The organism is Campylobacter sp. BCW_6467, assembly GCF_001762855.1.
GTDB lineage: Bacteria > Campylobacterota > Campylobacteria > Campylobacterales > Campylobacteraceae > Campylobacter_D > Campylobacter_D jejuni.
This window is the reverse complement of record NZ_MJXP01000052.1, coordinates 114,738-172,408: the sequence shown is the minus strand read 5'-3', so window position 1 is coordinate 172,408 and position 57,671 is coordinate 114,738. Positions and strand designations below refer to the sequence as shown.

Genomic DNA, 57,671 nt, shown 5'->3' with positions numbered 1-57,671 from the left:
ACATGGTAGAGGTTTTGCTGTTGTTGCTGATGAAGTAAGAAATTTAGCCGAAAGAACAGGGCATTCAGTTAATGAAATTACCACTACGATTAATTCTATTCGTAATGTTACATCACAAGTGGTTGAGAGTATTAAAAGCGGTTTAGAGGATGTTAATCAGAGTGTTGAACTTGCAAAAGAAGCAAGAGAATGTATGGAGAAAATTCGTGAAAGCTCTGCTGAAGTTGCTAAAGCAATGTCATAAGCGTGATTTTCACGCTTATTTTTTAAGTAATTAAATCTTTAAAATTTTTAAAACCACTTTCTTGATTGCATTTTTCTTTTAAAATATTTAAAAATTCTTTCCTAGAAATATTATGAGCACCCATAAATTCTAAATGTTGGTTATAAACTTGACAATCTATGATAAAATCATAAGGTTTTAATAAATCACAAAGTTTAATCATGGCAACTTTAGATGCATTTTTTTTAATGCTTACCATGCTTTCACCAAAGAAAACCTTGCCTAAAATTAAACCATAAATTCCACCTATAAGTTCATTATTTTCATAAAGTTCAAGGCTATGCGCATAGCCTTGGGTAAATAACTTATAATAAGTGGTAATAAATTCATCATCTATCCAGCTTTGAGAGCGTGTATCGCGACATAATGTAATTAATTTTAAAAAATCATAATCAAGTTTAATTTGATAGAGATTAATAAATTTTTTCATATTTTTTTGGATGTGAATTTGATTTGGAATTAAAATGCATCTAGGATCTGGACACCACCAAGTTACAGGTTTACTTGTCCATGGGAATAGACCAAAAGTATAAGCTTTTACAATAAAATCAGCTTCTAAATTTTGACTTAAAAATACAGGGGCATTTTTAGGTGCATTGAGTAATTTAGAATATAAATTCGAGCTTTCCATTTTTACCAAGTTTGATTTTAGCTATACCGCCTTTTTTAAGCTTTCCGAATAAAATTTCATCACTGATTTTTTCTCCTATCTCCTCAGAAATTATGCGTTTTAAAAGCCTTACTCCAAATTCTTTATTATAGGCTTTTTTAGCTAAATAAATTTTAGCTTTATCATCCACTGATAATTTTATATTATTTAAATTTTTAGAAATTTCATCAAGTTCTTTTTCGATAATTTTAACAAGTATAGCATCGTTTAAATCATTAAAATGTAAAATTTTATCAATGCGATTAATAAATTCTGGAGCAAAAAAATCTTTGATAGCACGATTACTTTTTTCTTCATTTTTACTTAAAAAACCAAGCTCATTGCTTTCTTTAAGTCCTAGATTGGATGTCATAATAATGATTGTATTTTTAAAATCTACTTTAAGACCGCTATTGTCGGTGAGTTCAGCATTGTCAAAAATCTGTAAAAAGGTATTACTTAAATCAGGATGAGCCTTTTCTATTTCGTCAAAAAGAACAAGACTGAAAGGATTTTTGCGGATAGCATTGCTTAAAAGTCCACCCTCTTCAAAACCTATATATCCAGCTGGAGATCCTATTAGTTTACTTATAGCATGTTTTTCTGCATATTCACTCATATCAAAGCGTTCTAAATTTAAACCTAAAAATTCAGCTAAAGCTTTGCAAAGTTCTGTTTTTCCAACTCCACTTGATCCAGTAAACAAAAACACTCCGCGTGGTGTATTGGAATTTTTAAATCCTGCGAAACTTTGCTTAAGTGATGAAACAAGGCTATCTATAACTTCATCTTGGCCAAAAATTTTTGCTTTTAAATTTGCTTTTAAATTCATTAAAGCTTTATTTTGATCGAATTCAAACATTTTGTGATGGTGGGTCATTTTTGCTAAAACATTTTCTAAATCTTTTAAATTGGCATTTTTTTTAGCTTTTGGATTTAAAGCAAAAGAAGCACCAAGTTCATCGACCAGATCTATAGCACAATCAGGTAAAAATTTATCATTAAAAAATTTTTTACCCCAAATTACAGCATATTGAAGAATTTCATCGTTTAATTTTATATGATGAAATTCTTCATATTTGTTTTTTAATCCTTTCAGAATTTGCAAGCTTTCTTCTTGGCTTGGTTCATCTACATTTATTTTAGCAAAACGGCGACTTAGGGGTTTATTTTTATCAAAAGTATTTTTATATTCCATAAAAGTTGTTGCACCTATGCATTTTAAAGTTCCATTGCTTAGAGCTGGTTTTAAAAGATTGGAAAAATCAGTATGAGATTCTCCTGTACTTCCAGCTCCTACTATAGTGTGAATTTCATCAATAAATAAAATAGCATTAGGTATTTTCTCAAGTTCATTTAAAATTTCTTTAATTCTTTTCTCAAAATCTCCACGGTATTTTGTTCCCGCAAGTATACTAGCCATATCAAGACTAAAAATTTTTGCATTTTGTAAGTTTTTAGGCACCTTTTTTTCCGCAATAGCCAATGCTAATCCTTCTACAATGGCCGTTTTGCCAACTCCTGCTTCTCCTACTAAAATAGGATTATTTTTCTTGCGACGTGAAAGAATTTGCATCATTCTTTCAAGTTCAAATTTTCTTCCTATTAAAGGATCAATCTTGCCATTTTGAGCTAAAAGTGTTAAATCACTTGTGTGGTTGCTTAAATTTTGTATATTTTCATGATTTTGAAGTTCTTGAATTTTGTTAAGATTTATGTTGTGTTTTTTTAAGAGATAGCTAGAATAACTTCTTGAATCGTGTATGAGCTTTTCTAAAAAATCTATAATTTTAATTTCATTATTTTTATTTTTAAGTGAAAGTAAGATTTCATCTAAAACAACAGATATTGTAGGTTCTATTTCTTGTTTAATAATTTGATTGTTTTGAGAAATGTAATTTTTTAATTCAGTTTCTAGAAGTTCAAGATCTCCATCTGAAAATTCTTCAAATATATCCTTAAAATCAGTGCTTAGTTTTAGTAATGCAAACAGTACATGCTCACAGGTAACAAATTCATGGTGGTTTATTAAGCTTAGATTTTTGGCATTATCAAGATATTTTTGTAAATTTTCTTGGTATTTCATTCTTCTTCTACCTTTGCTTGTAGTGGAAAATTAGCAAGTTTAGCCGCATCTATAACTTTTTTTTGTTTTGAAAGAGCTATTTCTTGAGTGTAAATGCCACAAATTCCAGAACCATTGTGATGAATTTCTAACATTGTTTGACTTGCTTTTTCAAGGTTTTGATGAAAAATATTCATCAAAATTTCTATGACAAAATCCATGGTTGTTACATCATCATTTAACAGTATAACTTTATACATTTTTGGTTCACTAAGTTTTGTCTGCTCTAGAGTTTGGGTTTTTGGCATTATTTTCCTTTGTAGATTTTATTTAAATCTTCTTGCATGAGTTCTGTTGGAATTTTGCCAAGATAAAAATTTGTTGGAGCATTATTATTCCAGTAATCGCTTATTTTTTGATAAATTCCATTTTTTAAAACAACTTTAAAAGGAAGTTGCTCCATATTTTGATAGTCTATATCTTTTAAAATTTGAGCAATAATACGATCATTAGAACTGCCATTGCTTAGAAAATAGTAAGCACCATAATCATCCGCGAATTTTTTAACTGTTTCATCGCTAACATCTTCAAAATGTGTAAGTCCTATAATGATAAATTTGCTAGAATTATTTTTCCAAAGTTTGCTAAGATCTAAAGCTTCTTCTTTGCATGGGGTGCAAAAAGTGCCAAAAAAATCAAACATTAGAACTTTTCCTTCCTCTCCTTCTACCACAAAACCTTTATCTGTTCTTATTAAAGTTTTGCTTCCACCATTTACACTATTTAATACTATTTTATCTCCTTTGTGATACTCTTCAAACATAAAATCATTTTGAATTTCTTCTTCTTTGGAGCAAGCATTAAGAAAAAATGCTAAACTTATTAAAAATAGGGTTAAAATTTTTTTCATTTAATTTCCTTTATTTATAATTTTTCATAGCAGCTCTAGCTTCTAAATCGGCTTGCTTTTTCTTTAAAGTTTCACGCTTGTCGTGCAAATTTTTCCCTTTAGCTAAAGCAAGAGTGGCTTTTACTTTATTTTTTGTGTTAAAATAAAGATCTAATGCAACGATAGTATATCCTTCTATACTTACTTTACCTAATAATTTATCAATTTGCTTTCTATGCATTAAAAGCTTTCTAGCACCTCTTTCTTCGTGTTTATAGAAAGAATGTGTAGTATGAAGCAATGAAATATGAGAATTAAGTAAAAAAATCTCATTTTTTATAATGCGAACAAAAGAGTCTTTAAGATTTGCTCTTCCTGCTCTTAAGGCTACAACTTCACTTCCCTTAAGGACAATTCCGGCTTCAAAGCGTTCTATGATGCTATAATCAAATAAAGCTTTTTTATTTCTCGCAATAATTTTCATCGATCAACCTTAAAAACACTACTACCGCTACCGCTTAGAAAAAAATCTTCTTGTAAGTAAGACTTCATTTTAGGATATAAAGTTGCACAAGGAGTAAATAAATCATTTAATTCTTTGTTTTTAAAGTTTTGTAACAACTCTTTTGTGCTGAGTTTTTTGTAGATTTGCGCTTGATTATTGTTTTTTTGAAAGTCAAATATTCCTCTATCAAATTCATCATAAACAGCTTTAGTTTGGCAAGATATTTGTGGAAAAGTCCATTTTAAATTAGGTATGTCATCTTCAAATTCTTTTATAATTTCACCACAGCCACTTACATCAGCAGAGTGAAAGCCACTTAAAAAAAAGGCAATATCACTTCCTAGTTGCATGCTTAAATTTATAAGTTCTTGTAGGTTTAATTTTAAATTTAGGGTTTCATTCATTAGCAGTAAAAAACTCGCACAATCGCTACTTCCACCGCCAAGTCCAGCACATACTGGGATATTTTTTGTGAGTTTTAGGCTTTTTTTGCTAAATAATTCTTTTAATTCATTATTATATCTTTTAGAAAGTAGTAAATAAGCCTTTTGAATAATATTATTTTCGCATTTAAAATTACTAATGATTTCAAATTCTTTTTTAGAATCTGATTCTTTATCAACAAGCTCAAGCTCATCAAAAAGATCTTTTAAAAGTATAAATCGTGATTCTAAAAGATGATATTTTCTTGAGTCAAAACCGGTAAGTTTTAAAAAAATATTTGCTTTAGCGTAAGCTTTCATTTGATTAGTTTTTTGCTTAAGTCATCAAGTTTAATATCATTCTGAACAACAGAATGCAAATTTTCATCCTTTACTTGTTGAACAAGTTCTTTTCTAAGTATCATAAGGGATTTTGGAGCTTCTATGCCTATTTTGGCATATCCTTTCCCTGTTTGAACGACTTTGATTTCTATACCTTCTCCGATAATTATACTTTCATTTTCTTTTCTTGATAATATTAACATTTTTCAACCTTATTCAGAAGATATTTTACTGTATTTTCTTTAATATTAATTATGCTAAAATATTTTTCTGTTTCAATATAATAATCTCCTTCATCATGAAATTCTAATTCTTCGACAAAAATTTTAGCACCATTTTCGAGTTTATTTAAATCCTTGATAAAATTTGGCTTTAGGTTAATGTATTTTAACACATTTAAGCTTTTCTCATTATTATAAACAAATTTACCTTCTTTAATGCGCTCTAAAGAGCTTAAAGTTGCATTAATACCTAGTTTTCTAGCAAAAAGTTCACAATAAGATCTTATATAAGCACCTTCACTGACTGTGATTTCAATATTTAAAAAAGGATGATTATAGCTTAAGATCTTACAATCAAATACTTCCATTTGACAAGGTTTTAAAATTGCTTCTATACCTTTTTTTGCAAGTTCATAGGCACGAGTTCCATTGATTCTTTTGGCGCTAAATTGAGGTGGTGTATAGGAGATAATTCCTTGCATTTGATCAATGATTTGTTTTAAATTTGCAAGATCAAATTCTTTTATATTTTGAATTTCTTTTATATTTTGATCATCAAGACTTAAGGAGTAAACTCCAAGCCATAAAGTAGCTTTATAGGTTTTTGGAGTTTTTTTTAAAAAACGGAAAAGTTTTGTGTATTGTCCAAATGCAACGATTAAAACCCCTTTGGCGAAAGGATCAAGAGTGCCAGAATATCCTGCTTTTTTATTTTTATATTTTTTCTTTAAAGTGCTTAAAAAGGCATTAGAGCTCAAACCCCTTGGTTTAAAGGCTGCAAAGATCTTGTTCATACTGCTTTTTCCACAAAGCTTGCCATGATTACACGCATTATGCCACCAAAATTAATATTAAGCTTTTCCTCTTTTCCGCTTTTATTAACTTCAACAACCCTGCCAATGCCAAAAATTTTATGTTTAACTAGATTTCCTTTGCAAAAACTAGTTTTTTGTATATTTTGATTTTTTGATTTTTCATTGATTAATTTACTTTCTTCTAAGAAGCGACTAGGATTGATATTTGCTCTTGAACCATGATAAAAACGAGAATTTGCAACACTTATTGTGAGAAATTTCTTGGCGCGAGTGATGGCAACATAAGCAAGACGGCGTTCTTCTTCGAGATTTTCTTCGCTATTTAAAGGAAAAAATCCTTCATCAAAGCCTATTATAAAAACATAATCAAATTCCAAACCTTTGCTAGCATGAATACTCATCAAGCAAACACATTCTTCATCTAAATTATCTTGATCACTTAATAAAGAAATTTCACTAAGTAGATCTTCTAAAGAAGCTTCGGGATCTTCTTTGAGTTTTTCTCTTAGATTAGCATAAAACTCATCAAGATTTCTGATTCTTTCATCTCCATCATCTTGCTCTGAAAAATAATCTTTGATTTTAAATAATTCTTCTATATTGTCAAAAACCTTTTTTGCATTATCGTAGCTTTTTAGAGTGTGAATATTTTGTATAAAAATATTTGCTTCATTTTGTGCTTTTTTTGTTGTTAAAATTCCTACACCACCATCGCTTTCACATAAGGCATCAAAAAGTGAAATTTGACGTTTTTTTGCATATTCTTCTAAATTTTTTAGAGCTTTTTCCCCTATGGATCTTTTGGGGCGATTAATAATGCGCCTAAACGACAAATCATCATTTGGATTTAAGATAAGTCTAAGATACGAGATTAAATCTTTTATTTCTAATCTCTCATAAAAACGCATACCACTAAGTAGTTTATAAGAAATTTGTTTCTTCATAAATGCTTCTTCTATTGCTCTTGATAGTGCATTAACTCGAAATAAAATGGCGATCTCTTTAGCTTCTACTCCAGAATTTAGCAATTTTTTCACTTCTTGAGCGATATATAAACCTTCATCTTTTTCGTTTTCGTTTTTTAATATTTTAATATTTTCCCCAGTATCTTTAGTGCAGATTAAAGTTTTTCCAAGTCGTTGCTCATTGTGAGATATGAGATTATTTGCTGCTTGTAAAATAGTCCCTACTGAACGATAGTTTTGTTCAAGTTTTACAAGTTTAACATTTTTAAAATCATTTTGAAAATTTAAAATATTTTCAATTTTTGCTCCACGCCAACTATAAATACTTTGATCATCATCACCAACAACTGTGATATTTTCATGCATACAACATAGATTTTTTAGAATTTTATATTGCAAGGTATTAGTATCTTGATACTCATCAACTGTAATGTAATTATAAAGTAAGCTTTGTTCTTTGGCAAAATTTATATCATTTTCTAAAATGAGATTGCTTAGCAATAAAAGATCATCAAAATCTACAAAATTTTGTTTTAATAAGTATTCTTCATAAGCACGGTAATAGTTGGCAAATTTGTATTCATTTTGATATTTTTCAAAATTATGTTCTTTTAGTAAATTTAAATCTTCAAAGACATTGCTTACTCTTTTGCCTTCATTTTTGCAATAAGATATGTATTTGATAATATCATAGACATTATCTTTGTTTTTATCATGGATTAAGTCTTTAATTATTTTTTTTGTATCATCTGTATCGATAACAATAAAACTATTTTTACGCTCCAATCTTTCAAAATGGAGTTTTAAAAATAAAAGTCCAAATTTATGAAAGGTGCAAAGCAAAGGATTGTGATTGCCTTGTAGAAAATTTAATGCTCTATGACGCATAACACTAGCTGCTTTATTTGTAAAAGTAAGAGTAAGAGTGTTATGCGAGGGGATGCCTACTTCACCGATAAGATAAGCAAGACGAGTGGTGATAGTTTTGGTTTTTCCACTACCTGCACCCGCTAGGATAAGCATAGCTCCATCAATGTGGCTTACTGCCTGTTTTTGACTATAATTTAAATCTTCAAATAGATTCATTTTTTGAAAATATCTTTATTTTTTGGATTATTTAAAAATATATTTTTAGATTTTTGTAAATTTTTACTATCTTCGCGTTTATAAAGGCTAAAATTAACAAATAAAATGCTATTTTCTATTTGAATTTGCGTGATAGCTCCTAAATCAACCTTTACAAAACTATCAAAATCATCATTTCCAAAACCTGCGTGAAATTGAATGAAATCTTTATTTAGTTGTATGGATTCAAAGGTGTATCCTCCAAGAGCAAAAAGAGCATAAGGATTTTGTTTAACATCAAGCTCTTTGGGAAGTTCAGGGTTAAAATCTATGAAATTTGTATTTGCAACTATGGAAAATTCTATATTTTCTTCTATAAGGTGTGAAATAACTTCATAACAATGCTTTTGCATGGTATGGATAAAATTTTCATTTTTTAAGATTGTTTCTAGCATGATTGTAACTCCATAAATTCATTGATGAGTTTTTGAATTTCTTTTATGCCTATTTCCCAAAAATTTTCATCTTCTATATCAAAGCCAAACATTCCTACTAGTTCTTTTGGACTCACGCTTCCACCTAAAGAAAGCATTTTGATATAAAGTTCTTTAAAATTTTCACATTTTTTACTTTTGTAAAGTCCATAAAGAGCTAAAACTAAAAGTTGTGCATAAGCATAAGCATAGCAGTAAAAAGGAGAATGGATAAAATGAGGAATATAACTCCACCAAGAAGCATAATTTTTTGTAAGTTTTACGCTGTCTTGAAACATCTTTTGAGATTCTTCCATCCAAATTTTATTGATTTCTTCGGTGCTAAGTTCATTTTCTTGAGCATGTAAGCGTCTTTCAAAACAAGTAAAATTAATTTGTCTATAAAAAGTTGCAAAAATATCTTCGATTTTATTTGCATATAAAGATAGGAGTTCTTCTTTTTTTAACTTATCTTTAATAAAATCAAATACGAGCATTTCAGCAAAAACTGAAGCTGTTTCTGCGGTGGTTAAAGGTGTGTTTTGATTTAAGTAGCTTACATTGTAAGAAAGTTTTTGATGGATAGTATGTCCTAATTCATGTGCAAGTGTAAAAAGATCACGCCTTTTATCGGTGTAGTTTAATAAAACAAAAGGATGTGCATCAGAAGTTGCAGAATGTGAAAAAGCACCCCCTTGTTTATTTTCTTGCGGATAAACATCAATCCAACCTTGATCAAAAGCATTTTTTGCTATATCATAAAATTGAGGAGAAAAAGCTTGAAATGCCTCTAAAACAATATTTTTACTTGTTTTAAAATCAAAACTTGCTTCTTTTCCTATGGGTGCATATCTGTCATAGTCTTTAAGCTCATCATAGCCTAAAATTTGTTTTTTTCTTTTGTAAAATTGCGATACTAAGTTAAAATGTTTTTGTGCACTTGCTATCAAAGAATCAACGCTTTTTTGTGAAATTTGATTGCTGATATGTCTTGAAATTTCAGCATTTTCATAACCTCTTAATAAGCTTATGTTTTTTCTTTCTGTTTTTATCATATTGATAATAAAACTTAAAAGTCTGCTATTTTTTTGCAAAACTTTACTGAATTTTTTAGCAGCTTTTTTGCGTATTTTTCTATCTTCATCATACATTTTGCTTAGAACTTCTTCTTCGCTAAGTTTTTTACCTTCAAAAGGGATTTTTAAAGCGCTCATACTTTCATCAAAAAGTCTACTAAAAGCATTTGCACCTGTATTGGAAAGATAGAGCATAATGCGTTCTTCGTTTTTGCTAAGATTATAGCGTTTGTTTTGCAATAAATTAGAAAGATAAAAATCATAATCTTTGCAAAAAGTTGTAAATTTTTGACTTTTCTCAGGAGCTAACTCGCAAAATTCAAGCTCGAAAAAGAGTAAATTTTCTTCTATTTTTTTGCATTCTTCTTCGTATTGTGCGTAAAAAGAACCATTTTGAGTGTTTTTAGCAAAAAGCAAATAAGTATAAGTCATGATTTTGCCAAGAGCTTGATTTAAAATTTCATAATCTTTTAAAGCTTGTAAAAACTCATTAGCATTTAATGTATAAAGTTTATTTTCATAGTTTTTTTTGAAATTTAAACTTTGTTGGATTTGATCTTGTGTAAAATTTTGCAACGCTTCTTTATCGTGAAATAAAGCACTTAAATCCCATTCTAACATTTTTTATCCTTCATTTTCTAATATGAGTTTTTTAAGAACAGCCATTCTAATGGCCACTCCATTTTTAACTTGTTTTAAAACTAAAGTCCTTTCATCGCTCATCATTTCATCGCTTATGTCAATATTGCGATTTACAGGGCCTGGATGTAGTAAAATAAGCTTTTTATCTTTTACTAAGCTTTTTTGAATGCAAAAATCATTTGCATAGTCTTTAAGTGAAGCATAAACGGTTTTATTATGTCTTTCTGTTTGTGTTCTAAGACTCATGATAATATCTGAATTTGCTATGATATTCTCATCAAGCTTATAATGTTTTTTAAGATGGGTATTAGGCATAAAATGTGGTGGAGCTACTAGGGTAATATCAAGATTAAATCTGCTTAAAAGTTCTATATTGGACGCTGCAACGCGGGAATTTTTAATATCACCTACGATGCAAATTTTCTTACCTTCGACATCGCCTTGAAAATGATTATAAATAGTGAATAAATCTAGCAAAGCTTGGGTAGGATGGGCGTGTTTTCCATCTCCTCCATTAACAACTGGACAATGCATATGCTTTGCTAATATCAAAGGAACTCCTGAGTTTGCGTGTCTTATAACAATAGCATTAGGACTCATCGCATCTAAATTAGCAGCAGTATCATAAAGAGTTTCTCCTTTGCTAGAGCTTGATCTTGAAACATCAAGGCGTAAAACCCTAGCACCTAATCTTCTTGCAGCGCTTTCAAAAGATGAAAGGGTGCGTGTAGAGTTTTCAAAAAAAATTGTCGTGATACTTTTTCCTTCAAGAAAAGTTCTAGGTTTTTCATCTAAGAAATCACTTGCTTCTTTAAAAAGCTCCATAATTTCGACTTTATTAAAATCCTTTGTAGTGATGAGATGACGCATGTTTTTACCTTATTTGATATTATAATTTAATTCATTTTTAGAACAAATTGCTGTAAAAAGAACATCTGTAGAACTATTTAAAGCAGTTTCAACACTATCTTGAATAACCCCTATAATAAAACCTATGGCAACTACCTTCATAGCAATATCATAGTCTATATTAAATAAAGAACAAGCCAAAGGTATAAGCAGTAAGGATCCACCCGCAACTCCGCTAGCCCCGCAAGCTGCAAAGGTAGCAATAATGCTTAATAAAAAGGCTTGCAAAAGACTGATTTCTATACCAACAGTATTAGCTGCAGTAAGACTTAAAATAGCTATAGTAACTGCTGCTCCTGCCATGTTGATAGTAGCTCCTAAAGGTATAGAAATGCCATAAAATTCTTTATCTATGCCAAGTTTGGCACAAAGTGCCATATTTACAGGAATATTTGCTGCTGAACTTCTTGTAAAAAAAGCAAAAAATGCACTGTGCCTTAAGCAGATAAAAATCAAAGGAAAAGGATTTTTTCTTGTATAAAAAAAGACTATTAAAGCATTGATAACAAAAGTAACAAAAAGCATAGTAGCTACAAGTAAAATTAAGAGTTTTACATAGCTTAGTAAACCTTGTGCTCCTGTTTGTGCTACAGAATTAGCCACAAGTCCAAAAATTCCAAAAGGAGCAAGTTTTACTATAAATTTAACAATTTTCAAAACCCCTTCATTGATATCTATAAAAACTTGTTTTGCTTCGTTAGAACAGTGTTTTAATGCTATACCTCCAGCTATTGCCCAAGTTAAAATTCCTAAATAATTCCCACTTGAAAGAGCATTTATGGGATTATCGACAATTTTAAATAAAAGATCTTTAAAAATCTCACTCATGTGGGTTGGAGATGAGTTTGTAGCAGTTTGAACTCCATCTAAAACAAGCTTTATAGGGAAGAAAAAATTAGCAAGAACCGCACAAGCTGAAGCAAGAAAGGTACCTACTATATACAAAATAATAATATTTTTGATCTTAGCACCACTTTGAGAAAAATCTTTAGTGCAAATTGAGGTTAAAATTAAAATAAAAACAAGCATAGGAGCGATAGCTTTTAAGGCGCTTGTAAAAAGTATTCCGAGTAAATTTGCAATTTCAGATATTTCTTTAGAACTAATGCCTATAAGTATTCCTAGTACTATACCTATGCAAATTTGAACTATGAGGTTGCCTTTAGCGTAGCTTTGAATGATTTTAGAAAACATAAAAACCTTTTAAATATTTTTTATATCAGAAGTTGATTTTAGCTAATTTTTGCTTAATTTTAGAGAATTTTTAATTTATCAAGCTTTGATAAGTTTATTTGGATACAATTGTGGTTCATTTTAAATGAAAGGACTTTTTATGTATCTATTCACTTCAGAAGTCGTAAGTGCAGGTCATCCAGACAAGTGCGCTGATATAATCGCTGATACGATAGTGGATATACTCTTGAAAAATGACAAAAATTCAAGGGTGGCGAGTGAGGTTTTTGTCGCAGGAAATAAGGTTGTGATAGGAGGCGAAGTTAAGTCAAATCACAAACTTAGTAAAGCTGATTACGATAATTTAGTTAAAGATGTTTTAAAAAACATTGGTTATGATGGGGCAGGGCATTTTAACAAAGAGCAGTGTTTGCATCCTGATGAAGTTGATGTTATGGTGTTTTTAAATGAACAAAGCCCTGATATCAATCAAGGTGTTGATCAAGAAGATGGCGAAACAGGGGCAGGTGATCAAGGCATTATGTTTGGTTTTGCAAGTTGTGAGGCTGAAGAATACATGCCAGCAGCCATTAGCTATGCAAGAATGCTATGTGATAAAGTCTACGCTTATGCAAAAGCAAATCCACACGAACTTGGCGTGGATATTAAAACTCAAGTAACTATTGATTATGGCACTAAGGCGAATTTTGAAAATTGCAAACCGCAAAGTATTCATACTATAGTAGTTTCTGCGCCTTGTGTTGAAAGTATGAAAATAGAAGATTTAAGATCTTTGGTGATGAAACTTATCTTAGATAGTAATTTACCAAAAGAACTTTTTGACCCTAATAAGACTAGAATTTTAATCAATCCAACTGGTAAATATATTAATCATTCTTCTTTACATGATAGTGGTTTAACAGGAAGAAAACTTATAGTAGATAGTTTTGGAGGTTATTCTCCAATAGGTGGTGGCGCACAATCGAGCAAAGATTATACTAAAGTTGATAGAAGTGGACTTTATGCAGGTAGATGGCTAGCTAAAAATATAGTTGCAGCAGGGCTTGCTAAAAAATGTATTGTTCAACTTAGTTATGCTATAGGTGTTGCAAAACCTACTTCGGTAAGTGTGGATTGTATGGGCACAAATACCAGTGTAAATGATGATGTTTTAAGTGATTTTGTTATGCAAAACTTCTCTTTAACGCCAAATTGGATCCGTGATAAATTTCATCTGGATAAACCAAGTAAAGAAACTTTTCTTTATGCGGATGTAGCGGCTCGTGGGCAAGTAGGACAAAAGGACTATCCTTGGGAACAACTTGATGCTCTAGAACAGTTTAAAAAGCTGCTTTAAAAAATTAACAATATTATACAAGCTTAAATAAGGCTTGTATAATTATAAAGAATTAATGAAGTTGTATTAATTTTTGACTTAGAGGGATATTTTTCAATATCCCCCATAAATATAAAAGTTAGGAAGGAAGCTAAATTAATTTAGCTTTGGGGTAAAAACCCCTCTAAGTCAAAATATTATTTGACAGAATTATAATATAAAATAACTTAAATTACTTTAAAATTAAAATTTTAATATTATTTTTTATCATTAAATATTTCTTTGGATAAATTTTTTCCAATCTTTACTTAAAAGCTTTTTAGGGAGTATAACTATATTCTCTTTACCATTTGTAGCATGATAAACACTAACCCCATATTTACTTGCATAAAATTTCATTAAGAGTTGTTGGAGTTTGTATTCGCTGCTATTATTAAACCAAGCATTGTTGCTTAGAGCTATAATAATTTGTGAATTTTGATAGTTTTGTTCTTTGGTAGCTTCATAACAAATTGCATTTGTAATAATTTGATTGTCTAATTTATATTTGCTTTGTATAGGACCTTGGGAAAATTCTTCAATATTTTTAAGAAAATATTTTTTTATTAAGTCTTTAAAAAATGGAATTTCTTCACCAAAGGGAACTAAAAAATGCTTATTTAAAATATAGACATTGCCTTTTTTAAAGATATACGTGCTATTGTAAGTATGCTCTTTTTCAGTATAAAATGCTCCCGTAATAATGGTAATTTTATAAGATAATTCTTTAAGCATAAGTTCATATTTGGTATTTTTTAAATCAAAAGCAAAAGCGGTTTCAGGCAAGATTACAAGTTCTTTTTTTTCATTTATAGCTTGAAATATATCTTGAATTAGGATATCAGAATTTGATTTTAAATTTTCTTGTAAAAATTTTTGATCTTGAGAGATATTAGTATTGATGAGTTTGTAGTTTAAATTAAGAGTTTGAGCTTGTTTTTCATTATATTGAAATCCACTAAAGAATAAAATAAGAACAATTGCTATTTTATAATATCTTGATATATAACCCTCATAGATGAAATATGCTATTAAAAATATGCAAATAATGCCACGATAACTTGGGTCAAAAAAACCATAAACTGTAAAAATTCCCCAATTAAGCCAATCAAATCCTAAAGGATGGATAAAACTTATGCAAAAAATTCCACAAAGTCTTAAAAAATCAAATTTTAATAAATAACATAATCTAAAAAGCAGCCCATAAATAAAACCAATGATAATTGGTATAATTGGTACTAAATAGTTTAGATTAAAATAAATTGAAGATAAACCAATCCACCAAAACCAAAGAATCCCTACAAAAAAACCTATCCAAAAATATTGTTTAGAATTTTTACTTTTTAGGAGTAAAACTAACCCGTAAATAGCTAAAAACGGGCTAATGGTTTGTGTAAAAATATTTTCAAAAAATGATAGATAAATAGAATTTGAAAGTAAAATTGCAATAAAAAAGACTTTTATTATTTTAAAAATGATAGAATTAGTGTTTAATTTTTTTGGAATAAAGGAAAAATATGGCAGAAAATTCAATTTTAACTTCATTATTACCTCTTGTAGTGTTATTTGCAATTTTTTATTTCTTGGTGATCAGACCGCAACAAAAACAAGCAAAAGCACATAAACAAATGCTTGAGTCTTTGCAAAAAGGAGATAAAATCATCACTAATGGCGGACTTATTTGTGAAGTCGTAAAACCAGAGGAGGATTTTATCAAAGTTAAGCTTAATGAAGACAATGTTACTGCAAAAATTTCAAGAGAATTTATAGCAAAGAAAATTGATGCGTAATTCTAAAATCAATTATCGCTTGATTATTTTTATAGCGGTATTTATTTTTGGAGTGACTTTTTCACTCCCTTCTTTTTTGCAGTCAGAACGTGGTGCGAAGATTAATTTAGGGCTTGATTTGCAAGGTGGGCTTTATATGCTCTTAGGTGTAGATAATGAAGAAGCTGTAAAATCTAAAATAAAATCAATTGCATCTTCATTGAGTTATTCTTTTAATAAAGAAAATATTTTAAATGATGGCTTAAATACCCATGATGATATTTTAGAATTTACTTTGCTTGATAATGCGGATATTGCAAAAGTTGAAAATTTACTTAAAGAAATAAAAGGAATTAATATACAAAGTGAAAATATGCACTATAAAATTTCTTTTACCTCAGAAGAAGTAAAAAATATAGAAAATTTTGCACTTTTGCAAGCAGTTGAAACCATAAGAAATAGGCTTGATCAATTTGGTTTAGCAGAGCCAACAGTTGCTAAACAAGGTGATGATAAGATTTTGGTTGAACTTGCAGGGATTAAAACCAAAGAAGATGAACTAAGAGCAAAAGAACGCATCACAAAAGCAGCACATTTACAACTTATGGAAGTTGATGATTCTAAAATGGGTCAAGCTTCCACAATGAGCGACGCTGAGGCTGCGAGTTATGGACTGATTTTAGTGCCTGATTCTAGAAATCCAAATTTAAAATATACCTTAAAAAGCATACCTATTTTAGATGGATCTATGCTTACTGATGCTAGAGTAGGGATTAGTGATAAGAGTAATTATCCTGTGATTAATTTTACTTTAAATGCCGAGGGTTCTAAAAAATTTGCTGATTATACAGGAGCAAATGTTGGAAAGCGTCTTGCTATTGTACTTGATAATAAAGTGTATTCTGCCCCATCTATCAATGAACGCATAGGTGGAGGTAGTGGGCAAATCAGTGGAGCTTTTACCCAAGAAGAAGCGCGTGATGTGGCGGTAGCTTTAAGAAGTGGAGCTTTGCTTGCGCCTGTAAAATTACTTGAACAAAGAAGTATAGGACCATCTTTAGGTGCTGATAGTATTAAAATGAGTATGATAGCCTTAATTGGTGCATCGGTTTTTATTGTAATATTTATGATGATGTATTACGGTGTGGCAGGAATTTTTGCAAATATTGCAATGTTAGTTAATGTTTTGGTAGTAGTGGCCGTTATGGCTATGTTTGGAGCAACTTTAACTTTACCAGGGATGGCAGGACTTGTTTTAACTGTGGGTATGGCAGTAGATGCAAATGTGATTATCAATGAGCGCATACGAGAACTCTTGCGAGATGGAGTAAATATAAGAGCTAGTATAGAGCAAGGTTATAAAAATGCTATGAGTGCGATTATAGATTCAAATATCACTTCTTTAGTTACTTCGGTAGCACTTTATGCCTATGGAACAGGGGCAGTTAAAGGTTTTGCTGTGACTTTGGGAATTGGTATCGTTGTTTCTATGATTACAGCTATTTTAGGAACTCACGGAATGTTTGATTATTTTATGCAACGCATAGAAAAAAGTAATAATACAAGATTTTGGTTTGGTTATAGGAGAAGATAATGCAGTTTTTTAGCGAAAAGAAAATTTATGATTTTATGAGAATGCGTTTTACTGCTATTTCTCTTTCTTTTATTTTGTTTTTTGGTTCTATTTATTTGCTTTGGGATAGGGGTTTGCAATATGGCATTGATTTTAGCGGAGGAACTTTAGTTCAGCTTAAATATGAAAATGCGGCTCCTATAACACAAATCCGAGAAATTTTAGAAAAACAAGGAACTTTTCAAAATTTATCTGTAACTGAATTTGGAAGCAATGAGGAAGTAACCATACGCTTTTTAGGAAGTAATGATAATGTAAGCAATGATATAGGTGAGCATATAAGCACTCTTTTAAAGGATACGGGAAAATTTGAAGTGCGTCGTGCTGATGTGGTAGGTCCAAAAGTAGGTGATGAACTTAGAAATAAAGGACTTATGGCTATAGCTGTATCTTTGATAGCAATTTTAATTTATATAGCGTTGCGTTTTGAGTGGCGTTTTGCTCTTGCGGCTATAATCAGTGAAATTCATGATGTTGTGATTACTTTAGGGGCAATTTCTTTATTTAAAATTGATGTCAATCTAGATACTTTGGCTGCTGTTTTAACTGTGCTTGGGTACTCTTTGAATGATACAATTATTATTTTTGATAGAATCAGAGAAGGTATTAAAACAAGTAAAAAAACTGAACTTGCACCTATTATCAATGAAAGTGTTTCAGCAACTTTATCAAGAACGGTTTTAACTTCAGGGTTAACTTTAGCAACCGTTGTGATACTTTATTTCTTTGGTGGGGAGATGATACAAGGATTTTCTTTGGCTTTAATTGTAGGTATTATAGCGGGAACTTTAAGCTCTATTTTTGTTGCAAGTCCGACATTATTATGGTTTAAATTTAGTGTGCTTGAGTTTAGAAATAAAGAAATTGAAAAAGCAAAAAGAAAACAAGATAAAGAACGCAATCGTGCAATGTATGAAAAAGGAACAGTGTAAGGAGAATTTATGGCTTATGAAGCAAGTTTAATAGAAAAAAAATGGCAAAAAATTTGGGATGAAAATGAATATTTTGAGCCAAAAGATGATTTAAATTTGCCTAAAAAATATATTTTATCGATGTTTCCTTATCCTAGCGGACGCATTCACATGGGGCATGTAAGAAATTATACTATAGGTGATGCTTTAGCAAGATATTATCGCAAGATAGGTTTTAATGTTTTACATCCTATAGGTTTTGATAGTTTTGGTATGCCTGCTGAAAATGCAGCTATTAAACATAAAATTCATCCTAAGTCATGGACTTATGAAAATATAGCTTATATGAAAAAAGAACTTTTTTCTTTAGGTTTTTCTTTTTCTAAAAAAAGAATGCTTGCTACTTCAGATCCACTTTATACAAAATTTGAGCAAGAATTTTTTATTAAGATGTTTGAAAAAGGTTTGATTTACACTAAAGAAGCAAACGTAAATTGGTGTGAGCAAGATCAAACGGTTTTGGCTAATGAGCAAGTTGAAGACGGAAAATGTTGGCGTTGTGGTCATGAAGTGGTGCAGAAAAAAATGCCAGGTTATTATGTAAAAATCACTGCTTATGCTGAGGAACTTTTAAAAGATTTAGAAGAATTAAAAGATAAATGGCCTAATCAAGTTTTAACTATGCAAGAAAATTGGATTGGTAAAAGCGAAGGTTTGGAATTTTCTTTAAATTTAGACGAAGAAAGCAAGCAAAAAACCAAAGAAAGTTCTTTAGAAGTTTTTACTACAAGAGCAGATACAATTTATGGAGTTTCGTATATCGCTTTAGCTCCAGAACATAAAATTGTTCAAAATTTGCTTTCACAAAATTTATTAAATCAAGATGTATTAAATAAAATCAAAGCTATTCAAAATCAAAGCCCAAGAGAAAGACAAAGTTCTGAAAAAGAAGGTTATTTTCTAGGAATTTATGCCATTCATCCTTTAAGCGGAGAAAAAATTCCTTTGTGGGTGGCTAATTTTGTCTTGGCTGATTATGGTAGTGGAGCGGTTATGGCTGTTCCAGCTCATGATGAAAGAGATTTTGAATTTGCAACAAAATATAATCTTGCCATCAAACAAGTTATTCAAACTCAAGAAAATTTACCTTATACGCAAAAATCAGGAAAATTAATCCATAGCCAAGAGTTTGATAATCTTGATTGTAATGAGGCAAGATTAAAAATCATTTCTCAGTTTGAAGCTAAAAATATAGGAAAAAGGGTTGTAAATTTTAAAATTCGTGATTGGGGTGTTTCACGCCAAAGATATTGGGGTGCGCCTATTCCTATGATTAAATGTCAAATTTGTGGTATAGTGCCTCAAAAACTAGAAAATTTACCTATTACCCTACCTGAAGATGTGCAAATTACAGGTGAGGGTAATCCACTTGATAAACATCCAACTTGGAAAAATTGTATTTGTCCCAAATGTGGCAAAGAGGCTCAAAAAGAAAGTGATACTTTAGATACTTTTTTTGAAAGTTCTTGGTATTTTGCACGTTTTGCAAGTGATGAGAGAACTTGGCAGGAAAAAGCTTTAGATGAAAAAAGTGTAAAGTATTGGATGAGTGTGGATCAATATATAGGTGGTATTGAACATGCAATCTTGCATTTACTTTATGCGAGATTTTTCCAAAAAGCTTTAAGAGACTTGGGTTATTTAACACAAAATGAACCTTTTGATAGACTTTTAACTCAGGGTATGGTGTTAAAAGATGGTGCTAAAATGTCAAAATCAAAAGGCAATGTTGTAGATCCTGATGAGATTATAGAAAAATACGGTGCTGATACCGCAAGACTTTTTATACTTTTTGCTGCGCCTCCGGCTAAAGAGCTTGAATGGAATGATGATGCGGTTGAAGGGGCTTATAGATTTATTTGCAAACTCTATGATAGGGCGCAAAATGTTAAAAAAGGTGAGCTTGTAGAATTAAAACAAGAAAATTTAAATAAAGAAGAAAAATATGCAAGATTAAAGGTATATGAAGCTTTGAAAAAATCCTTTGAAGTTTATCATCAAAGTTTTGCTTTCAATACTTTAATTGCAGCTTGTATGGAGGCTTTAAATGCTTTAGCGCTTTGTAAAAATGAAGCTTTGGAGCAAGAGGCTTTTTATATTATTTTAAATATCTTAGAGCCTATCATTCCTCATGTTTGTTTTGAGCTTAGCGAGGAGCTTTTTAAATGTAAAAATTTTAAAAAATTAGAACTCAAAGAAGAGGTTTTTGTAAAAGATACTTTAAATTTAGCTGTAAGTATTAATGGTAAAAAAAGGGCTGAATTTGAAATTTCAAGTAGTGCGAGTAAAGAAGAAATTTTAGCTTTTGCAAAAGAAAATACTGCTAAATGGCTTGAAGGTAAGAGTATAGTTAAAGAAATTTATGTGGAAGGAAAGCTAGTTAATCTAGTGATTAAATGAAAAAGATTTTAATTTTTTGTATAGGTTTATTTTTAGGTGCTTGTGGATATGTTCCTACATCAAAAATCGCTAATAATATTTTCGATGAGAAAGTTTATGTTAATGTTGAATTAAGTCAACAAGACCCAAAAAATAGTATCTATGTTGCCGATACTTTAAAAGAAATGGTAATTTCAAAATTAGGGCGCAAGCTTGCTTTAAAACACGAGGCAGATGATGTAATTAATGTTAAAATGAATAATTTAGAATTTATTCCTTTAGCTTATGATAAAAATGGCTATGTCATTAGTTATAAAGCTAAATTAAATTTAGATTTTAATGTTGTCTTTAAAGATGGTTCAAGTCAGGCTTTTAGTACAAGTGGAAGTTATAATTTTGAAATTTCTCCAAATAGTATTATTAGTGATTCTGCAAGGTATGAGGCTATTCGAGCAGCTTCAAGCGAGGCATTTGATGAGTTTATTTCCGTAATTGCTATTAAAGGGCAAAAACGTGATTCCAAATACTAATGAAATAGCAAAGCAAACTTTAATTGCATTAAAAGAAAGAAAACTAAAACCAACTCCTGAAAATTATACGGAAATTTTTGAAGAACTATCTTTAAAATATGGTATCACAAGCTCAAATAAAGCTAAACTTGACAAATACAAAACCTTACTTTTACCGATTTATCAACAAGAATTAAATTCTAAAACTATAAGAAGTTTAGAAGAACTAATTAGTTTTTTAATTTCTGTTTTAAATAGACAAAGCGGAAAACAATTTAGTGAATTTTTTGATTTTTTATATACCATATCTAAAACTTTGCAAATAAGTAAGGATAAAAAGATAAGAGATTTGGCTAAGGTGACTTCGATTAGAATTTCTAAAACTATGGATAGTGAAAGTATTTACTTGCTTACCAAAAAATGGAAAGAGCTTGAAAGAAATTATGATGAAAATAATTTAGAAGAACAAGCTCGTAAATATGGCATTAGTAAATATGATGATTATGATAGCGTGATTAAAAAACTCTTAGTTAAACTTGAAGAGCGTAGTTATGAGCACTTTAGTGAATTATTATGCTTGGGTTTAAATCCTTCATTGGTGGAAGATTTAAAAATTCAAGGTTTTATACAAAATTTAACACAAAAGCCTTTTGTAATAGGCGAAGAAAATTTTAAGAACGAATTAATGGAATTTATCAATCATCGCATAATGGTTGATAATATGTATGTCCAAAAAAATTTAAATTTTTTTAATGATAATCTAAAAAAAATCTATGAATTGCTTGTTTTGCTTAATAAATCAAATGAACAAAACATGGATTTTATCAATACCTTAAAACCAGATGAAAATGGGGAAGTAAAACTTAGTTTTGAGGATTTAAAACTAAAATTTAAACAACTTGGAGAAAAAATTACATCTTTAAATAATCAAATTGAATTCACACAAAGCTTAGAGGAGAGAGAGGCTTGGAGTGTTCTTAAAGAGCTTGATAAAATGGATGAAAATTTTAATAAGTATAAAGTTAATTACTCTTTAGCTTTATTTTCTATAGTAAATTACCGTTTCATTATGGAAAAATATGGTATGGGAAGTTTGAATGAAATTTTTGTTCGATTTAAAAAAATTTTAAAAGATTCTTGTAGTGAATTTGATGAACTATGGATGATAGATGAAAAGAGTTATTTGATTGTTTCGCCAGGAAAAAGTAAAGATGAGATTACACAGCTTGTAAATACAAATCTTAAAACTATAGAAAATTTTAGATTTATTTATAAGCAAGATATTATAACTCCTAAAATTCACGTGGCTTATCTTGATAAGCAAAGTAAGCCAAGTATTAATATTTTAGATGAGTTAATAAAGCAAATTGCAGCGGTTAATGAACAATATAATGAAAGTTGAGAATTTTTTAGCTCAAAAAAGTATAAATTACGATAAAATTGATCGTTTTTTGATGTTTAGAATGTATGAAAAATATAAGAAATATTTTAAAAATATTCCTATAATTCAACTTATAGGCACAAATGGTAAAGGTAGTACAGGTAGATATTTAACCCAACTTTTAGAAAATTTAAATTATAAAATAGGGCATTATACTAGCCCCCACATTTTCAGTTTTAATGAAAGATTTTATCTTGATGGTAAGATTGCAAATGATGAAGAATTAGAACAAGCTCATATAAGACTTGAAGAAATTTTTAAACAAGACTTGCAAAAATTAAGTTATTTCGAATATGCTACTTTTTTAGCTATGATTTTATTTCAAAAATGCGATTTCATTGTTTTAGAAGCAGGAGTGGGTGGAGAATATGATGCTACTTCTGTTTTTGAAAGAAGAATGAATATTTTTACAAGAATTGGATTTGACCATATTCAAATTTTGGGCAATTCTTTAGAAGATATTGCAAGAACCAAGCTTAAAGTTATGGCGACTATAGCACTTATAAGTGATGAGCAAGAGCAAAATGTTTTAAATTTAGCAAAAAAAATTGCTTTTTTAAAAAAAGCTAATTTGCAAGTTTCTTCCTTAAATCCTTTTTTGAAAGAAAATTTTGAGATTTATTGTAAAAAGTTTGCTTTACCTTGTTTTTTAAAGCATAATTTAAAGCTTGCATTAAAGGCTTGTGAAATTTTAACTTCGCAAGAAAAAACCTTAGAAGCTTTAAAAAAGTTACAAGAGTTAAATTTACAAGGAAGATGCCAAGAAATTTCTCCAAATTTTTTTGTTGATGTGGGTCACAATCCCATGGCTGCTAAGGCTATGCTTGATAAATTTCAAGGAGAAAAAATAAATCTTATTTATAATGCTTATTTGGATAAGGATATTTTTCAAATTTTAAATGCATTAAAGCCTATTATTGATACAATACAAATATATAAATATAAAAGTGCAGAACGAAAGCTGGCTGATGATGAAATTTATAGTATTGCATCAAAGCTAGGCATACAATGTAAAGAATTTGTAAAATTAGAAGAAAATAAAAAAAATCTAGTTTTTGGCTCTTTTATGCTGGTAGAAAATTTTTTAAAGGAGTGGTGTGGTAAAAAATAAATTCACTATTACCATTACAGATATTAACGGTTCAAGACATTTTTATTTAAATCAAATAATCAAAAAAATAGTTTTTTATACTATTGCTTTTATTGTTTTATTTTTAGTTTTTAGTGGTTTTTATATCAAATATCTCGATAGCAAACTTAGTGATATCAGTGAAAAGCGTGAGGAGCTTTTGAAAAAAAGCAAAGAATTGGAATTATCTAATTCGCAAATGCAAAAAAGCATAGAAGAAAAAACTCAGCAGTATGCAGCTATAGAAGATAAAATAGCTTCTTTTGAAGAGGCTTTGGGTTTAGAAGCAGAAAATAATCTTACAATTAGTGCAAGACTTGATAATCTTCAGCTTACCAATGAGCAGCAACTTGGAATTTTGGGACAAATTCCTAATGGATGGCCTATTGAAAATAAAGGTATTACGGGAAATTTTGGCTGGAGAGAGCATCCGCTTTTAAAAAGAAGGGAATTTCATCCTGGCATTGATTTAAGAGCAGAAATTGGTACTCCTATTTATGCACCAGCAAGTGGAGTAGTGGAATTTTCAGGTTATAGTGATAATGGCTATGGCTATAATGTAATTTTATTGCATAATTTTGGTTTTAAAACAGTATTTGCTCATATGATGCGCAAAGAAGTAGTCAAAGCAGGTCAATTTGTTAGCAAGGGGCAGTTGATAGGTTATAGTGGCAATACAGGTCTTTCTACGGGACCGCATTTGCACTATGAGGTAAGGTTTATTAATAAAACTTTAGAACCTTTGTATTTTTTAAATTTGCAAAGAAAAAATATGAATGATTTTTTTAATCAAGAAAGGAGAGTTCCATGGCAATCTTTAATAAAGGCGGTATCAGCCCAACATCCAGTCCTAGCTCAGAAACAACAGTAATTTCTTCAGGTGCGAGAATTGAGGGTAAATTTTATTTTGCTTCTATGCTTCATGTCGATGGAGAGTTAAGTGGTATTATTCATTCTGAAAGCATTGTAGTTATCGGAAAAAATGGAAATTTAAAAGGTGAATTACAAGCAGATAAAATTGTAGTAAATGGGTATTTTGAAGGGCAACTTGAGGCCAATAGTTTAGAAATTTTAGCGGGCGGAGTTGTTAATGGCGATATTTCAACGCAAAAAATTTCTATAGAAAATGGCGGTCGCTTTAATGGAACTAGTAAAATTAAAGAAGATACTATCAAACTTATTGAAAATAACAACGAAGAATAATGCAAGCTTCATTTTATGAATACCTACAAAATCCAAAAATTTGTGAACTTTTGCTTTGTAAAGATGAAAAACAAGCAGATTTGCTCGCTCAAGTTTCACGATTTAAGGGTTTAAAAACCTTTGTTTTACCTGATTTTAGAGCGCAGTTTGGAGATGATTTAAGGGCTTTTTCCAAAGAACTTTTTAATCTTTGCAAGATTTTAAATGCTTATCATAAAGAAGAAGAAAAAAAAATCCTTATTTCTCCTTTAAATACTGTTTTAAAAAAACTTCCTTCAAAAAAACATTTGCAAAATTATTATATCGATAAAAAACAAAATTTTGATTTGAAATGTTTTGAAGATGAAATTTCAAGATTGGGATACGAATTTGTAGATATAGTTCAGGATAAAGGTGAAATTTCAATTCGTGCGGATATTATTGATATTTTTTGTATCAATGAAGAAAATCCTATTAGAATTTTACTTTTTGGCGAAGAGATTGAAAGCATAAGATATTTTGATTTGCAAAGTCAAAAGTCTATTCCTAATGAACTAGAACATTTTGAAATTTGTCCTTTTTTAAAATATTTTGACAAAGAAAATTATGAAATTTTTAAGGACAAATTAGAAGATTTTCAAAGCGATACTTTAATACATGATATCAATTCTTTAGGGTTTTGGTGTATTGATGATTTTTTTGATTATTTAGAACTTGATTTTTTAGCTTGTGAAAAGTTTGATATTAATGAATATGAAAAAGATATAAGTTTTGTGAATGCAAAAATTTTACCTCAAGCTAAAAAATTTAAAGAATTGCAAAGTTCTTACAATAAAGATTTTTTTGAATTTCATAAAAATAAAAAAATCACACTTTTAGCTAAAAATGAAGCTTTGTTTAAAGCTTTGGAGCTTGAAGATACTCAAAATATCCATTTTGTAAAAAGTGATTTAAGGCTTAATCTTATTAGTCCTGAAGAGCTAATCATTTCTTTAAATCAAAAAGAAAAACAAAAAACAAGAAAAAAAGCTAGTTTGATTATAGATGAGCTTAAAAATGGGGATTATATAGTACACGAAGATTATGGGGTAGGTAAATTTTTAGGTCTTGAGATGATAGTGATAAGCGGAGCAAAAAAAGAGTTTGTTGCTATAGAGTATCAAAATTCTGATAAGCTTTTATTGCCAGTGGAAAATCTTTATTTAATTGATAAATATTTGGGCGTGAGTGGATCTATTCCAAGTTTAGACAAACTAGGTAAAACAAGCTTTATTAAACTTAAAGAAAAATTAAAAACTAAACTTTTAGCCATAGCTTCTGAAATTGTTATTATGGCAGCTAAAAGATCTTTGGTGCAAGCAAAAAAAATCACAGTGGATTTAAATAGACAAGCTGATTTTATAACTAGTGCGGGTTTTATTTATACAAGCGATCAAGAGAAAGCTTGTCATGAAATTTTGCAAGATTTTCAAAGTGGAAAAGTTATGGATAGGCTTTTAAGCGGTGATGTGGGTTTTGGAAAAACAGAAGTCGCTATGAATGCTATTTATCCAGTAGTTAAAAGTGGATTTTGTGCATTTTTATTTGCGCCTACAACTTTGCTTTCTCATCAGCATTATAAAACCTTAAAAAAGCGTTTTGATCCTTTTGATATAAAGGTTTTTAAACTGGATCGCTTTACAAGTAGTGCAGAAAAAAAACAAGTTTTACAAAATTTAAAAGAAAATAAAGCTTGTGTAGTTGTAGGAACTCATGCGCTTTTAAGTGTAGAATGTGAAAATTTAGCTCTTGTTATTATTGATGAAGAGCATAAATTTGGAGTGAAGCAAAAAGAAAAGCTTAAAGAAATCACTCAAAATTCACATATTTTATCCATGTCAGCAACCCCTATACCAAGAAGCTTAAATCAAGCTTTAAGTTCTATAAAATCTTATAGTGTTTTACAAACTCCACCAGAAGATAGAATGGATGTAAGAACTTTTGTCAAAGAAAATGATGATGCACTTTTAAAAGAAGCTATAGCAAGAGAGTTAAGACGTGGTGGGCAAATTTTTTATATTCATAATCATATTGCAAGTATAGAGCAGTGTAAAAAACATTTATTAGAACTTTTTTCTACTTTGCGTATTTTGATTTTACATTCTAAAATCGATGCCAAGGTGCAAGAAGAAGAAATGTTAAAATTTGAAAACAAAGAATATGATTTGCTTTTAAGTACCTCTATTGTAGAAAGTGGGATTGATTTACCTAATGCAAATACTATCATAGTAGAAAAAAGCGATCGTTTTGGTATGGCTGATTTGCATCAATTGCGTGGGCGTGTAGGAAGAAGTGATAAGCAAGGTTATTGTTATTTTTTAATCGAAGATAAAAATGCTATCACAAAAGATGCTTTAAAGCGTCTAGTTTCTTTAGAAAGTAATTCTTTTTTAGGTGCAGGTTCTGTTTTGGCTTATCATGATCTTGAAATTCGTGGCGGTGGAAATTTATTAGGCGTAGATCAAAGTGGACATATCGAGCAAATTGGATATAGTTTATATCTTAAAATGTTAGAAGATGAACTTAATGCTTTAAGTAAAAATGAAGTGGATCAAAAAGAAAATAAACTTGATTTAAAACTCAATGTTAATGCCTTTTTAAATAGTGAGCTTATCAGCGAAGATCGCCTAAGATTAGAACTTTATAGAAGACTTAGCAAGTGTGAGCAAGTTCATGAGGTTTATGAGATCGAAGGTGAAATTGAAGATCGCTTTGGAAAACTTGATGTTTATACTAAGCAATTTTTATCTTTGATTATTATTAAAATTTTAGCTTTAAATAAATTTAAAAGTATTAGCAACTATGAGCAAAATATTCAATTTACTGCTTTAAATGATGAAAAAGAACTCATCAAAGCAAAAAGCAAAGACGATGATGATATTTTAGAGGCAATTTTAATGCATTTAAGAAAGGCTTAAAATGGATTGGAATAAAACTTATGCAGCAATTTATAGAGCAAGAAAAGACTATTTAAAGCCTATTTTTGAAATCGATCCTATTACTTTAAAAGATTTAGTAGCTATGGAAAGTCAAAAAAAAGCACTTTATGAAAATACTTTAAATTTCATTCAAAATAAGGGAGCAAATCACGCACTTTTATGGGGATCTAAGGGCACTGGAAAATCAAGTTTAATTAAAGCTATATTTAATGAATTTAAAGATCAGGGCTTAAGACTTGTTGAATTAAATAAAGAAGATTTATTTGCCTTAGCAGATATCATCGATGAAATTAGATTAGAAAATTTTAAATTCATACTTTTTTGTGATGATTTTTCTTTTGAGAAGGGAGATGATAGTTATAAATTTTTAAAACCTTTACTTGAGGGAAACATAGAAAAAGCCCCAAATAATGTAATTATTTATGCGAGTTCAAATCGTAGGCATTTATTAAGTGAAAGCATTATTGATAATCTTGATACGCAAATTGCACATACAGAACTTCATTTAAGCGAGGCTGCTGAAGAAAGATTAAGCTTGAGCGATAGATTTGGTTTGTGGTTAAGTTTTTATCAGGGAAATTTAGAGGAGTATTTAAAGATGATAGATTTTTATTTTAAAGATTATTCTTGTGATAAAGAGCTTTTACACACTAAAGCTAAAGAATTTGCTACTCTAAGAGCAAGTAGAAGTGGTCGTACTGCAAAGCAATTTTATTTGGCTTTTAAGGAGAAATTTAAATGACTGGAGCGCAAATTTTTACCAAGCTTTTAAATTTGGATTTAAATTATCATGATTTTGATTGGCTTGAAAATCAAGGATTGAATGAATTTGAGCTTTTAATTTCTGTGATTTTAACTCAAAATACAAATTGGAAAAATGTCTTAAAAGCTTTAGAAAATTTAAAAAAAGAAAATATTGCAAGCTTAGAACAAATCAATACTTTATCCAATTTAGAACTTGCAACTTTAATTAAGCCTAGCGGATTTTATAATACCAAAGCCAAGCGTTTAAAAGGCTTAGTAGAAAGTATCATAAACACTTATGAAAATTTAGAAAATTTTAAAACAAATGTAAGCAGAGAGTGGCTTTTAAATATCAAAGGTTTGGGTTTTGAAAGTGTTGATGGTATTTTAAATTATCTTTGCAAAAGAGAGATTTTGGTTGTAGATAATTATAGTTTGCGTTTGGCTTTTCACTTAGGCTATGAGTTTGAAAATTATGAAGAATTAAGAGAATTTTTTCAAAGTGGTATAGAGAGTGAGCAAGAAAATTTGTGTAAAATTTTAGGGAGAAAATGCGAACTTTACGAACTTTATCAAATTTTTCATGCTTTGATTGTAGCTTTTGCAAAACAGAGTTTTAAAGGACAAAAATTAAGCCCTAAGGGTGAAGAATGGATCAAAATTTTAAAGGAAGATTTATGAAAGCAAAAGGAAGCGAACTTATACCTGTTTTAACTATAGCAGGGAGTGATTGTAGTGGTGGAGCAGGGATACAAGCCGATCTTAAAACCTTTAGTGCGCACAATCTTTTTGGTATGAGTGTGGTTTTAAGTGTGGTAGCTGAAAATACCGCAAGGGTGATTTCTGTACACGATATACCTACTCAAAGCGTAGATGAACAAATGCTTGCCGTATTTGAAGATATAGTGCCAAAGGCAACTAAAATCGGAATGATAGGTTCTTGTGAATTAATGAGCTGTGTAGCTAAAAATTTAAGCGAGTTTAAACCTCAAAATGTAGTGATCGATCCTGTAATGTTTGCTAAAAATGGCTATGCTTTAATGCCGCAAGAAAATTGTGATTTTTTCAAGCAAACCATAGTAAAATTTGCAGACATTCTTACGCCTAATATTCCTGAAGCAGAGTTTTTATGCGGTTTTAAGATCGCTAATGAAGAGCAGATGATAAAAGCAGCTAAACATTTATGCAGCTTGGGGGCTAAGGCGGTTTTACTTAAAGGCGGACATAGTGAAGAAAATGCCAATGATGTGCTTTATGATGGAAAAGAAATTTATATTTTAAAAGGCGAACGCATAGAAACTAAAAATACTCACGGTACAGGTTGTACGCTTTCTTCGGCTATTGCTGGTAATTTGGCTAAAGGCAAGGATTTATTTCACGCCGTTAGTGAAGCTAAAGAATATGTAAGAAATGCGATTTATTATTCACTCAATCTTGGAAAAGGTTGTGGTCCTACAAATCATTTTTTCAAGTTTTTAGATGAAAAATAAATTAGATCTTAGTCTTTATCTAGTTGCTTCTCAGGGAAATAAAAGCGAGGAGTGTTTTTTAAATACTTTAGAAAATGCTATAAAAGGCGGAGTAAGTATCATACAACTTCGTGAAAAAGAGCTTAATGCAAGAGAATTTTATAAACTAGGCTTAAAGGTGCAAAAACTTTGCAAGGCTTATAAAATACCTTTTTTGATTAACGATAGAGTGGACATAGCTTTAGCCTTAGATGCTGATGGGGTGCATTTAGGGCAGGAAGATTTAGAAGTAAAACTAGCTAGAAAGCTTTTAGGAGATGAAAAAATCATAGGCTTAAGCCTTAAAAAGCTAGAACAACTTGAGTTTATACAAGGAGCAAATTATCTAGGTTGTGGAGCCATTAAGGCAACACCTACTAAAGAAAGTTCGCTTTTAAGCCTTGAGCTTTTAAGCCAAATTTGTGATAAAAGTCCTATAGGGGTTGTAGCCATAGGAGGGATTGATAAAGAAGCACTTATTGAGTTAAAGGGTATAAATTTAAGCGGCGTGGCTGTGGTTAGGGCGATCATGGATGCTAAAGATGCTTTTTTGGCAGCTAAAGAGTTAAAGTGTAAAATCTATGAAAATTTATCTCTTGAATGAAACTCCTTTTAAAGGGGTGGAAAATCTTATTTTAAATGAGATTGTTTTTTATGATTTTAGTATAGATTTGAGTTTGTATGATGCTTTAATCTGTACTTCAAAAAATGCTTTAAAAGCTTTGCAACATGCAAAAACCACTTTAAATTTCAAACTCAATTTATACGCTGTAGGACAAAGTACAGCTCAATACGCTAAAAATTTAGGTTTTAAAAAGATTAAAATTCCATCAAAGGCTTATGGAAAAGATCTTTTTCTTGAATTTAAAGAGGAGTTAAAAACGCAAAAATGTTTGTATTTAAGGGCTAAAAATATTGTTTCAACTTTAAATTTGGATCTTAAAAATGCAGGTGTGGATTTAGATGAAATGATTGTTTATAAAAATGTTTTTAAAAAAGGTGACAAAAAACTTACTCATCCTGCTATTTTTATATTTACCTCTCCTTTAAGTGTAGAAAATTTTTTCAAATTTTATAGCGTAAAAGAAGAAGATAAGATTGTAGCTATAGGGCAAAGCACGGCAAAGAAGCTTTTAAATTTTAAAAATCTTTATATATGCGAAAATCAAAGTCTTTTAGAGTGTGTTAAGCTTGCTAAGACTTTGGTTTAATTTTTTAAATTCCAAAAATTTTCTTTGGGATAAATAATAATGCTTTTTGTGAGTAAAATTTCATCATTGACGTTTTTATCACGATTTAAAGCAATACTAATGTGGGCTATAATAACACCATCTTTGCTTAAATTTGCATCGGGATTAAAGTTGGAAAATTTAAAATTAACACATTGTGCAATAGGATAAAAATATTTTATTTTAATCAAAGCTTTTGTGTAATTAAAATATATATTATCTAAACATTCTTTATTTTCTTGCTTTGCTTGATATAAAAAATATTTAGAAAATTGTGTTGCATTATGACTTAAAATTTGAGCTTGAAGGTAGTAATAACTATCTTGGATTATTTTTGGAGTGTAGCTAGATATGTTTAAGGTCAAGCTCATCCATAGACTTATTAGTAGTATTAAAAAAATTGTCCAAATTAAAACATAAGCTTTTTTCATAGTAAAATTCTTTTTTCAAGACAATATTTTGCTTGTCTTTTTAGGCAAATTTTTAATTTATTGTTTTGCAGGTTAAATGAGCTTATGTTTTTAGAAATTAATCCTTGTTGGTTTAATTGTTCATTAAATTTTGGCTTTATTTCATATATAAGTTCTTCATTTTGCAATTTGATAACTAATTGAGCTTGCAAAGGAATAAAACTACCTGTAAAATTTGTAGATATACCATTTTCTAAGATGGATATTTTTTCAACCTTATTAATTTTATAAGCATAGCCAATATGTTCATTGTCATTATATAAATCTTTTCTATTTTGGAGTTGTGTTTTAAAATCAGAATGAGGTGAATAAAGTGTATGATTATTTTCTAAAATAAGAGCAGAGTTAATAAGATAAAGTTTATTATCTTTTAGGCTAATTAACTCATCTTTTAAAAGACATTTTAATGTATTTTGTGAAAATGTAATATTAATACAATTTTGTATTAATTTTTCTATTTTAAGCAAGTTTAAATGTGTTTGAGTGATAAGATTGTTTGTATGTAAAGCAGTGAAATTTAAATGATAAAAATCCATTAAAGGTTTTGAAAGTAAGCTAGCTATAAAAGTAAAAAGTATTAGTGATATTGTAAGTTCAAAAAGTGTAAAAGCTTTGCTCATTCTTTAAAATAAACACTATAATTTTGATCTTGAAAATATAATTTTTGAAATTGAAATATACCATCATTAACAAACTGTTCTTGTAAAATTATAGGTTTTAAGGCTGAAGTTTGAAGTATGATGGTTTTAAAAATGGGCTTTTCATATAATTCTTCTTGAAGTTTATAGAGTCTTTCAAAAATATTTAAATTTTCATAGTTTTTGTAAAGTTGAGTATAGTAATAAAAAATACCAATGAAAATTAAAGATATGATCGTTATAGCACTAATACTTTCTATAAGTATGAAAGCCTTTTTCATTTAGCGCTGCTAGCATTTATGGCTTCAAAAAAACTTCCGCGAATTCCTTTTTGTTCGAGTATTTTTATGCCTTTTATTGTAACTCCGCCAGGGGAGCAAATATTTTCTTTGATAATAGCTGGATGTTCATGTTCTAGTAAAGTACTAGAGCTTTTAAATAAAGAGCGCGTAAGATTGAGACTAAGTTCTTTTGACAAACCTTCATAAACTCCAGCATTAGCAATACTTTCTGCTATAAGTGCTAAAAAAGCAGGAGCGCAGCCGCTAATCGCCATAGCTGCATTCATTTGTATTTCATTATCTAATTTATAAGCCGAGCCAAAAGTTTTTAAAATGTCTAAAATTTCATTTTCAAAATGAGAGTTTTTAAGTATATATGGTGTGGTTGAAGCCTTGTATTTAGCTGCTGTATTAGGCATTATTCTAACATAATTTTGAGCTTTGATGGTTTGTAGTTTTTCAAAATCAACATTGGCTAAAACAGAGATTAAGATACGTGCTTGTCCTTTTAGCATTTGAGCAATATTTTCTAAAGCATAGGGTTTAAATGCTAAAATAACATCTTTACCTTCTATGTTAAAATCTTTGTAAAGTAAGGTTTTAAAGCCTTCTTTGGTGAGGGCTTGAAGTTTTTCTATGCTTCTTCCTACTATACAAATTTCATAATTATCTTTTAATCCATAGGCTAAGGCTGTTGCCATAGCTCCATTTGCAAGTATATAGAGCATTATTTTTTAATATAATTAGCAATTTGATCAGCTTGAAAAAAGTCCGGATAATTAACTGTATCTAGTATCACTTGTACCATAGTATTATTATCAAGATTAATGACTACTGGAGCTAGAAAATTCACTGTCGATTCTTCAATACTTTTTGCTATGGCTACTATATTAAAAATTTTCATATTAGATTCAGGTGTTAAAGAAAGAAGCTCTTGATAATAAGTTGGTATATCAAATTCATAATCAGGTCTAATTAAATAAGGATTAATTAAAACAAAAGAAAAGTCTTTACCATCAAGACTTTTAAGTCTTACAAATACTTCATCGATAGTTGAAAATTCCATATTTTTGGTTTCTTCAAAACCTAAGATAGGGCATTTAACAGCTAGGGTCATGTTTTCTCCTCAAGTTATAATGTTTAATATTTTAACATAAAATAAGCAATAATCATTCCAAAATTTTAAATTATTTAATTAATTTTATTATAATTTTAGAAGAACATAATTATAAAATCGTTAAAATATAGATTTTTGAGAATATAAATCAAGGTGAAGTATGAAAAAAGGTATTTTTTTATTGGTTTTTTTAAGTGTTTTTTTTAATGCGTGTAGTACGAAAAATGATGAAGGTTTATACAATCTTAGTGCTAGTGAGTGGTATAAGCAAATTATTAAAGATTTACAGGACAAGGATTTGGAAAAAGCCGATGATCATTATAATGGCATGGCAAGTGAGCACATTGCCGATCCTTTATTGGAAACTACTTTAATTATTTTAGCACAAGCTCATATGGATGAAGAGGAATATAAGTTAGCTGAATTTTATTTAGATGAATATAATAAAAAATTTGGAAATTCACGCAATGCTGATTATATTCGCTATCTTAAAATTAAAGCAAAATTTGATGCATTTGCAGTGCCAAATCGTAATCAGGCTTTAATGCTTGAAAGCCAAAAAGAAATAGATACTTTTTTGAAAGATTATCCTTATACAGAATATGAACCTTTGGTTCAGACAATGCTTACAAAATTTAATTTAGCGGTTTTTTATCTTAATAGTACTATAGAAAATCTATACCAGCGCATAGGGCATGATGAAAGTGCACAAATTTATAAACAAAGACTTCAAGAAAGTGAATTTTATCAGCAAAGTATTATCAAACCTGAGCTTCCTTGGTATAGAAGTATATTTGAAAGATTTTAATAAACAAGGAAAATAAATGCAGATTGAAGAGATACAAAATTATCCAGCAAATTTACCAGTATTGGTTGAAGATGAATTATTTTTATATCCTTTTATGATAACTCCTATTTTTATTAACGATTCATCCAATATGAAAGCTTTAGATCTTGCGATTAAAAATGATAGTATGCTTTTTGTTGCGCCTTCAAGGTTGGAAAATGGAAGAAATTTTGATGAAATTTATAATTGTGGAGTGATTGGGACTATCATGCGAAAAGTTCCTTTACCTGATGGAAGGGTGAAAATACTTTTTCAAGGATATGCTAAGGGTAAAATTATAGAGCAAATTTCTAATAAACCTTTAGAAGCCAAGATAGAACTTATAAAAGAAGACTTTTTAGAAGGAACTAAAAAAGAAGCGCTTCTTGAAGTTTTAAAAGAGAAGGTAAAAAATTTGGCAAATATTAGTCATTATTTTTCTCCGGATCTTTTAAGAACAATTGAAGAAGGTTTTGATGCGTCTAGGATTTGTGATTTGATTTTAAATACTGTGCGTATTAAAAAACAAGTTGCTTATGAGTTTTTTGTTTTAACAGATCTTGAGCAAAAATTAGTAAAATTAATAGATTTAATTGCCCAAGAAATAGAAGCCAATAAAATTCAAAAAGAAATTAAAAATAAAGTACATTCTCGTATTGATAAGGTAAATAAAGAATATTTTTTAAAAGAACAATTAAGACAAATTCAAAAAGAGCTTGGTTCTGACACACAAAAAGAAGATGAGGTTAGAGAGTATCAAAAGCGTCTGGAATTAAAGAAGAAATTTATGCACGAAGATGCTTATAAAGAAATCAAAAAACAAATTGAAAAATTCGAACGCATTCATCAAGATAATTCCGAAGCATCGATGATTCAAACTTACATAGAAACAGCATTAGATATTCCTTTTGAAAAAATTTCTAAGAAAAAACTTGATATTAAAGAAGTTTCAAAACAGCTCAACCATGATCATTATGCATTAAATAAACCAAAAGAACGCATAGAAGAATATTTTGCAGTTAGGGAACTTTTAGAAAAAAGAAAAATAGCAGAAAAAGATGGTGCTAAAGTTATACTTTGTCTTTATGGACCTCCTGGCGTGGGTAAAACTTCACTGGCAAATTCTGTTTCAAAAGCTTTAAAAAGAGAGCTTATTCGCATAGCCTTAGGCGGACTTGAAGATGTTAATGAGCTACGTGGTCATCGTAGAACTTATATAGGCGCTATGCCTGGACGTATTACCCAAGGACTCATAGAGGCAAAACAAATTAATCCTGTAATTGTATTGGATGAAATTGATAAATTAAATCGCAGTTTTAGAGGCGATCCAAGTGCGGTGCTTTTAGAAATTTTAGATCCAGAGCAAAATTCTAAATTTAGGGATTATTATTTAAATTTTAATATTGATTTAAGTAAAGTCATTTTTATAGCAACGGCAAATGATATTAGCAATATTCCTGCACCTTTAAGAGATAGAATGGAATTTATAGAACTTAGCTCTTATACTCCAAGTGAAAAATTTCATATAATGAAAAAATATTTAATTCCAGATGAGCTTAAAAAACATGGCTTAAAATCCAATGAATTATCTATTGATGATGAAACTATAGAGTTAATCATTAGTGATTATACTCGTGAATCAGGAGTCAGAAATTTGCGTCGCAAAGTGGCAGAGTTGTGTCGTAAGAGTGCTAAAAAACTACTTTTAGAAAATATTAAAAAAGTCATTATTAATACAAAAAATTTGAATGAATTTTTAGATAAAAAAGTTTTTGAAATAGAAAAAAATAATGGAGAAAATCAAGTAGGTCAGGTTAATGGTTTGGCTTGGACAAGTGTAGGTGGAGATGTTTTAAAAGTAGAGGCTGTAAAAATTAAAGGTAAAGGAGAATTAACGCTCACGGGAAGTTTGGGTGATGTAATGAAAGAATCAGCTAGAATTGCTTTTAGCATGATAAAAGTTTTAATCGATGAAGGAAAAATAAAAATACCTAAAAAAATAATTATCGATCCTAAAGTTAATGTTTATGATAGTTATAATATTCATATACATGTGCCAGATGGAGCTACTCCAAAAGATGGCCCAAGCGCAGGCATTACGATAAGCATAGCCATTGCTTCTATTTTTAGTGATAAAAAGGTTAAAGCAGATGTTGCAATGACAGGTGAAATAGATTTAAAAGGAAAAGTTTTACCAATAGGCGGATTAAAAGAAAAATTAATTGCAGCTTATAAAGCAGATATAAAAACAGCTTTAATCCCAAGAAAAAATTACGAAAGGGATTTAAAAGATATTCCTAGTGAGGTTAGAGACAATATGGAAATCATTGCTGTTGATACTTTTAGTGATGTTTTAGAATATACTTTGGTTTAATTTTATTTTGAGAATAAATGTATAAGAAAGCAAACTTTTTACAAGTTTGCTTTTAAAAGATTATAGTCCTTCAAAAGGATTATTGATTACTTCTTTTCTATCCACTATATAAGGGATAAGAGCTACATGTCTTGCACGTTTGATTGCAACTTCTACCATTTCTTGGTATTTTTTGCTTGTACCTGTTAAACGGCGTGGCATGATTTTAAATCTTTCAGATAAAGCATGTTTTAACATTGCTGTATCTTTATAATCAATAAATTCAACTTTTGCTTCAGTGTATTTGCAATATTTGCGAGAGTATTTTCTTTTTTCTGCCATAGTTTATCCTTTAAAATGGTAAATTAGTATCATCGCTATCATAAGCATCGATATCAATTTCTTTTAATTTTTCTTCGTGTTGTGGGTTTTGGTTTCTTTGTGGAGCAGGGTTTGCTTTTGCTTTATTAAAATTTTGATTTTCACTCATATAAGGATCATAGCTTTGATTTTCATAGTTTCCACTATAATTGTTGTTTGAAAAGCTATTATTGCCAATTCCACCTTGTTGTGGAGCATTGGAATTGCCGCCAAGCATTTCCATATTTTCAACTTGAATGCTATGCTTAGAGCGATTTTGTCCATTTTGATCACTCCATTGTTCAAATCTCAAACGTCCTTCTATGAGTACTTTTGAACCTTTTGTAAGGTATTGGTTTGCAACTTCTGCGGTGCGACCATAAAAGCTTATATCAATAAAGCAAGTTTCCTCTCTTTTTTCTCCATTTGTGGTAAATCTTCTTGTTACTGCGATAGCAGAAGCCCCAATAGCACTACCGCTTTGTGCATAACGCATTTCTATATCACGTGTAAGATTTCCAACCAAAACAACTTTGTTAAACATCTTTTTCCTTATTGAATTTCAGGAGCATCTAAAGGTTTGATTTCTTTTTTAGATTGCTTAATCCCGTGGCTTAGTTTTTCCCAAGCTGCAATTTCTTTTTTGTTTTCATATTTTACGATTAAAAATCTTATTACTTCTTCAGTGATTCTTAACACCCTTTCAAGCTCAGCGATCAAGTTTGTAGGAGCTTTGAAATAAATCACAAAATAAGTTCCTCTTTCGTATTTTTTGATTTTATACGCTAATTTTCTAGTGCCCATTGGAACAACAGTTTCAATTTCTGCACCATTTTTGGTTAGGACTTCTTTAACGAATTCCAACTTCGCATTCACTTCCTCTTCGGTAAGTGTTGGTTTTAAGATAAATAAAACCTCATAATGTTTCATCTTTTCTCCTTATGGATATTAAAGCCCATTTTCATGAGCAAGGATTTTGCATAAAGCAAGACTAAATTATATCAAAATATACTTAATTTATACTTCAATAAGTGTTGTAACTTTTTGTAATTATCTGTTTATAATTTAAAGGTGAAATTTTAACCTTTTATCTTAATCCGTGATATAATTAATTTAAGTTGCGAATTGTTAAAAAAGGAGGGTGAATATGAATAGTACGAAACCTATTCGTTGGTTTACTTTTATCGTTTTAGTTATTGGCGGAGGAACTGTTTTCAAACTTTCCTCTTTAAAAGATGCCTTTTATGTGCCTATGCAAGAATTTATGAATCTTAGCAATACACAAATTGGACTCGCGCTCTCAGTTTATGGCATAGTGCAAACGGTGGGAAATATTGCATCCATTTATATAGCAGATAGATTTTCTAAAAAAATACTCATTCCTTTTTCATTGGTTTGTGTGGGTTTGGTTGGAATTTATATTTCTACTTTTCCTTCTTTTTATGGAATTTTAATAGCTTGGGGTTTGCTTTCTTTATTTGGAGAAGTTGTGTATTGGCCTGTTTTGCTTAAAGCCATTCGCTTGCTTGGAGATTCTACTCAACAAGGAAGACTTTTTGGATTTTTAGAAGCAGGACGTGGTGTTATAGATACTATAGTTGCTTTTAGTGCTTTGGGAATTTTTTTACTTTTAGGGTCTGGCGCAGGTGGACTTAAGGCTGCTATATTATTTTATAGCGCTTGTGTGATTATAGCAGGTATTTTGGCATATTTTCTACTTGAAGATGACAAAATTAATACCCAAGATGAGCAAGGAAATGAAATCAGTAAAAACAAAGCCGCTTGGAATGGAGTTATCAAAGCGATTAAAACTCCTGAAATTTGGGTGGTATCTTTGACCATTTTTACTATTTATTCTGTGTATTGTGGTTTGACTTATTTTATTCCATTTTTAAAAGATATTTATGGTATGCCTGTGGCTTTGGTCGGTGCTTATGGTATTATCAATCAATACACTTTAAAATTAGTAGGTGGGCCAATTGGGGGATATTTAGCAGATAAAACCTTTAAATCTTCAACAAGATATTTGCGTTTTGCTTTGATTTTAGCAGCCTTGGCCATATTAATTTTTGTTTTTATGCCTCATGAGAAATTAAATATTTATTTTGGTATGAGTTTAACCTTAGGTTTTGCCGCTCTTGTTTTTACTATGCGTGCGACATTTTTTGCTCCTGTGGATGAGATAGAAATGCCTAGGGAAATTAGTGGAGCTGCTATGAGTATAGCTTGTATTTTTGGTTATTCTCCACAACTTTTTTGTTTTGCACTTTATGGTTTTATGATCGATCGTTTTAAAGGTTTATTAGGCTATCAAATTGTTTTTGCGTTAATGGGGATTTTTGCTATTTGTGGTGTGATTGTAACTACGATTTTGCTTAAGATGATAGCTAGAAAAAAAGCATTAAAAGGAGTGGTATCATGAAAATAGGTTTAGAAACTGAAAGCATGCATTTATGGTTTCAAAATGGTAGGATGGATATATTTTCTTATATCGATTTTGCTAAAAATTTGGGCTGTGAGGGTGTGATTATAAATATCATTAAAGATTTTGGTTTGGATGAAGAATGGGGATGCTTAGGAAGCGATGACGAAAATCATCTTAAAAAAATTAAAGCCAAATTGGATGAATACAATATGTATTGTGAGATTGACTCTAAGGGTTTTAATAAAGATAAATTTGAAAAAATTGCTAAAGTAGCTTCTATTTTAGGTGCTAAAATTATACGCTCTTATGTGCCCTTAACCGATAAAAATAAAAAAGTTAAACATGCTAGCGATGGGGCTTATGATGATTCTAAAATTACTACTAGATTCGATAAAGAAGATTTTTTAGCTACAAAGGATGAAATAAAAGCTTTGATACCGATTTTGGAAAAATATGATTTAAAACTTGCTATAGAAAATCATGAGTATCAAACTTCAGAGGATTTGCTTGATTTGTTGAAATTGATCAGTCATCCTAAAATAGGATTTTTATATGATTTTGGAAATTCTATGATGGCCTATGAAGATCCTATAAAAGCTTGCAAAGACATGGCTAAATATACTTTTAGCACGCATTGTAAAGATCATATAGTTTTCATTGAAGAGGGTGTAGAATATGTTTGCGGCGTTCCTTTGGGAGAAGGAAATTTAGACATTAAAACTTGTGTAGAAATTCTTAAAAAAGAAGGACTTGACCGTATTAATGTAGAGCAATGTTATCCTTATTGTGCGACTTTTAAAAGAGAAAAAGGAACAGGCGGGGTTAAAGAATTAGGTAAAGGGGCTTTTAAGATAGAAAAATCTTTGTTTGAAGATTTAAAAGCTATGCAGTATTATTATCCTCAAGAAGTATCTCAAGAATGCTTAGAGAGGCTTTTAAAACTTCAAAAAAAAGGTTGCGAGAAAAGTGTAGAATATTTAAAAAGTATTATTTAGATAAAATTTGGAATAAATTTTGTTTAATATTTTCAAGCATGGCAAAACGTTTTTTATACATGGAGCGTTTTTGCGAAGGGATTTCTTCTAGGTTTTTTTGCGAGTGGTGGAGCTTGTAGTATTTGTGTTTATCGATTTTTATTAATTCTCCACCATTTTCTAGCCAAATTTTTTGATAATCTACAAAATAGCCTTTTTCTTTTCCTTTTTGAGAACGGATTTGATTTTTTTCATGTACACCTAAAGTAGCTTGAAGTTTTAAAATTTCACAAAGCATCTTAGAGCATTCTATAAGTAAAGCAACAGGGCGCAAACCATGACATTTTTTAGTTAAAATTTTATTAATTTCTAAAATATTAAAATCTTTGTATTTATATCCTTGTATGCAAGAAAGTAGAAGATTATTTTCTAAAGTAAAGCAAAAATTACATTGTGAAATAGTGTATTTTTTAAATTTTAAAGAAAAAGCCCAAAAACCTTCTTCGTAAACATTATGGTTATATCCTAAAAAAAGCTCAAAATCTTCATCAAAAGAAAAAATCATTTGTTCTTCGGGAAGAAATTTAAAACAAGTAAGTCCCTTATCAACATCATAAATAAGTGTTTTAACGCGTTCATTTGCTTTAAAACTTTTATCGCAAAATCTTCTTATAGCATTGTAGCAAGCATAGGGTCTTTGAGAGAAAAAGTCTTTTAAATGTTTATTTTTTTCTTCATTAAGCGTTTTTTCTAGAAGCCTTACTTGAGGAAAATATAGAATTTTTCTTGCTTGAAAACGCAAATAGCGCCAAAAGATGATACTTTTTCTTCTATCAGTAAAATTTGGAATAGGGTAGGAAAATTTTTTATTCACCTGCAATCCTTGATATATCATTATAAGTTGCAAAGAGCATTAAGCTTAAAAGTATTGCCATGCCTGCGTAACTTAAGTATTCAAAAGCACGCTGTGGAATCTTGCGTCTAAAAATCATTTCATAAAGATTAAAAAGTATATGTCCTCCATCAAGCATAGGAATAGGTAAAAGATTTAAAATACCTAAATTTATAGAAATTAAAGCAGTGATAAATAAAAGCAAAGTAAAGCTATTTTGTGCAGCCTTTGAGGTAATTTCAGTCATGGTGATAATACCGCCTAAATTTTTTGCTTCAACTTCACCACTTATGAGTTTTACAATACCCTTGATGATGAGTGTGGAAGCTTGAAAACTTTCTTGTGCGGCATATTTAAAACTTTCTAAACCTTGATGTTTTACAAGAGTGCTTGTACCATTTGGACTGATTCCAAGTTGAGGTTTTTCAACGATTTGTCCAAAGTCATTATATCCTTGTCCTATTTTTGGAGTTAAAATAAATTCTAAATTTTTTCCTTCTCTATCGATTAATATTTTCAAAGGCTCTAAACTTAAATGCTTTGAAATTTCATCAAAGCTTTGAATTCTTATACCGTTGATTTCTAAGATAGTATCATTTTTTTGAAGTCCTATGTCTTGTGCAGCAGAGTTTGGCGCTATGCTTCCTATTTGCGGAGCAAGTTTGCTTAGACCTAAATTTCCTATGATAATATAAAGAAAAAAAGCTAAAATCAGGTTAAAAAATGGTCCAGCAAAAAGAATATAAATCTTTTTTAAAGGACTTAAAATGCTATAGCTATCTTTGTCTAGATTTTCAAAACCAGGACGCATATCATCTTGTCCTTTAAGTTTAACATATCCTCCAAGTGGTAAAGCGCTTAAGCGATAGTTTGTACCTTTAAATTCACGCTCTATAAGACTTTTTCCAAATCCTATACTAAAGACTTCAACTTTTACACCCAAAGATCTTGCAGCTAAAAAATGTCCTAATTCGTGAAAGAAAATTAAAAATGAGATGACTAAAACAGTTGCTAAAAATTCAATAGAATAAAATTTAATTCCCAAAATCAAAATAACAATTAAAAACAATAAAGATCTCATTTTTCTCCTTTTTTTTGAGCTTTTATATAAGTATAGATGTATTCAAATCCAGAATAAAGAGTTAAAATCAAAGCTATGTAAAGTAGAATTTCTCCGCCTATCCACTCCATGATTAAAAATCCTATCGCAGTCATTTGAAAAGCGGTTTTAAGTTTGCCTGCAAAAGAAGCATTGACATTTAAATTTTCACTGATCATTACAACTCTAAAACCCGTGATAAAAAATTCCCTTACTAAGATAATATAAATTACCCATTCATTAGCTTTTCCTGTAAGTAAAAGCCCTAAAAAAGCTGCTAAAACAAGCATTTTATCGGCTAATGGATCTAAGATTCCACCCAGTTTTGTAGTTTGTTTCCAAGTTCTTGCGATGTATCCATCAAAAAAATCACTTAAAGCCGCTAATGAAAAAGTTAAAGCAGCAAAATAGTTAATCCAACTTTGATGAATGTTTTCAAATTTATGAATTAATAAAAAAAATAATAAAGGTGCTAAAACCATTCTAAAAATCGCCAAGATATTGGGTAAATTCATAACAAGCCTTGTGAAATTAAATGTAAAATTATAATCAAAATTGTATAAAATTTAAGCAAAGACTTAGTAAAAATACAAAAAAGAATCAGTTTATTTTTATTTAAATTTTGCTTTTAAGCAAAATTTAAATAAATTTTACAACTTCATCAAAACTAAAACGATTTTTTTGAGGATTTTTTTCATCGTTGCAATATCCTAAAGCCACTACCAAACTTGATCTTTCTTTTTGAATATCAAGTGATAAATAAGAATCAAGCTTTTCTTTATCAAAACCACCTATAGTGCAGCTTGCTATATTTAAAGCATTAGCACTGTAAAGTATGCTAGCTAGAGCTATATGAGCTTGTTCTCTTGCATAAGATATTTTTTGTTCTTGATTTAGAGATTTTAAAAAAGGCATATAAGTATCTAAGCGTTTTTGAATTTCTGTTTTACTCATATCTCTTTTTCTAAGTTTTTCTTCAAAATAATCTAAAAAATCAAGTCTTGAAATGATGATAATTAATACAGCGCAATCTTTTACATGTTTTTGTTGGTTGCAAATTTTAGAAAGTTCTTCTTTTCTTTTCTCATCTTGCACTACTATAAATTTCCAAGGTTCTAGTCCTAAGGAGCTGGGACTTAATCTTGCTATTTCTAAAATAGAATTTAAATCCTCTTTTTTGAGTTTTTCATTTTTAAAATTTCTACAAGAATATCTTGTGCTAAAAATTTCAAGTTCTTTTTTCATTATTTTTCCTTGTAAAATTCGACGACTTCATTAAAATTTAAGCGTTGAGTAGAATATTTTGGTTCGTGGGCTTTATATCCTAAGGATAAAATTACAGCAGTTTCAAAAGGATAAGTTAAATGAAGAAAATCATCAACCTTAGTTTTTTCAAAGCCACCTATCATACAAGAATCAATACCTAAGCTCATTGCAGCTAGCGACATTTGCATCATAGCAAGATAGCATTGAAGTTGTGCGTAATGATAGAGTTCATTATCATTCATTGCATTGGTTTTATGGGTGTAAATTTCTAAAATTTTTTGAAAATTTTCTTCGCTAGAACCTGAGAAACGACGCACTTATTTTTGTGCAAATTCATCTTTGCTTTGAAGATCTTTTCTTGCTAGAAAAATAATATTATGACTCGCACTTGCTACATTTTGTTGATTGTAACATAGGGTTGAGAGTTTAAGATTGTGTTCTTTTTGTTCTAATACTACAAATTTCCAAGGCTCAAATCCATGTGAGCTCGGGGCTAAGACTCCACTTTCTAATATAAAATGCAAATCCTTTTCATTGATTTTTTTATCATTAAAAAGTTTACAAGCTCTGCGTTTTGAAATTAGTTCTTTAAAATTCATTTTATTCCTTAAAATCAAAAATAATAATATTAATTATAAAATGCAAAGCTTAATCAAAAAATATTATAGTTTGATATTTTTCTTAAAAACAAAACCGGATTTTTCAAAACCCATTTTTTGGATATAAAATTCATGAGCTTGTGTTCTAAAAAAACTTGAACTTAGTTCTAATTCTTCATATCCTTGATCTTTTGCCCAAATTTGGATTTTTTTCAAAAAAGCTTGACCTATACCTTTTCCTCTTAAAGTTTCATCTACGACAAAATCACAAATATAAAGACAATGATTATGATAAAGTACATTAAAGGGCATGACTCCACAAGCTGCTTTGTAGCTTCCCTCATTTTCATAGGCAAAAAGTTTATAATGTTGAGTTTGTGTAGCAAGTTGGATTTTGTCTAAAAAATCTTTCAAAGATAGGTTATTTCTTAATTGTTTTATCAAGGGATAAATTTTTTCCAAGTCTTCTTTTAGCTTAATTTCTTTCATTTTTAAATCCCTTAAATTTCAAAAATCTCAGGTTTTAATTTTAAAAGTAGGCAAAAAGTTGCTAAAACAGCTTGTTCTTGCATAAATTCACGATCTCCATCTAAATAAAGCGTTTCTTGGATAAAAGTTCCATCTCTAAACATTGCGCCTATATAAATAGTGCCTGATTTTATTTTTCCCTCATCTTTTTCGCCAACTACTCCGCTAATAGCTAAGGCAAAATCAGGATTAGCCGTTTTAAAAATACCTTTTAGCATAAAATAAACACAACGTTCACTGTATTCGCCATTATTTTCTAAGACGCTTTCGCTAATTCCAAGCCATTCGTGTTTGATGCGGTTGGAATAACTTACAATAGATCCTTCAAAAATTTCACTTACACCTGAAATTTTGGTTAAGGTGCTTGCACAAAGTCCGCCTGTGCAACTTTCAGCAAAAGAAATTTTTAATTTTTTTTCTAAAAGTTTAGAGCTTATAAAATGTATAGGATCTTTACCTAAAAACACCTTTTGTCCAAAAAGATTTTTTACGCTATTTAAAAAACCATCAAGTTTTCCAAAATTAGCGCAAGTGGCCTTAATAAGCACAAGATTATCTAAAAACTTGGTTGATTTTATACTTATCTCATAAGATTTTGTTAGGGTTTGCAGTAGTAATATAGCGCTTTCATCATCCATGCCAAAAATGCAAAAATATGCAAAATTTAATTTTATATGCCCAAGAAGATCAGGTAATTTTTCGCTTGGATTTATTTTAACGACATTAATTTTTGAATTTGAAAAATTACATACAAAGCTATTTTTACTAAATTCTGCTTTATCTGGAACCAAGGTATCATCTTTTAAGATAAGATTATCATCATTTAAAGTTGCTAAAATTTTAGCAACAGTCGCATAATGCAAAGGGCTTGTAAATAAAGTGATAAAATCATACTGATTTAAGAGATTTTCAAGCAAAAAGGGTAAATCTTTATCGGTTTTATTTTGTATGCGAATTTCGTTAATTTCTTTAAATTTTTCTTCATAAGTTCTATAAATATAATTTTTGAATTTTTCGTTTATAGTAAGCTCATCTCCTATAAGATAAAGCAAATGTTTCATAAATTTTCCTTTTTTTCTTATAATTATAGCCAAAAACAAAGTAGAAATTAAAGCTAATTTGAGTAGAATTTAAGATTATTAAAAATTAGGTGGAAAAAATGGACTACAAAGAAACTCTACTTTTGCCCAGCACTACTTTTGCTATGCGGGCGAATTTAGCGGAACTTGAACCGCAAAGATTTAAAAAATGGTTTGAGCAAAATTATGCTTATGAAAAAATGAAAGAAAATCGCAAAAATGCGAAAAAAAGTTTTACCTTGCACGATGGCCCCCCTTATGCTAACGGACATATTCATATAGGACATGCTTTAAATAAAATTTTAAAAGAAACTATTATCAAAACGCATTATTTTAAAGGTGAGAGTGTGCGTTTTACTCCAGGGTGGGATTGTCATGGTTTACCTATAGAACAACAAGTAGAAGTAAAGCTTGGAGAAAAGAAAAAAAGCTTAAGCAAGAAAGAAATTCGTGAGTTTTGCAGACAACATGCGAGTGAATTTGTAGATATCCAAAGAGAAGAATTTAAAGATTTAGGCATTATTGCGGATTGGGATAAGCCTTATTTGACTATGAAATTTGAGTTTGAAGCAGCGATTTATAGAACTTTATGTGAGATTGCTAAAAAAGGCTTACTTTGTGAGCGTTCTAAACCTGTTTTTTGGAGTTGGGCGGCAAAGTCAGCTTTAGCGGAAGCTGAAGTAGAGTATCAAGATAAAGAAGATTATTCTATCTTTGTGGCTTTTGATTTAGATGTAAAAGCTTGCGAAAAATTAGGCGTTTCAAAAGCAAGCGCAGTGATATGGACAACTACGCCTTGGACTTTGGTGGCTAATCAAGCTATAGCCTTAAATCCTAACGAAAATTATGTGATCACTAAAGAAGGTTTGATTTTTGCAAGTGCTTTGCTTAAAAGCATGGTAGAAAAAGGACTTACAAGTGGAGAAATTCAAAAAGAACTCAACGCAAAAGAATTTGAAAAACTTGAAGCTATCAATCCTTTAAATGGAAGAAAATCTGTTTTAATCATGGGTGAGCATGTATTGATGGATGGTGGAAGTGGACTTGTACATACTGCACCAGGACATGGCGAAGATGATTACTATGCTTGTTTGAAATACGATATTGAAGTTTTAATGCCTGTTGATGATAGTGGATGTTATGATGAAACTTTAAGAGCTAAAGGGCTTTTGCCTTCTCATTTGCTTGAAGAGTTTATAGGTCTTCATATTTTTAAGGCCAATGAAAAAATTTTAGAACTTTTAGGCGAAAAACTTTTACATTCTTCTAAATTTATACACTCTTATCCATTTTGTTGGAGAACGCATAAGCCTGTGATTTATAGAGCTACTAAACAATGGTTTATTTTAATGGATGAACCAAAACTTCAAGGAAAAACTTTAAGAGAGTGTGCAAAAGAACAACTTTTAAAAACAACCTTTTATCCGCAAAGTGGGGTAAAAAGAATAGGTTCTATGGTGGAAAATCGCCCAGATTGGTGTATTTCAAGACAAAGGGACTGGGGAACGCCTATAGCCTTTTTTAGAGATAAAAACACTAAAGAAGTGATTTTTGATGATGAACTTTTTGACTTTGTAGCAGCTATTTTTGAAAAACACGGTGCTGATGCGTGGTGGGAGTTTGAAATCAAAGATTTAATTCCTACAAATTCAAAATACAAAGCTGAAAATTTAGAAAAAGTATATGATATTTTAGATGTTTGGTTTGATAGCGGAAGTACTTTTAATGCAGTTTTAAATAGCGGACTTTATGACGCAGGAGAAAAAAGAGCAAGTATGTATTTAGAAGGAAGCGATCAGCATCGGGGTTGGTTTCAAAGCTCTTTGCTTGTAGGTACAGTGATCAATGAAAGCGCACCTTATGAAAGCATTTTAACTCATGGTTTTACCACCGATGAAAAAGGGCAAAAAATGTCTAAATCTAAAGGCAACGTGATCGCTTCTGAATATGTAGCAAAAACCTATGGAGTTGAAATTTTAAGACTTTGGATACTTTTAAGTGATTATTCAAGTGATTTAAAAATTTCAGACAATATCTTAAAACAAGTGGGCGAACAATACCGCAAAATAAGAAACACTATAAGATTTTTACTTGCTAATACCAATGATTTAAAAGATTTAGAAGTTAAAGAATTTAGTTTTATTGATAAATGGATATTAAGTCGTGCAACCAAAGTTTTTAAAGCAAGTAAAGAAGCATTTTTTGCTTATGAATTTGCCAAAGGTTTTAGTTTGCTTTTAAATTTTTTAAGTGCGGATTTAAGTGGGATTTATCTTGATATCAGTAAAGATAGGCTTTATTGCGATAGTGAAAATGCCCAAAGAAGAAAATCTGCTCAAGTGGCTATGGCTTTGATGGCAAAAGAGCTTTTAAATTTACTTGCTCCAAATTTAAGCTATAGTGTAGATGAGGCTCTAGAACATGCTAATGTTTTAATCAAAGGCGATGCAAAAGATGTATTTGATCTGAGTTTAACTCAAGATTTTGATTATGATTTTGGTATAGATGATACATTTTTAATGAGCGCTAGAGAGAAATTTTTTGAACAAATTGATATACTTAAAAAAGATAAAATCATTAAATCTACTTTGGAATTAAATTTAAACATCAGTTTTAATAAATTCCCAAATGAGGAATTAGCCGATTGGTTTATGGTAAGTCAAATCAGCAATGAAAATGAAGAAATTTTGGCTGAATTTGAAGTAGAGAATGAGAAATTTAAAATCACCAAAGCTTCACTTTGTAAATGCCCAAGATGTTGGAAACTTCAAAGTAAAAATGAAGAAACACCTTGTTTAAGATGTGAAGAAGTTTTAAAAGGAGTTCAATGCTAGAAAATCCTATTCCAAATAGTATTATCATCACAACTATAGCGGTGGTTTTGGCTTTTAGTGCTTTAGCAGTATTTTTGATCAAAAAAACAAAGGAAAATAAATGATAACTTTAAAAGAAGCTTTAAAATACTCCAAAGAAGAACTTGAAAATTTAAAAAAAGAACTCAATGAAAAAGCAAAAAAAGAAAAAAAATTAGGTGCTTATATTGAACAATTTTTAGATAAAGACTTAAGCGTTTCAGGTGAAGGTGTGCCTGTAGCTATAAAAGATAATATCAGTGTAAAAGGTTGGGAGCTTACTAGTGCGAGTAAGATTTTACAAGGTTATATTGCTCCTTATGATGCAAGTGCGATTGTTAATTTAAAAGCTAATGGTTTTTCTCCTTTTGGGCGTTGCAATATGGATGAATTTGCTATGGGAAGTTCAACAGCGAGTTCTTGTTATGGAAAAACTTTAAATCCTTTAAATTTTGAGCGTGTTCCAGGTGGGTCAAGTGGTGGAAGTGCTGCTGCGGTAGCGGGTGGCTTGGCTTTGGCAAGTTTGGGTTCTGATACAGGTGGATCTGTACGCCAACCTGCGGCTTTTTGTGGTTGTGTAGGATTTAAACCGAGTTATGGAAGAGTGAGTCGCTATGGCTTAGCTTCTTATTCTTCAAGTTTGGATCAAATCGGGGTTTTAACGCAAAATGTAGAAGATGCGGCAATTTTATATGATGCGATCGCAGGATATGACAAAATGGATAGCACAAGTGCAAATATCGAGTTTATCAAAACCGTTCCAAATTTAAATGCAAATAAAAAATTAAAAATCGCAGTGATTGAAAATTATGTCAATGATGCAGATAGTGAAGTAAAAAACGCACTTTTAAAAACCATAGATATGTTAAAAGCTAATGGACATAAGATTGTATATAAAAATTTGCTTGATTCTAAGTTTGATATCGCAGCGTATTATATCATTGCAACAGCTGAAGCAAGTGCAAATTTAAGTCGTTATGATGGGGTGCGTTATGGCAAGCGTTCTGAAAATATCCAAAATTTAAAAGAAATGTATGTAAATACACGCAGCGAAGGTTTTGGCGAAGAAGTAAAAAGAAGAATTTTGTTAGGAACTTTTGTTTTAAGCAGTGGATATTATGATGCGTATTATATCAAAGCACAAAAAGCTAGAGCTTTTATCAAGGCAAAATATGAAGAAATTTTGCAAGATTGTGATCTTATTTTTATGCCTGTAACGCCTACGACAGCTTTTAAATTTGATACCCAAAAAAGCCCTATGCAAACTTATTTAGAAGATGTTTATACTATCTCTGTAAATTTAGCAGGGCTTGGAGGCATTAGTGTGCCTGTTGCAAAAGATAAAGAAGGGCTTAATATATCAGCACAACTGATTTGCAAAGCTTATGATGAACAAACCTTGTTAGATGGGGCTTTAAGTTTAGAACAAATGATTAAAAATTAAGGATGAAAGATGAAAATTGTAAAAAGAGCTTTAACTTTTGAAGATGTATTATTGCGTCCTGGGTATTCTGAAGTTCTACCTAAGGAAGTAAAAATTCATACTAAACTGACAAAAAATATCACTTTAAATATGCCTTTAATCTCTGCGGCTATGGATACAGTTACTGAACACAGGGCTGCTATTATGATGGCAAGACTTGGAGGACTTGGAGTGATTCATAAAAATATGGATATAGCCTCGCAGGTTAGAGAAGTAAAAAGAGTGAAAAAAAGTGAAAGCGGGGTGATTATCGATCCTATTTTTGTAAGTCCTAAAGCAAGTGTTGCAGAGGCTTTAGAAATCATGGCAGAGTATAGAATTTCAGGTGTTCCTGTAGTAGATGAAGATAAGAAACTAATAGGCATACTTACCAATCGTGATTTAAGATTTGAGAGCGATTTTTCAAATTTGGTTGAAAATGTTATGACTAAAATGCCTTTAATCACTGCTCCAAAGGGTTGTACTTTAGATGATGCGGAAAAAATTTTCAGTACCAACAAAGTAGAAAAACTTCCTATAGTTGATGAACAAGGACGCTTGGAAGGACTTATCACTATAAAAGATCTTAAAAAACGCAAAGAATATCCTGATGCCAATAAAGATAATTTTGGAAGATTACGCGTGGGTGCGGCTATAGGAGTAGGACAAATGGATCGTGTGGATGCTTTAGTTGAAGCGGGTGTTGATGTTGTTGTGCTTGATTCTGCGCATGGACATTCTAAGGGTATTATTGATACAGTAAAAGCGATTAAAGCTAAATATCCAAATTTAGATCTTATCGCAGGAAATATCGCCACTGCAGCTGCAGCAAAAGCACTTTGTGAAGCAGGAGTAGATGCGGTTAAAGTAGGTATTGGGCCAGGAAGTATTTGTACCACACGTATTGTTTCAGGTGTGGGTGTGCCTCAAATTTCAGCCATTGATGAGTGTGTGGAAGAAGCAAATAAATTTGGCGTTCCTGTGATAGCTGATGGTGGAATTAAGTATTCAGGTGATATTGCAAAAGCTTTAGCCGTAGGTGCGAGTTCTGTTATGATAGGATCGCTTTTAGCTGGAACAGATGAGAGTCCAGGAGAGCTTTTTACTTATCAAGGAAGACAATATAAGTCTTATCGTGGTATGGGTTCGCTTGGGGCTATGCAAAAGGGAAGTTCAGACAGATACTTTCAGCAAGGTACTGCTCAAGATAAACTTGTTCCTGAAGGTATAGAAGGGCGCGTTCCTTATATAGGAAGTATAAGAAGCGTGGTGCATCAACTTTTAGGAGGTTTGCGTTCTTCTATGGGTTATGTTGGAGCTAAAGATATAGAAGATTTTCAAAAAAGGGCTGAATTTGTTGAAATTACTACCGCAGGGCTTAAAGAAAGTCATGTACATGATGTTACTATCACTCATGAAGCACCAAATTACAAGGTCAATCATCAATGAGTTTTGAAGAAAATTTAAAACACGCTAATGAATCTTTGGAAAAATTAAACAATCAAGAGCTTGCCTTAGATGAAAGTGTAAAAATTTACAAAGAGGGTTTAGAAAGTATCAAAAAAGCAAGACTTGAGCTTGAAAAAGCAAAATTAGAAGTGGAGCAAATCGATGAGTAAAATAGCGGCTTTACAGTTTCCAACTTTAGCTTTAAGTGAATCAAGGCTTGATTATTATCTCAAAGCTTCAAAAGACAATGGGGCAAATTTAGTAGTTTTGGGCGAATATGTGATCAACAGTTTTTTTACAGAACTTTTGCATATGCCAAAAAATATGATAAAAGAACAAAGTGAAGCTAAAAAAGAAAGCTTGATTAAACTTGCTAAAAAATACGAATTAGAAATCATCGCTCCTTATGTAAGCGTTGAAGCTAAAAGTTATAAAAAACTTTGCTTAAAAGTGACTCCAAATGGTGTTAAAAGTTATGAACAGCAAATTTTAATGCCTTATGAACATTGGAATGAAGAAAAATTTTTCAGCAACAAAACTCCATCAGAATTAAAAATTTTTACTTTTAATTATGAAAAATTAAAATGTGCTTTACTTTTTGGTTTTGAGACGCATTTTGATATTTTTTGGCAACAGATTATGGCGAAAAAAATTGATTTGGTTATCGTTCCTAGTGCTTGTACCTTTGAAAGTAAACAAAGATGGGAAGAACTTTTAAAAACAAGAGCTTTTTTAAATTCTACAAGCATTTTAAGAGTAAATCGCATAGGCAAAACAAAAGATGAGTGGAATTTTTACGGCGATACTCTGTTTATCAATGCTTTTGGCGAGATAGAAAGTAAATTAGGTTCTGAAGAAGAAATGCTTATTATAGAGCCTAAAAAAAGTGATGAAGCAAGAAAACTTTGGGGTTTTGATAAAATTCTTAAGAATTTTTAAAGAAGGTAAATATGAGAAAAATTTTACTTCAAATTTTTATTTTTAGCGTATTATTTATAGTAACTTTTGCCATTAATCGTATTTTAATGCAAAATTCTTTCATCCCTACAGGTTTAATTAGTGATAAAAATGAAATCTTTTTAATGTATCTTTTGGGTGTTTTTCATGATATAAGATTTTTAAGCGCAGCGTTTTTACCATTCTTGCTTTGTGGTTTTTTAAGTTTAATTTTTTCTAATATAAAAATAAATAATAAGTTAGTAATATATAGTAAAAATTTTTATTTCATTTTTTCAAGCGTTTATATAATTGTTCTTTCTTGTCTTTGTATAGGATTTTCTTATGTAAAATACTATTATTACGAAATTTACAAGACTAAATTTGATATTTTTATGTTTACTCTAAAAGATGATAATACAAAAACTATTTTAAGTATTATTTATCATGATTATCCAATTTTAAAAATTTTAGCTTTAATGTTGATTTTTGGAGTTTTTGTATTTTTTTTAAATTTGAAAATATTAAATTTAAAGCTAAAACCTGTTAATTTAAGATTATTTCCCTTGATAGCTTTAAATTTAATATTAATTATTGTTTATGTTATAGCCTTAAGGGGCCCCTTTAAGCATGTGGCTATAAATGTACAAAATTATTCTTTTAGTGAGTATAGTGTTGTAAATGATACAATGTTAAATCCAATTATGGCATTTTCTTGGGCTTTAAAACAATATAAAGAAGAAGCGGCTTTGAAGGTTATCACACCTTTGAAAGCACAAGAACTTAAAGAAAAACTTTTTGATTATTTGCATCAAAGTCCTATAAATCTAAAAGCTGAAAAGAATCATCCTAGTGTATTTGTTAACTTAATGGAAAGTTTTGGGCTTAATTTGGCTGATTTTACAAATACAGAACATAATTTTTTAGGTTCATTAGATAAACATTTTAAGCAAGATTTTTTATTCAAACGCTTTTTGAGTTCTAGTAATGGAACTATACCAAGTTTTGCAAACTTATTTTTTGTAAGTCCATTTTCTAATATTTCTACAAGTAAATTTCAGAAAACTTATTTGGATTTAACACCTATTGCTGTTTATAAGAAAGCAGGATATAAGGTGATTTTTGTAAGTGCAGGTAATGGATCTTGGCAAAATATTAAAAATTATCTCAGTATTTTGGGAGTAGATGAGATTATAGATGAAAATATTTTAATGAAAGAGTATAATGGAGCAAAAGATAGTGAAAATGGTTATGGGATAGCTGATGAGTTTTTATATAAAAAAGTTTATGACTTGCTTCAAAAAAATCCACATAAAACCCTTATAATTGCTCTTACCATATCCAATCATCCACCTTATAAAATTCCACAAAATGATTTGCCAAAATTACAAAACATTCCACAAACTTTGCTTAATATGCTTCCTTATGAAAAAGATAAACAAGATAATATTATCAAAGCTTATACTTATGCAAATAATGAATTTGGAAAATTTCTAGATAAAGTAAAACAAAGTCCATTTAAGAATAGTGTTATTATAGCAGCAACTGGAGATCATAGAGTACGCGAAATGAGTATGGATTTAAATTCCCAAAAAGCTTTTGCTTATAGTGTACCTTTTTATCTTTATATTCCTAAGGATTTGCAAGATAATATTTATTATGATAAAGATCGTGTAGGATCTCATAAAGATATTTTTCCAACTCTTTATGCTTTAAGTTTAAATAATGTCAAGTATTTAAGCGTAGGCGGAAGAAATATGTTAGCAAGACCAAGTGATGAGAAATTAGAATTTGGGATCAACGATGCTGTATGGATTGATAAAAAAGGTATTTATAGTGGCGGTAAAGGGTATTATTTTGAAAGTAATGATACTTTAAAAGATATGAATAAAGCTTTTAACCTTGATGGTTATACTAAAGACTTTGATAAATTTTATAGAGAGTTAAATTTATATCAATTAGCCGAGCGTTTAGGCATTTCAAAATAGGATTTATATTTTCTTTTTAGTAAAAAAGTGCTAAAATTTGGCCTTTAAAGTATAAAGGTTTAAATGATGCAAAATATCCATTTTATCGGCATAGGCGGTATAGGAATTTCCGCTTTAGCAAGATTTTTAAAAGAAAAAGGTTTTAAAATTAGCGGAAGTGATCTTAAAGAGAGTAAAATCACTAAAGAACTAGAAAAAGAAGGGGTTAAGGTCAGCATCCCTCATCATAAAGACAATATTTTAAACAAAGATTTAGTTATTTATTCTGCTGCTATCAAAGAAGAAAATCCTGAATTTAAATACGCTAAAGAATTAGGCATTAAATGCCTTTCACGCAAAGAGGCTTTACCTCTTATTTTAGAAGATAAGCGCGTTTTTGCAGTTGCAGGAGCACATGGAAAAAGTACGACTTCAAGTATTTTAGCTTCTTTGCTTGATGATGCTTCTGTGATTATCGGAGCGATTTTAAAAGAATTTGGTTCAAATATGATTTATAAAGAAAGCCAAAACCTTGTTTTTGAAGCTGATGAGAGCGATAGTTCTTTTTTAAATTCAAATCCTTATTTGGCTATAGTTACTAATGCAGAAGCAGAGCATTTAGATCATTATGGCAATGAAGTTTCAAAACTCCATCATGCTTATACGCAGTTTTTAGATGTGGCTAAAATTCGCGTGATTAATGCTGAAGATGAGTTTTTGAAAAATTATAAAAATGAGTCAATCAAACTTTATCCAAGCAAAGATATCAAAAACTGCACCATGTGTATAGAAAATTTCAAACCTTTTACAAGCTTTGAGTTGAAAGATTTAGGTAAATTTAAGGTTTTTGGCATGGGATATCATTTAGCCCTTGATGCGTCTTTGGCGATTTTGGCGGCTTTAAATTTCTTAGATATAGAAACGATAAGAACTAGGCTTAAAAATTATCAAGGTATTAAAAAGCGTTTTGATATTTTACATGCTGATGAAAATTTGGTTTTAATCGATGATTATGGTCATCATCCCACCGAAATAAAAGCGACTTTAAGTGCAGCACAAGAATACGCAAAATTAGGCGGATATAAGAAAATCACAGCTATCTTTGAACCCCACCGCTACACGCGTTTGGCTGCAAATTTAAAGGAATTTGCAAAGGCTTTTGAAGGTGTAGACGAGCTTATAATTTTACCTGTTTATGCTGCAGGAGAAGAGCCTATAGGGCTTGATTTAAAAGCGGTTTTTCCTAAGGCTTTATTTGTAGAAGATATCAAAAGAGAGGGTAAATTTTTGGTGGCTTCTAAGGGGCAAGTTTTTGAAGAAGGGCTTATTATAGGTTTTGGTGCAGGAGATATCAGCAACAAATTAAGGCAAAAAAATGAGTAGGTTTTTTTTATATTTTTTAATTATTTTAATTTTAGCCTTAATCACTTTTGCTTTGCGTGAAAAATTAGGCAAAAAAACTAAACCTTTTTTTGGTATTTTGCTTGTGATTTTTATTGTTTTAGCAGTATTTTTTGAATTTGAAAACACACAAAAAAGTCATTTAAGAACAGATATTATCGTAGCTTTTAATCAAAATAAAAATATTTTATGTAAAGATATCAATGTTTCTAAGGCGTATTTTAATTATGAATTTGGTACAGGAAGTTTTATTTCAAAGGATAATAATCAAAGTTTTAATTCTTTAATCATAGATATTAAAGATTGTAGGTTAAATGATGAATGATACAAAAGAAGAATTGATCTCAAAGCTTGATTTAAACAGCTATTTAGAAGAGTTTAAAGCCCTTTTTGCAAGAGATAAGGAGATTTTTTTACAAGGAGATTCTAATCTTCATTTTAAACGCATACATGAGCTTTGCGAGGTGAAATTTCCTACTATGCCAGAGCTTAGCAATCTTGATAAAGCCTTAGTTCATTTAAGCAAACAAGGAATTTTACATTTAGATGAAATTTTTGAATTTGTAAAAATTTTTCGTTATTTTGAAAAGTTAAAAAAAATAAAACTAGGAACAAATTTAGACTCTTGGCTACAAAAGATAGAATTTGTTAGCGGGGCTTTGGAGCTTTGTTTGAATTTCGATGAAAAAGGGGAGTTAAAAGAAAGTTTAGATGAAAGACTTGTAAATCTTAATACTGCTTTAAGATTAAAAAATGAAAGCATAATAGCTGAGTTTAAGAAATTTTGCTACACAAAAGCTTTGATGCCTTATCTTATCGATACACAAATCCATCTTATAAACAATCTTGAAGCCTTGCTTGTAAGAGGTGGGTTTAATCACGCTATTAAAGCAAAAATCATAGGTAGAAGTAGCGGTGGCGGCTTTTATATCGTGCCTTTAAGTGTTGAAAATTTGCAAAATGATATAGAAAAAATCAAAAATCAAAAAGAAGAAATTTATTATGAATACGCTAAAAATTTCTCAGCTTTTTTAGCAAAAAACCTACCTTTTTTAAAATTTATCAATACAGCCTTTGATCTTTTTGATCATTATAGTGCTAGGGTTTTGCTTGCTAAAAAAAAGGATTTTGAATTTGTTTTGTGTGATCAAAGTACGGATTTAGTGCTTAAAAATTTCGCTCATCCTGCCTTAAAAAATCCAAAAAGCGTGAGTTTGGAATTTAAAAAACAAGTTTTAATCATCACAGGGGTAAATGCAGGCGGAAAATCCATGCTTTTAAAATCCATGCTAAGCGCAGCATTTTTAGCTAAACATCTTTTGCCTATGCATATCAAAGCAAGTGAAAGTAAAATTG

58 protein-coding genes and 2 pseudogenes (2 of these 60 cut by a window edge) are annotated in these 57,671 nt (G+C 30.1%); 31 read left to right on the top strand and 29 right to left on the bottom strand.

All coding sequences use genetic code 11. The features are described from left to right. Positions 1-244: the 3' portion of an energy taxis response protein CetZ gene (gene cetZ / locus AJ888_RS08635; protein ID WP_002861827.1), read on the top strand. The gene continues 1,046 nt to the left of window position 1, outside the view; the window shows 244 of its 1,290 coding nt (coding positions 1,047-1,290); its start codon lies off the left edge, out of view; the stop codon is at positions 242-244. A 22-nt stretch (positions 245-266) separates the two neighbouring features. Here cetZ and aat read toward each other — a convergent pair whose 3' ends face one another. The 13 genes from aat to sstT are packed head-to-tail and all read right to left on the bottom strand — an operon-like array spanning position 267 to position 12,515. Next, positions 267-914: a leucyl/phenylalanyl-tRNA--protein transferase gene (gene aat / locus AJ888_RS08630; RefSeq protein WP_002826100.1), complete on the bottom strand. Its 648-nt coding sequence runs from the start codon at positions 912-914 to the stop codon at positions 267-269. Continuing rightward, positions 889-3,018, bottom strand: a complete 2,130-nt coding sequence (locus AJ888_RS08625; protein ID WP_070296244.1) for an AAA family ATPase — start codon at positions 3,016-3,018, stop codon at positions 889-891. The genes aat and AJ888_RS08625 overlap by 26 nt, the downstream gene beginning before the upstream one ends. Next, positions 3,015-3,305 carry an ATP-dependent Clp protease adaptor ClpS gene (locus tag AJ888_RS08620; RefSeq protein ID WP_002856038.1) on the bottom strand — a complete coding sequence of 97 codons (291 nt, stop codon included), beginning with the start codon at positions 3,303-3,305 and terminating at the stop codon, positions 3,015-3,017. Before AJ888_RS08620 ends, AJ888_RS08625 begins: the two co-directional genes overlap by 4 nt. Beyond that, positions 3,305-3,907 (bottom strand): TlpA disulfide reductase family protein, encoded by a 603-nt coding sequence (locus AJ888_RS08615; RefSeq protein WP_002853867.1) that lies wholly within the window; start codon positions 3,905-3,907, stop codon positions 3,305-3,307. The genes AJ888_RS08620 and AJ888_RS08615 overlap by 1 nt, the downstream gene beginning before the upstream one ends. 10 nt (positions 3,908-3,917) lie before the next feature. Beyond that, complete coding sequence (gene smpB / locus AJ888_RS08610) at positions 3,918-4,370, bottom strand: SsrA-binding protein SmpB (protein WP_002852861.1); 453 nt, start codon at positions 4,368-4,370, stop codon at positions 3,918-3,920. Beyond that, positions 4,367-5,134, bottom strand: a complete 768-nt coding sequence (locus AJ888_RS08605) for a 4-(cytidine 5'-diphospho)-2-C-methyl-D-erythritol kinase (protein WP_002861824.1) — start codon at positions 5,132-5,134, stop codon at positions 4,367-4,369. The genes smpB and AJ888_RS08605 overlap by 4 nt, the downstream gene beginning before the upstream one ends. Next, positions 5,131-5,358: a carbon storage regulator CsrA gene (gene csrA, locus AJ888_RS08600; RefSeq protein ID WP_002852854.1), complete on the bottom strand. Its 228-nt coding sequence runs from the start codon at positions 5,356-5,358 to the stop codon at positions 5,131-5,133. The genes AJ888_RS08605 and csrA overlap by 4 nt, the downstream gene beginning before the upstream one ends. Then, positions 5,352-6,170, bottom strand: coding sequence for a tRNA pseudouridine(55) synthase TruB (gene truB, locus AJ888_RS08595; RefSeq protein ID WP_002861823.1), 819 nt, complete (start codon positions 6,168-6,170; stop codon positions 5,352-5,354). Before truB ends, csrA begins: the two co-directional genes overlap by 7 nt. Continuing rightward, the gene (locus AJ888_RS08590) at positions 6,167-8,242 is read right to left on the bottom strand and encodes an ATP-dependent helicase (protein WP_002861822.1); all 2,076 of its coding nucleotides are present in this window, start codon (positions 8,240-8,242) and stop codon (positions 6,167-6,169) included. The genes truB and AJ888_RS08590 overlap by 4 nt, the downstream gene beginning before the upstream one ends. Further along, positions 8,239-8,676, bottom strand: a complete 438-nt coding sequence (locus tag AJ888_RS08585) for a hypothetical protein (RefSeq protein ID WP_002861821.1) — start codon at positions 8,674-8,676, stop codon at positions 8,239-8,241. Before AJ888_RS08585 ends, AJ888_RS08590 begins: the two co-directional genes overlap by 4 nt. Continuing rightward, complete coding sequence (locus tag AJ888_RS08580; protein WP_002861820.1) at positions 8,670-10,391, bottom strand: M3 family oligoendopeptidase; 1,722 nt, start codon at positions 10,389-10,391, stop codon at positions 8,670-8,672. The genes AJ888_RS08585 and AJ888_RS08580 overlap by 7 nt, the downstream gene beginning before the upstream one ends. Positions 10,392-10,394: 3 nt before the next feature. Further along, positions 10,395-11,282, bottom strand: a complete 888-nt coding sequence (locus AJ888_RS08575; protein WP_002861819.1) for an aspartate carbamoyltransferase catalytic subunit — start codon at positions 11,280-11,282, stop codon at positions 10,395-10,397. A gap of 9 nt (positions 11,283-11,291) precedes the next feature. Beyond that, complete coding sequence (sstT, locus tag AJ888_RS08570) at positions 11,292-12,515, bottom strand: serine/threonine transporter SstT (RefSeq protein ID WP_002861818.1); 1,224 nt, start codon at positions 12,513-12,515, stop codon at positions 11,292-11,294. Between the two features lie 139 nt (positions 12,516-12,654). On the opposite strand from sstT, the gene metK reads away from it, so the two are divergent. Continuing rightward, positions 12,655-13,851, top strand: coding sequence for a methionine adenosyltransferase (gene metK, locus AJ888_RS08565; RefSeq protein ID WP_002861817.1), 1,197 nt, complete (start codon positions 12,655-12,657; stop codon positions 13,849-13,851). A gap of 236 nt (positions 13,852-14,087) precedes the next feature. On the opposite strand, the pseudogene AJ888_RS08560 reads toward metK, so the two are convergent. Next, positions 14,088-15,414, bottom strand: a pseudogene (locus tag AJ888_RS08560) (apolipoprotein N-acyltransferase). Between AJ888_RS08560 and yajC the strand changes: the two are divergent. The 15 genes from yajC to AJ888_RS08485 are packed head-to-tail and all read left to right on the top strand — an operon-like array spanning position 15,387 to position 31,323. Next, positions 15,387-15,659, top strand: coding sequence for a preprotein translocase subunit YajC (gene yajC, locus AJ888_RS08555; protein ID WP_002786346.1), 273 nt, complete (start codon positions 15,387-15,389; stop codon positions 15,657-15,659). The pseudogene AJ888_RS08560 and the gene yajC sit on opposite strands and share 28 nt — an antisense overlap. Further along, complete coding sequence (gene secD / locus AJ888_RS08550; RefSeq protein WP_002861815.1) at positions 15,652-17,232, top strand: protein translocase subunit SecD; 1,581 nt, start codon at positions 15,652-15,654, stop codon at positions 17,230-17,232. The genes yajC and secD overlap by 8 nt, the downstream gene beginning before the upstream one ends. Then, positions 17,232-18,203 carry a protein translocase subunit SecF gene (gene secF / locus AJ888_RS08545; protein ID WP_002861814.1) on the top strand — a complete coding sequence of 324 codons (972 nt, stop codon included), beginning with the start codon at positions 17,232-17,234 and terminating at the stop codon, positions 18,201-18,203. The genes secD and secF overlap by 1 nt, the downstream gene beginning before the upstream one ends. Before the next feature lie 9 nt (positions 18,204-18,212). Continuing rightward, positions 18,213-20,642, top strand: coding sequence for a leucine--tRNA ligase (gene leuS, locus AJ888_RS08540; RefSeq protein ID WP_070296243.1), 2,430 nt, complete (start codon positions 18,213-18,215; stop codon positions 20,640-20,642). Next, entirely contained in the window at positions 20,639-21,151 is a 513-nt protein-coding gene (gene lptE, locus AJ888_RS08535; RefSeq protein ID WP_002860199.1) for an LPS assembly lipoprotein LptE, read from the top strand. Before leuS ends, lptE begins: the two co-directional genes overlap by 4 nt. Next, on the top strand, positions 21,135-22,532 hold the full coding sequence (locus AJ888_RS08530) for a hypothetical protein (protein WP_002861812.1): 1,398 nt from the start codon (positions 21,135-21,137) through the stop codon (positions 22,530-22,532). Before lptE ends, AJ888_RS08530 begins: the two co-directional genes overlap by 17 nt. Beyond that, positions 22,498-23,682 carry a folylpolyglutamate synthase/dihydrofolate synthase family protein gene (locus tag AJ888_RS08525; RefSeq protein ID WP_079861036.1) on the top strand — a complete coding sequence of 395 codons (1,185 nt, stop codon included), beginning with the start codon at positions 22,498-22,500 and terminating at the stop codon, positions 23,680-23,682. The genes AJ888_RS08530 and AJ888_RS08525 overlap by 35 nt, the downstream gene beginning before the upstream one ends. Further along, complete coding sequence (locus AJ888_RS08520) at positions 23,669-24,571, top strand: M23 family metallopeptidase (protein WP_002861810.1); 903 nt, start codon at positions 23,669-23,671, stop codon at positions 24,569-24,571. Before AJ888_RS08525 ends, AJ888_RS08520 begins: the two co-directional genes overlap by 14 nt. Beyond that, a complete protein-coding gene (locus tag AJ888_RS08515; RefSeq protein ID WP_002861809.1) occupies positions 24,508-24,903 on the top strand; it encodes a polymer-forming cytoskeletal protein in 396 nt (131 codons plus the stop codon). Before AJ888_RS08520 ends, AJ888_RS08515 begins: the two co-directional genes overlap by 64 nt. Beyond that, a complete protein-coding gene (locus AJ888_RS08510) occupies positions 24,903-27,839 on the top strand; it encodes a DEAD/DEAH box helicase (RefSeq protein WP_002861808.1) in 2,937 nt (978 codons plus the stop codon). Before AJ888_RS08515 ends, AJ888_RS08510 begins: the two co-directional genes overlap by 1 nt. A 1-nt stretch (position 27,840) precedes the next feature. Beyond that, the gene (locus AJ888_RS08505) at positions 27,841-28,602 is read left to right on the top strand and encodes an ATP-binding protein (protein ID WP_070296242.1); all 762 of its coding nucleotides are present in this window, start codon (positions 27,841-27,843) and stop codon (positions 28,600-28,602) included. Then, positions 28,599-29,285 carry an endonuclease III domain-containing protein gene (locus tag AJ888_RS08500; RefSeq protein ID WP_002861806.1) on the top strand — a complete coding sequence of 229 codons (687 nt, stop codon included), beginning with the start codon at positions 28,599-28,601 and terminating at the stop codon, positions 29,283-29,285. Before AJ888_RS08505 ends, AJ888_RS08500 begins: the two co-directional genes overlap by 4 nt. After that, complete coding sequence (thiD, locus tag AJ888_RS08495; RefSeq protein WP_002861805.1) at positions 29,282-30,094, top strand: bifunctional hydroxymethylpyrimidine kinase/phosphomethylpyrimidine kinase; 813 nt, start codon at positions 29,282-29,284, stop codon at positions 30,092-30,094. The genes AJ888_RS08500 and thiD overlap by 4 nt, the downstream gene beginning before the upstream one ends. Beyond that, positions 30,084-30,716, top strand: a complete 633-nt coding sequence (thiE, locus tag AJ888_RS08490; protein WP_002861804.1) for a thiamine phosphate synthase — start codon at positions 30,084-30,086, stop codon at positions 30,714-30,716. The genes thiD and thiE overlap by 11 nt, the downstream gene beginning before the upstream one ends. Next, complete coding sequence (locus AJ888_RS08485; protein ID WP_002861803.1) at positions 30,694-31,323, top strand: uroporphyrinogen-III synthase; 630 nt, start codon at positions 30,694-30,696, stop codon at positions 31,321-31,323. The genes thiE and AJ888_RS08485 overlap by 23 nt, the downstream gene beginning before the upstream one ends. Here the strand turns inward: AJ888_RS08485 and AJ888_RS08480 are convergent. From AJ888_RS08480 to fliW, 5 genes are read right to left on the bottom strand one after another with little or no spacing between them, the layout of a single operon-like run. Then, the gene (locus tag AJ888_RS08480) at positions 31,320-31,772 is read right to left on the bottom strand and encodes a hypothetical protein (RefSeq protein WP_002859148.1); all 453 of its coding nucleotides are present in this window, start codon (positions 31,770-31,772) and stop codon (positions 31,320-31,322) included. The two genes, AJ888_RS08485 and AJ888_RS08480, sit on opposite strands and share 4 nt — an antisense overlap. Beyond that, positions 31,769-32,431, bottom strand: coding sequence for a hypothetical protein (locus AJ888_RS08475; protein WP_002861802.1), 663 nt, complete (start codon positions 32,429-32,431; stop codon positions 31,769-31,771). Before AJ888_RS08475 ends, AJ888_RS08480 begins: the two co-directional genes overlap by 4 nt. Beyond that, a complete protein-coding gene (locus tag AJ888_RS08470; RefSeq protein WP_002861801.1) occupies positions 32,428-32,730 on the bottom strand; it encodes a hypothetical protein in 303 nt (100 codons plus the stop codon). The genes AJ888_RS08475 and AJ888_RS08470 overlap by 4 nt, the downstream gene beginning before the upstream one ends. Beyond that, positions 32,727-33,458, bottom strand: a complete 732-nt coding sequence (locus AJ888_RS08465; RefSeq protein WP_002861800.1) for a pyrroline-5-carboxylate reductase — start codon at positions 33,456-33,458, stop codon at positions 32,727-32,729. Before AJ888_RS08465 ends, AJ888_RS08470 begins: the two co-directional genes overlap by 4 nt. Further along, positions 33,458-33,847, bottom strand: a complete 390-nt coding sequence (fliW, locus tag AJ888_RS08460; protein ID WP_002852982.1) for a flagellar assembly protein FliW — start codon at positions 33,845-33,847, stop codon at positions 33,458-33,460. Before fliW ends, AJ888_RS08465 begins: the two co-directional genes overlap by 1 nt. A 160-nt stretch (positions 33,848-34,007) precedes the next feature. On the opposite strand from fliW, the gene bamD reads away from it, so the two are divergent. Both bamD and lon read left to right on the top strand, forming a co-directional pair. Continuing rightward, the gene (gene bamD, locus AJ888_RS08455; protein ID WP_002861799.1) at positions 34,008-34,655 is read left to right on the top strand and encodes an outer membrane protein assembly factor BamD; all 648 of its coding nucleotides are present in this window, start codon (positions 34,008-34,010) and stop codon (positions 34,653-34,655) included. Between the two features lie 16 nt (positions 34,656-34,671). Further along, entirely contained in the window at positions 34,672-37,047 is a 2,376-nt protein-coding gene (gene lon, locus AJ888_RS08450; protein ID WP_002861798.1) for an endopeptidase La, read from the top strand. A gap of 60 nt (positions 37,048-37,107) precedes the next feature. On the opposite strand, the gene rpsR is transcribed toward lon, so the two are convergent. The 3 genes from rpsR to rpsF are packed head-to-tail and all read right to left on the bottom strand — an operon-like array spanning position 37,108 to position 38,316. Further along, positions 37,108-37,368 (bottom strand): 30S ribosomal protein S18, encoded by a 261-nt coding sequence (gene rpsR, locus AJ888_RS08445; protein WP_002853032.1) that lies wholly within the window; start codon positions 37,366-37,368, stop codon positions 37,108-37,110. A 10-nt stretch (positions 37,369-37,378) separates the two neighbouring features. After that, a complete protein-coding gene (locus AJ888_RS08440; protein WP_002861797.1) occupies positions 37,379-37,930 on the bottom strand; it encodes a single-stranded DNA-binding protein in 552 nt (183 codons plus the stop codon). Positions 37,931-37,938: 8 nt separating this feature from the next. Continuing rightward, positions 37,939-38,316, bottom strand: a complete 378-nt coding sequence (rpsF, locus tag AJ888_RS08435; protein ID WP_002812868.1) for a 30S ribosomal protein S6 — start codon at positions 38,314-38,316, stop codon at positions 37,939-37,941. 217 nt (positions 38,317-38,533) lie between these two features. Here rpsF and AJ888_RS08430 point away from each other — a divergent pair, with 217 nt between their 5' ends. Next, the gene (locus AJ888_RS08430; RefSeq protein WP_002861796.1) at positions 38,534-39,808 is read left to right on the top strand and encodes an MFS transporter; all 1,275 of its coding nucleotides are present in this window, start codon (positions 38,534-38,536) and stop codon (positions 39,806-39,808) included. Continuing rightward, positions 39,805-40,806 (top strand): sugar phosphate isomerase/epimerase family protein, encoded by a 1,002-nt coding sequence (locus AJ888_RS08425; RefSeq protein WP_053872671.1) that lies wholly within the window; start codon positions 39,805-39,807, stop codon positions 40,804-40,806. The genes AJ888_RS08430 and AJ888_RS08425 overlap by 4 nt, the downstream gene beginning before the upstream one ends. Here AJ888_RS08425 and AJ888_RS08420 read toward each other — a convergent pair. The 7 genes and pseudogenes from AJ888_RS08420 to AJ888_RS08385 form a co-directional block, all read right to left on the bottom strand. After that, positions 40,799-41,659: a VirK family antimicrobial peptide resistance protein gene (locus AJ888_RS08420; RefSeq protein WP_002882614.1), complete on the bottom strand. Its 861-nt coding sequence runs from the start codon at positions 41,657-41,659 to the stop codon at positions 40,799-40,801. The genes AJ888_RS08425 and AJ888_RS08420 overlap by 8 nt on opposite strands. After that, positions 41,652-42,758 carry an RIP metalloprotease RseP gene (gene rseP / locus AJ888_RS08415; RefSeq protein WP_002864274.1) on the bottom strand — a complete coding sequence of 369 codons (1,107 nt, stop codon included), beginning with the start codon at positions 42,756-42,758 and terminating at the stop codon, positions 41,652-41,654. Before rseP ends, AJ888_RS08420 begins: the two co-directional genes overlap by 8 nt. After that, complete coding sequence (gene pgsA, locus AJ888_RS08410; RefSeq protein ID WP_002812871.1) at positions 42,755-43,291, bottom strand: CDP-diacylglycerol--glycerol-3-phosphate 3-phosphatidyltransferase; 537 nt, start codon at positions 43,289-43,291, stop codon at positions 42,755-42,757. Before pgsA ends, rseP begins: the two co-directional genes overlap by 4 nt. A gap of 124 nt (positions 43,292-43,415) precedes the next feature. Then, on the bottom strand, positions 43,416-44,021 hold the full coding sequence (locus AJ888_RS08405; RefSeq protein WP_070274748.1) for an NAD(P)H-dependent oxidoreductase: 606 nt from the start codon (positions 44,019-44,021) through the stop codon (positions 43,416-43,418). Next, a pseudogene (locus AJ888_RS09280) lies at positions 44,021-44,641 on the bottom strand (NAD(P)H-dependent oxidoreductase). The gene AJ888_RS08405 and the pseudogene AJ888_RS09280 overlap by 1 nt, the downstream one beginning before the upstream one ends. 63 nt (positions 44,642-44,704) lie before the next feature. Then, a complete protein-coding gene (locus AJ888_RS08390) occupies positions 44,705-45,130 on the bottom strand; it encodes a GNAT family N-acetyltransferase (RefSeq protein ID WP_070274746.1) in 426 nt (141 codons plus the stop codon). A gap of 11 nt (positions 45,131-45,141) precedes the next feature. After that, positions 45,142-46,230, bottom strand: coding sequence for a CinA family protein (locus AJ888_RS08385; protein WP_002853490.1), 1,089 nt, complete (start codon positions 46,228-46,230; stop codon positions 45,142-45,144). Positions 46,231-46,328: 98 nt separating this feature from the next. On the opposite strand from AJ888_RS08385, the gene ileS reads away from it, so the two are divergent. From ileS to AJ888_RS08335, 10 genes are all read left to right on the top strand, one after another. Further along, entirely contained in the window at positions 46,329-49,082 is a 2,754-nt protein-coding gene (gene ileS, locus AJ888_RS08380; RefSeq protein WP_070296241.1) for an isoleucine--tRNA ligase, read from the top strand. Beyond that, complete coding sequence (locus AJ888_RS08375; RefSeq protein WP_002869114.1) at positions 49,076-49,186, top strand: membrane protein; 111 nt, start codon at positions 49,076-49,078, stop codon at positions 49,184-49,186. Before ileS ends, AJ888_RS08375 begins: the two co-directional genes overlap by 7 nt. Next, complete coding sequence (gene gatA, locus AJ888_RS08370; RefSeq protein ID WP_070296240.1) at positions 49,183-50,544, top strand: Asp-tRNA(Asn)/Glu-tRNA(Gln) amidotransferase subunit GatA; 1,362 nt, start codon at positions 49,183-49,185, stop codon at positions 50,542-50,544. The genes AJ888_RS08375 and gatA overlap by 4 nt, the downstream gene beginning before the upstream one ends. A gap of 9 nt (positions 50,545-50,553) precedes the next feature. Next, the gene (guaB, locus tag AJ888_RS08365) at positions 50,554-52,011 is read left to right on the top strand and encodes an IMP dehydrogenase (protein WP_002894485.1); all 1,458 of its coding nucleotides are present in this window, start codon (positions 50,554-50,556) and stop codon (positions 52,009-52,011) included. Further along, a complete protein-coding gene (gene xseB, locus AJ888_RS08360; RefSeq protein ID WP_002853034.1) occupies positions 52,008-52,181 on the top strand; it encodes an exodeoxyribonuclease VII small subunit in 174 nt (57 codons plus the stop codon). The genes guaB and xseB overlap by 4 nt, the downstream gene beginning before the upstream one ends. Beyond that, on the top strand, positions 52,174-52,950 hold the full coding sequence (locus tag AJ888_RS08355; protein ID WP_002853489.1) for a carbon-nitrogen hydrolase family protein: 777 nt from the start codon (positions 52,174-52,176) through the stop codon (positions 52,948-52,950). The genes xseB and AJ888_RS08355 overlap by 8 nt, the downstream gene beginning before the upstream one ends. 11 nt (positions 52,951-52,961) lie before the next feature. Further along, entirely contained in the window at positions 52,962-54,935 is a 1,974-nt protein-coding gene (locus AJ888_RS08350; protein ID WP_002853667.1) for an LTA synthase family protein, read from the top strand. Between the two features lie 63 nt (positions 54,936-54,998). Further along, entirely contained in the window at positions 54,999-56,297 is a 1,299-nt protein-coding gene (gene murC / locus AJ888_RS08345; RefSeq protein WP_079263948.1) for a UDP-N-acetylmuramate--L-alanine ligase, read from the top strand. Further along, complete coding sequence (locus AJ888_RS08340; RefSeq protein WP_002783335.1) at positions 56,290-56,640, top strand: hypothetical protein; 351 nt, start codon at positions 56,290-56,292, stop codon at positions 56,638-56,640. The genes murC and AJ888_RS08340 overlap by 8 nt, the downstream gene beginning before the upstream one ends. Beyond that, positions 56,630-57,671 carry the beginning of an endonuclease MutS2 gene (locus tag AJ888_RS08335; RefSeq protein ID WP_079861038.1) on the top strand. It continues 1,169 nt past the right edge of the window, so only the first 1,042 of its 2,211 coding nucleotides appear in the window; it begins with the start codon at positions 56,630-56,632; its stop codon lies beyond the right edge, outside the window. The genes AJ888_RS08340 and AJ888_RS08335 overlap by 11 nt, the downstream gene beginning before the upstream one ends.

Coding starts and splice junctions, on each gene's coding strand:
- AJ888_RS08510 (WP_002861808.1), top strand. CDS start 24,903: ATGCAAGCTTCATTTTATGAATACCTACAAAATCCAAAAATTTGTGAA.
- pgsA (WP_002812871.1), bottom strand. CDS start 43,291: ATGAATTTACCCAATATCTTGGCGATTTTTAGAATGGTTTTAGCACCT.
- AJ888_RS08430 (WP_002861796.1), top strand. CDS start 38,534: ATGAATAGTACGAAACCTATTCGTTGGTTTACTTTTATCGTTTTAGTT.
- AJ888_RS08340 (WP_002783335.1), top strand. CDS start 56,290: ATGAGTAGGTTTTTTTTATATTTTTTAATTATTTTAATTTTAGCCTTA.
- AJ888_RS08505 (WP_070296242.1), top strand. CDS start 27,841: ATGGATTGGAATAAAACTTATGCAGCAATTTATAGAGCAAGAAAAGAC.
- AJ888_RS08620 (WP_002856038.1), bottom strand. CDS start 3,305: ATGCCAAAAACCCAAACTCTAGAGCAGACAAAACTTAGTGAACCAAAA.
- rpsF (WP_002812868.1), bottom strand. CDS start 38,316: ATGAAACATTATGAGGTTTTATTTATCTTAAAACCAACACTTACCGAA.
- AJ888_RS08575 (WP_002861819.1), bottom strand. CDS start 11,282: ATGCGTCATCTCATCACTACAAAGGATTTTAATAAAGTCGAAATTATG.
- AJ888_RS08355 (WP_002853489.1), top strand. CDS start 52,174: ATGAGTAAAATAGCGGCTTTACAGTTTCCAACTTTAGCTTTAAGTGAA.
- aat (WP_002826100.1), bottom strand. CDS start 914: ATGGAAAGCTCGAATTTATATTCTAAATTACTCAATGCACCTAAAAAT.
- AJ888_RS08390 (WP_070274746.1), bottom strand. CDS start 45,130: ATGAAAGAAATTAAGCTAAAAGAAGACTTGGAAAAAATTTATCCCTTG.
- AJ888_RS08615 (WP_002853867.1), bottom strand. CDS start 3,907: ATGAAAAAAATTTTAACCCTATTTTTAATAAGTTTAGCATTTTTTCTT.
- lon (WP_002861798.1), top strand. CDS start 34,672: ATGCAGATTGAAGAGATACAAAATTATCCAGCAAATTTACCAGTATTG.
- thiE (WP_002861804.1), top strand. CDS start 30,084: ATGAAAAATAAATTAGATCTTAGTCTTTATCTAGTTGCTTCTCAGGGA.
- thiD (WP_002861805.1), top strand. CDS start 29,282: ATGAAAGCAAAAGGAAGCGAACTTATACCTGTTTTAACTATAGCAGGG.
- AJ888_RS08470 (WP_002861801.1), bottom strand. CDS start 32,730: ATGAAAAAGGCTTTCATACTTATAGAAAGTATTAGTGCTATAACGATC.
- AJ888_RS08605 (WP_002861824.1), bottom strand. CDS start 5,134: ATGAAAGCTTACGCTAAAGCAAATATTTTTTTAAAACTTACCGGTTTT.
- yajC (WP_002786346.1), top strand. CDS start 15,387: ATGGCAGAAAATTCAATTTTAACTTCATTATTACCTCTTGTAGTGTTA.
- rpsR (WP_002853032.1), bottom strand. CDS start 37,368: ATGGCAGAAAAAAGAAAATACTCTCGCAAATATTGCAAATACACTGAA.
- xseB (WP_002853034.1), top strand. CDS start 52,008: ATGAGTTTTGAAGAAAATTTAAAACACGCTAATGAATCTTTGGAAAAA.
- AJ888_RS08350 (WP_002853667.1), top strand. CDS start 52,962: ATGAGAAAAATTTTACTTCAAATTTTTATTTTTAGCGTATTATTTATA.
- fliW (WP_002852982.1), bottom strand. CDS start 33,847: ATGACCCTAGCTGTTAAATGCCCTATCTTAGGTTTTGAAGAAACCAAA.
- AJ888_RS08425 (WP_053872671.1), top strand. CDS start 39,805: ATGAAAATAGGTTTAGAAACTGAAAGCATGCATTTATGGTTTCAAAAT.
- gatA (WP_070296240.1), top strand. CDS start 49,183: ATGATAACTTTAAAAGAAGCTTTAAAATACTCCAAAGAAGAACTTGAA.
- sstT (WP_002861818.1), bottom strand. CDS start 12,515: ATGTTTTCTAAAATCATTCAAAGCTACGCTAAAGGCAACCTCATAGTT.
- AJ888_RS08405 (WP_070274748.1), bottom strand. CDS start 44,021: ATGAAAAAAGAACTTGAAATTTTTAGCACAAGATATTCTTGTAGAAAT.
- AJ888_RS08475 (WP_002861802.1), bottom strand. CDS start 32,431: ATGAGCAAAGCTTTTACACTTTTTGAACTTACAATATCACTAATACTT.
- AJ888_RS08625 (WP_070296244.1), bottom strand. CDS start 3,018: ATGAAATACCAAGAAAATTTACAAAAATATCTTGATAATGCCAAAAAT.
- secF (WP_002861814.1), top strand. CDS start 17,232: ATGCAGTTTTTTAGCGAAAAGAAAATTTATGATTTTATGAGAATGCGT.
- AJ888_RS08375 (WP_002869114.1), top strand. CDS start 49,076: ATGCTAGAAAATCCTATTCCAAATAGTATTATCATCACAACTATAGCG.
- AJ888_RS08590 (WP_002861822.1), bottom strand. CDS start 8,242: ATGAATCTATTTGAAGATTTAAATTATAGTCAAAAACAGGCAGTAAGC.
- lptE (WP_002860199.1), top strand. CDS start 20,639: ATGAAAAAGATTTTAATTTTTTGTATAGGTTTATTTTTAGGTGCTTGT.
- leuS (WP_070296243.1), top strand. CDS start 18,213: ATGGCTTATGAAGCAAGTTTAATAGAAAAAAAATGGCAAAAAATTTGG.
- AJ888_RS08580 (WP_002861820.1), bottom strand. CDS start 10,391: ATGTTAGAATGGGATTTAAGTGCTTTATTTCACGATAAAGAAGCGTTG.
- bamD (WP_002861799.1), top strand. CDS start 34,008: ATGAAAAAAGGTATTTTTTTATTGGTTTTTTTAAGTGTTTTTTTTAAT.
- AJ888_RS08480 (WP_002859148.1), bottom strand. CDS start 31,772: ATGAAAAAAGCTTATGTTTTAATTTGGACAATTTTTTTAATACTACTA.
- ileS (WP_070296241.1), top strand. CDS start 46,329: ATGGACTACAAAGAAACTCTACTTTTGCCCAGCACTACTTTTGCTATG.
- AJ888_RS08515 (WP_002861809.1), top strand. CDS start 24,508: ATGGCAATCTTTAATAAAGGCGGTATCAGCCCAACATCCAGTCCTAGC.
- AJ888_RS08465 (WP_002861800.1), bottom strand. CDS start 33,458: ATGCTCTATATACTTGCAAATGGAGCTATGGCAACAGCCTTAGCCTAT.
- smpB (WP_002852861.1), bottom strand. CDS start 4,370: ATGAAAATTATTGCGAGAAATAAAAAAGCTTTATTTGATTATAGCATC.
- murC (WP_079263948.1), top strand. CDS start 54,999: ATGATGCAAAATATCCATTTTATCGGCATAGGCGGTATAGGAATTTCC.
- guaB (WP_002894485.1), top strand. CDS start 50,554: ATGAAAATTGTAAAAAGAGCTTTAACTTTTGAAGATGTATTATTGCGT.
- AJ888_RS08485 (WP_002861803.1), top strand. CDS start 30,694: ATGAAAATTTATCTCTTGAATGAAACTCCTTTTAAAGGGGTGGAAAAT.
- AJ888_RS08440 (WP_002861797.1), bottom strand. CDS start 37,930: ATGTTTAACAAAGTTGTTTTGGTTGGAAATCTTACACGTGATATAGAA.
- AJ888_RS08385 (WP_002853490.1), bottom strand. CDS start 46,230: ATGAAACATTTGCTTTATCTTATAGGAGATGAGCTTACTATAAACGAA.
- truB (WP_002861823.1), bottom strand. CDS start 6,170: ATGAACAAGATCTTTGCAGCCTTTAAACCAAGGGGTTTGAGCTCTAAT.
- metK (WP_002861817.1), top strand. CDS start 12,655: ATGTATCTATTCACTTCAGAAGTCGTAAGTGCAGGTCATCCAGACAAG.
- AJ888_RS08585 (WP_002861821.1), bottom strand. CDS start 8,676: ATGCTAGAAACAATCTTAAAAAATGAAAATTTTATCCATACCATGCAA.
- csrA (WP_002852854.1), bottom strand. CDS start 5,358: ATGTTAATATTATCAAGAAAAGAAAATGAAAGTATAATTATCGGAGAA.
- AJ888_RS08500 (WP_002861806.1), top strand. CDS start 28,599: ATGACTGGAGCGCAAATTTTTACCAAGCTTTTAAATTTGGATTTAAAT.
- rseP (WP_002864274.1), bottom strand. CDS start 42,758: ATGAGATCTTTATTGTTTTTAATTGTTATTTTGATTTTGGGAATTAAA.
- secD (WP_002861815.1), top strand. CDS start 15,652: ATGCGTAATTCTAAAATCAATTATCGCTTGATTATTTTTATAGCGGTA.